Origin of the sequence: Marinibactrum halimedae (assembly GCF_021234875.1) — a bacterium.
Classification (GTDB): Bacteria; Pseudomonadota; Gammaproteobacteria; order Pseudomonadales; family Cellvibrionaceae; genus Marinibactrum; species Marinibactrum halimedae.
This window is the reverse complement of sequence record NZ_JAJQVM010000015.1, coordinates 1-57,671: the sequence shown is the minus strand read 5'-3', so window position 1 is coordinate 57,671 and position 57,671 is coordinate 1. Positions and strand designations below refer to the sequence as shown.

At 47.1% G+C, this 57,671-nt stretch carries 48 protein-coding genes and 1 riboswitch (1 of these 49 running past the window's edge); of the genes, 17 read left to right on the top strand and 31 right to left on the bottom strand.

The genetic code is table 11. The features are described 5' to 3' along the window. On the bottom strand, positions 1-146 hold the beginning of the coding sequence (gene leuC / locus LU351_RS10315) for a 3-isopropylmalate dehydratase large subunit (protein ID WP_232593993.1). It extends 1,294 nt beyond the left edge of the window; only the first 146 of its 1,440 coding nucleotides appear in the window; its start codon is at positions 144-146; the stop codon falls past the left edge of the window. 422 nt (positions 147-568) lie between these two features. Between leuC and LU351_RS10310 the strand changes: the two genes are divergently transcribed. The 3 genes from LU351_RS10310 (at position 569) to LU351_RS10300 (ending at position 2,625) form a co-directional block, all read left to right on the top strand. Next, the gene (locus LU351_RS10310; RefSeq protein WP_232593992.1) at positions 569-1,471 is read left to right on the top strand and encodes a LysR family transcriptional regulator; all 903 of its coding nucleotides are present in this window, start codon (positions 569-571) and stop codon (positions 1,469-1,471) included. Between the two features lie 196 nt (positions 1,472-1,667). Beyond that, the gene (locus tag LU351_RS21040; protein ID WP_416053950.1) at positions 1,668-1,862 is read left to right on the top strand and encodes a pentapeptide repeat-containing protein; all 195 of its coding nucleotides are present in this window, start codon (positions 1,668-1,670) and stop codon (positions 1,860-1,862) included. Between the two features lie 10 nt (positions 1,863-1,872). Continuing rightward, a complete protein-coding gene (locus LU351_RS10300) occupies positions 1,873-2,625 on the top strand; it encodes a TIGR04219 family outer membrane beta-barrel protein (RefSeq protein WP_232593990.1) in 753 nt (250 codons plus the stop codon). A 126-nt stretch (positions 2,626-2,751) separates the two neighbouring features. On the opposite strand, the gene LU351_RS10295 is transcribed toward LU351_RS10300, so the two are convergent. The 8 genes from LU351_RS10295 to LU351_RS10260 all read right to left on the bottom strand — a co-directional run bounded on the left by LU351_RS10295 (position 2,752) and on the right by LU351_RS10260 (position 10,805). Next, positions 2,752-3,840 carry a pentapeptide repeat-containing protein gene (locus tag LU351_RS10295; RefSeq protein WP_232593989.1) on the bottom strand — a complete coding sequence of 363 codons (1,089 nt, stop codon included), beginning with the start codon at positions 3,838-3,840 and terminating at the stop codon, positions 2,752-2,754. A gap of 41 nt (positions 3,841-3,881) precedes the next feature. Further along, positions 3,882-4,214 carry a hypothetical protein gene (locus LU351_RS10290; protein ID WP_232593988.1) on the bottom strand — a complete coding sequence of 111 codons (333 nt, stop codon included), beginning with the start codon at positions 4,212-4,214 and terminating at the stop codon, positions 3,882-3,884. A gap of 198 nt (positions 4,215-4,412) precedes the next feature. Beyond that, positions 4,413-4,856, bottom strand: a complete 444-nt coding sequence (locus tag LU351_RS10285; protein ID WP_232593987.1) for a phasin family protein — start codon at positions 4,854-4,856, stop codon at positions 4,413-4,415. A 154-nt stretch (positions 4,857-5,010) separates the two neighbouring features. Further along, the gene (gene phaR / locus LU351_RS10280; RefSeq protein ID WP_232593986.1) at positions 5,011-5,640 is read right to left on the bottom strand and encodes a polyhydroxyalkanoate synthesis repressor PhaR; all 630 of its coding nucleotides are present in this window, start codon (positions 5,638-5,640) and stop codon (positions 5,011-5,013) included. 17 nt (positions 5,641-5,657) lie between these two features. Next, complete coding sequence (gene phaC, locus LU351_RS10275) at positions 5,658-7,637, bottom strand: class I poly(R)-hydroxyalkanoic acid synthase (RefSeq protein ID WP_232593985.1); 1,980 nt, start codon at positions 7,635-7,637, stop codon at positions 5,658-5,660. 77 nt (positions 7,638-7,714) lie between these two features. Continuing rightward, positions 7,715-8,533 carry a 3-hydroxybutyrate dehydrogenase gene (locus tag LU351_RS10270; RefSeq protein ID WP_232593984.1) on the bottom strand — a complete coding sequence of 273 codons (819 nt, stop codon included), beginning with the start codon at positions 8,531-8,533 and terminating at the stop codon, positions 7,715-7,717. 62 nt (positions 8,534-8,595) lie between these two features. Next, the gene (locus tag LU351_RS10265) at positions 8,596-9,534 is read right to left on the bottom strand and encodes an alpha/beta fold hydrolase (protein WP_232593983.1); all 939 of its coding nucleotides are present in this window, start codon (positions 9,532-9,534) and stop codon (positions 8,596-8,598) included. A gap of 137 nt (positions 9,535-9,671) precedes the next feature. Then, positions 9,672-10,805 carry a DUF2817 domain-containing protein gene (locus tag LU351_RS10260; protein WP_232593982.1) on the bottom strand — a complete coding sequence of 378 codons (1,134 nt, stop codon included), beginning with the start codon at positions 10,803-10,805 and terminating at the stop codon, positions 9,672-9,674. A gap of 521 nt (positions 10,806-11,326) precedes the next feature. On the opposite strand from LU351_RS10260, the gene rapA reads away from it, so the two are divergent. Then, the gene (gene rapA / locus LU351_RS10255) at positions 11,327-14,209 is read left to right on the top strand and encodes an RNA polymerase-associated protein RapA (RefSeq protein WP_232593981.1); all 2,883 of its coding nucleotides are present in this window, start codon (positions 11,327-11,329) and stop codon (positions 14,207-14,209) included. 101 nt (positions 14,210-14,310) lie between these two features. Here rapA and LU351_RS10250 read toward each other — a convergent pair whose 3' ends face one another. After that, positions 14,311-14,937: a TetR/AcrR family transcriptional regulator gene (locus LU351_RS10250; protein ID WP_232594036.1), complete on the bottom strand. Its 627-nt coding sequence runs from the start codon at positions 14,935-14,937 to the stop codon at positions 14,311-14,313. Between the two features lie 265 nt (positions 14,938-15,202). Between LU351_RS10250 and LU351_RS10245 the strand changes: the two genes are divergently transcribed. From LU351_RS10245 to LU351_RS10230, 4 genes are all read left to right on the top strand, one after another. Next, a complete protein-coding gene (locus LU351_RS10245) occupies positions 15,203-16,099 on the top strand; it encodes an alpha/beta hydrolase family protein (protein WP_232593980.1) in 897 nt (298 codons plus the stop codon). A gap of 37 nt (positions 16,100-16,136) precedes the next feature. Continuing rightward, positions 16,137-17,204 (top strand): SDR family NAD(P)-dependent oxidoreductase, encoded by a 1,068-nt coding sequence (locus LU351_RS10240; RefSeq protein ID WP_232593979.1) that lies wholly within the window; start codon positions 16,137-16,139, stop codon positions 17,202-17,204. A gap of 299 nt (positions 17,205-17,503) precedes the next feature. Beyond that, positions 17,504-18,403: an alpha/beta hydrolase gene (locus LU351_RS10235; protein ID WP_232593978.1), complete on the top strand. Its 900-nt coding sequence runs from the start codon at positions 17,504-17,506 to the stop codon at positions 18,401-18,403. 56 nt (positions 18,404-18,459) lie between these two features. After that, positions 18,460-18,936 (top strand): SRPBCC domain-containing protein, encoded by a 477-nt coding sequence (locus LU351_RS10230; RefSeq protein ID WP_232593977.1) that lies wholly within the window; start codon positions 18,460-18,462, stop codon positions 18,934-18,936. 140 nt (positions 18,937-19,076) lie between these two features. Here LU351_RS10230 and LU351_RS10225 read toward each other — a convergent pair whose 3' ends face one another. The 3 genes from LU351_RS10225 to LU351_RS10215 all read right to left on the bottom strand — a co-directional run bounded on the left by LU351_RS10225 (position 19,077) and on the right by LU351_RS10215 (position 23,569). Further along, a complete protein-coding gene (locus LU351_RS10225) occupies positions 19,077-21,596 on the bottom strand; it encodes a jacalin-like lectin (RefSeq protein ID WP_232593976.1) in 2,520 nt (839 codons plus the stop codon). Between the two features lie 543 nt (positions 21,597-22,139). Beyond that, positions 22,140-22,448 carry a DUF6482 family protein gene (locus LU351_RS10220; protein WP_269783422.1) on the bottom strand — a complete coding sequence of 103 codons (309 nt, stop codon included), beginning with the start codon at positions 22,446-22,448 and terminating at the stop codon, positions 22,140-22,142. A gap of 206 nt (positions 22,449-22,654) precedes the next feature. Beyond that, entirely contained in the window at positions 22,655-23,569 is a 915-nt protein-coding gene (locus LU351_RS10215; protein ID WP_232593974.1) for an MBL fold metallo-hydrolase, read from the bottom strand. A gap of 376 nt (positions 23,570-23,945) precedes the next feature. Here LU351_RS10215 and LU351_RS10210 point away from each other — a divergent pair, with 376 nt between their 5' ends. After that, positions 23,946-25,337 (top strand): DEAD/DEAH box helicase, encoded by a 1,392-nt coding sequence (locus tag LU351_RS10210; protein WP_232593973.1) that lies wholly within the window; start codon positions 23,946-23,948, stop codon positions 25,335-25,337. 206 nt (positions 25,338-25,543) lie between these two features. On the opposite strand, the gene LU351_RS10205 is transcribed toward LU351_RS10210, so the two are convergent. From LU351_RS10205 to purL, 6 genes are all read right to left on the bottom strand, one after another. Further along, complete coding sequence (locus tag LU351_RS10205; RefSeq protein WP_232593972.1) at positions 25,544-27,787, bottom strand: Lcl domain-containing protein; 2,244 nt, start codon at positions 27,785-27,787, stop codon at positions 25,544-25,546. A 2-nt stretch (positions 27,788-27,789) separates the two neighbouring features. Next, entirely contained in the window at positions 27,790-29,226 is a 1,437-nt protein-coding gene (locus LU351_RS20720; RefSeq protein ID WP_269783421.1) for an Lcl C-terminal domain-containing protein, read from the bottom strand. Positions 29,227-29,641: 415 nt separating this feature from the next. Beyond that, positions 29,642-30,136: a GNAT family N-acetyltransferase gene (locus LU351_RS10195; RefSeq protein ID WP_232593971.1), complete on the bottom strand. Its 495-nt coding sequence runs from the start codon at positions 30,134-30,136 to the stop codon at positions 29,642-29,644. Beyond that, positions 30,133-30,462: a DUF3144 domain-containing protein gene (locus LU351_RS10190; protein ID WP_232593970.1), complete on the bottom strand. Its 330-nt coding sequence runs from the start codon at positions 30,460-30,462 to the stop codon at positions 30,133-30,135. Before LU351_RS10190 ends, LU351_RS10195 begins: the two co-directional genes overlap by 4 nt. A 165-nt stretch (positions 30,463-30,627) precedes the next feature. After that, a complete protein-coding gene (locus LU351_RS10185) occupies positions 30,628-31,248 on the bottom strand; it encodes an FKBP-type peptidyl-prolyl cis-trans isomerase (protein ID WP_232593969.1) in 621 nt (206 codons plus the stop codon). A gap of 72 nt (positions 31,249-31,320) precedes the next feature. After that, the gene (gene purL, locus LU351_RS10180) at positions 31,321-35,268 is read right to left on the bottom strand and encodes a phosphoribosylformylglycinamidine synthase (protein ID WP_232593968.1); all 3,948 of its coding nucleotides are present in this window, start codon (positions 35,266-35,268) and stop codon (positions 31,321-31,323) included. A gap of 1,183 nt (positions 35,269-36,451) precedes the next feature. On the opposite strand from purL, the gene mltF reads away from it, so the two are divergent. Continuing rightward, positions 36,452-37,921: a membrane-bound lytic murein transglycosylase MltF gene (gene mltF / locus LU351_RS10175; RefSeq protein WP_232593967.1), complete on the top strand. Its 1,470-nt coding sequence runs from the start codon at positions 36,452-36,454 to the stop codon at positions 37,919-37,921. Here mltF and tadA read toward each other — a convergent pair. The 9 genes from tadA to LU351_RS10130 form a co-directional block, all read right to left on the bottom strand. Next, positions 37,907-38,392 (bottom strand): tRNA adenosine(34) deaminase TadA, encoded by a 486-nt coding sequence (gene tadA, locus LU351_RS10170; RefSeq protein WP_232593966.1) that lies wholly within the window; start codon positions 38,390-38,392, stop codon positions 37,907-37,909. The genes mltF and tadA overlap by 15 nt on opposite strands. Next, complete coding sequence (locus LU351_RS10165) at positions 38,389-39,273, bottom strand: putative RNA methyltransferase (RefSeq protein WP_232593965.1); 885 nt, start codon at positions 39,271-39,273, stop codon at positions 38,389-38,391. The genes tadA and LU351_RS10165 overlap by 4 nt, the downstream gene beginning before the upstream one ends. An 11-nt stretch (positions 39,274-39,284) precedes the next feature. Continuing rightward, positions 39,285-39,566 (bottom strand): DUF1653 domain-containing protein, encoded by a 282-nt coding sequence (locus LU351_RS10160; RefSeq protein WP_232593964.1) that lies wholly within the window; start codon positions 39,564-39,566, stop codon positions 39,285-39,287. 166 nt (positions 39,567-39,732) lie between these two features. Then, entirely contained in the window at positions 39,733-40,377 is a 645-nt protein-coding gene (locus LU351_RS10155) for a histidine phosphatase family protein (RefSeq protein WP_232593963.1), read from the bottom strand. A 6-nt stretch (positions 40,378-40,383) separates the two neighbouring features. Next, positions 40,384-41,289, bottom strand: coding sequence for a heme ABC transporter ATP-binding protein (locus LU351_RS10150; protein ID WP_232593962.1), 906 nt, complete (start codon positions 41,287-41,289; stop codon positions 40,384-40,386). After that, positions 41,290-42,351 carry a FecCD family ABC transporter permease gene (locus LU351_RS10145; RefSeq protein ID WP_232593961.1) on the bottom strand — a complete coding sequence of 354 codons (1,062 nt, stop codon included), beginning with the start codon at positions 42,349-42,351 and terminating at the stop codon, positions 41,290-41,292. 134 nt (positions 42,352-42,485) lie between these two features. Continuing rightward, positions 42,486-43,988 (bottom strand): cobyric acid synthase, encoded by a 1,503-nt coding sequence (locus tag LU351_RS10140; protein ID WP_232593960.1) that lies wholly within the window; start codon positions 43,986-43,988, stop codon positions 42,486-42,488. 156 nt (positions 43,989-44,144) lie between these two features. Continuing rightward, positions 44,145-44,792 (bottom strand): cob(I)yrinic acid a,c-diamide adenosyltransferase, encoded by a 648-nt coding sequence (gene cobO / locus LU351_RS10135; RefSeq protein WP_284285463.1) that lies wholly within the window; start codon positions 44,790-44,792, stop codon positions 44,145-44,147. Between the two features lie 144 nt (positions 44,793-44,936). Further along, positions 44,937-46,859 (bottom strand): TonB-dependent receptor plug domain-containing protein, encoded by a 1,923-nt coding sequence (locus tag LU351_RS10130; RefSeq protein ID WP_232593959.1) that lies wholly within the window; start codon positions 46,857-46,859, stop codon positions 44,937-44,939. 131 nt (positions 46,860-46,990) lie between these two features. Further along, positions 46,991-47,179: riboswitch (cobalamin riboswitch) on the bottom strand. A gap of 424 nt (positions 47,180-47,603) precedes the next feature. Between LU351_RS10130 and LU351_RS10125 the strand changes: the two genes are divergently transcribed. Continuing rightward, positions 47,604-48,713 carry an S-(hydroxymethyl)glutathione dehydrogenase/class III alcohol dehydrogenase gene (locus tag LU351_RS10125; protein ID WP_232593958.1) on the top strand — a complete coding sequence of 370 codons (1,110 nt, stop codon included), beginning with the start codon at positions 47,604-47,606 and terminating at the stop codon, positions 48,711-48,713. An 80-nt stretch (positions 48,714-48,793) separates the two neighbouring features. Beyond that, positions 48,794-49,645, top strand: coding sequence for an S-formylglutathione hydrolase (fghA, locus tag LU351_RS10120; RefSeq protein WP_232593957.1), 852 nt, complete (start codon positions 48,794-48,796; stop codon positions 49,643-49,645). 167 nt (positions 49,646-49,812) lie between these two features. Here the strand turns inward: fghA and LU351_RS10115 are convergent, their stop codons facing one another. From LU351_RS10115 to hutI, 3 genes are read right to left on the bottom strand one after another with little or no spacing between them, the layout of a single operon-like run. Continuing rightward, positions 49,813-50,118: a cyclic-phosphate processing receiver domain-containing protein gene (locus tag LU351_RS10115; protein WP_232593956.1), complete on the bottom strand. Its 306-nt coding sequence runs from the start codon at positions 50,116-50,118 to the stop codon at positions 49,813-49,815. A 39-nt stretch (positions 50,119-50,157) separates the two neighbouring features. Next, on the bottom strand, positions 50,158-51,162 hold the full coding sequence (hutG, locus tag LU351_RS10110) for a formimidoylglutamase (RefSeq protein ID WP_232593955.1): 1,005 nt from the start codon (positions 51,160-51,162) through the stop codon (positions 50,158-50,160). Beyond that, the gene (gene hutI / locus LU351_RS10105; RefSeq protein ID WP_232593954.1) at positions 51,149-52,363 is read right to left on the bottom strand and encodes an imidazolonepropionase; all 1,215 of its coding nucleotides are present in this window, start codon (positions 52,361-52,363) and stop codon (positions 51,149-51,151) included. The genes hutG and hutI overlap by 14 nt, the downstream gene beginning before the upstream one ends. Before the next feature lie 179 nt (positions 52,364-52,542). On the opposite strand from hutI, the gene hutC reads away from it, so the two are divergent. The 5 genes from hutC to LU351_RS10080 form a co-directional block, all read left to right on the top strand. Further along, the gene (hutC, locus tag LU351_RS10100) at positions 52,543-53,241 is read left to right on the top strand and encodes a histidine utilization repressor (protein ID WP_232593953.1); all 699 of its coding nucleotides are present in this window, start codon (positions 52,543-52,545) and stop codon (positions 53,239-53,241) included. A gap of 15 nt (positions 53,242-53,256) precedes the next feature. Continuing rightward, on the top strand, positions 53,257-54,942 hold the full coding sequence (hutU, locus tag LU351_RS10095; RefSeq protein ID WP_232593952.1) for a urocanate hydratase: 1,686 nt from the start codon (positions 53,257-53,259) through the stop codon (positions 54,940-54,942). 4 nt (positions 54,943-54,946) lie between these two features. Then, positions 54,947-56,470, top strand: coding sequence for a histidine ammonia-lyase (hutH, locus tag LU351_RS10090; protein ID WP_232593951.1), 1,524 nt, complete (start codon positions 54,947-54,949; stop codon positions 56,468-56,470). A 289-nt stretch (positions 56,471-56,759) separates the two neighbouring features. Beyond that, positions 56,760-56,981 (top strand): hypothetical protein, encoded by a 222-nt coding sequence (locus LU351_RS10085; protein ID WP_232593950.1) that lies wholly within the window; start codon positions 56,760-56,762, stop codon positions 56,979-56,981. Between the two features lie 110 nt (positions 56,982-57,091). Next, the coding region (locus LU351_RS10080) for a transposase (RefSeq protein ID WP_232592392.1) at positions 57,092-57,671 on the top strand (580 nt) is incomplete at its 3' end.

Below are 57,671 nucleotides of genomic sequence, written 5' to 3'. Positions count from 1 at the left end.
CCTTCAAAGGCCTGCGGTGAAGTCACCTCGTGAACGATATGCCGATCAATGTAGATCAGCGCTGAACCATCCTCTCTGGCTTTTACCAAGTGGGCTTCCCACAACTTGTCGTACAATGTTTTAGAGATACCGTCTTTACTTGCCATAAATGACCTCTGGCCGGTGCTATCCGGCGCAAATACCCACCTCGAATCCCGAATTTTGGGTTCTGAATACAAAGGCAGCGCATGCTAATCACGAAATTAGGCACATATCTTGCCTAATCAATTTATTAAGTATTAGGTTTGGCTAATATTGTTTTTTCATATTAGGTTTTCACGATTAAGAAAACCCACAGCCATCGCCTCATCTCATGATTTCCCCACAAGATGACCTTGATAACGAAAAGTCAATAAGCGGGCCAATCAATATGGTGAAATACCCTACTACGACATCGATATAAACGATGACACTGTTTGCCAACAGAATGGGTTTTAACAATAAATATTCTAGATGCAGACACTTTATAAAACAAATTCATCTTTTTCATGTATTGAATAACCAACCGGAATGGTATTGAATGTGCCCTATGGATACACAACACCTTAAAGCGTTTGTCAGAGTTGCTGATTTAGGATCTTTCTCTGCCGCCGCAGACACCCTACACCTTACGCAACCGGCTGTGAGTAAGCGTATTGCTGCACTGGAACAACAACTCCAGTGCTCTTTGTTTGACCGCATTAGCCGAGTGGTCACACTAACCGAAGCGGGTCGGGCCCTGCTGCCCTATGCGCGCGATATTTTGCGTAATGTCTACGACGCCGAGAGAATGATTATTGAACTTTCTGGCGAAGTGCGTGGATCTTTAAAACTGTCAACCAGTCACCACATCGGGTTGCATCGACTTCCTAAAGTATTAAAGCGTTTCTGCCACAGCTACCCAGAGGTTGCTTTGGACTTAGCCTTTCAAGACTCCGAAAAAGCCAATGAAAGAGTGTTACACGGTGAAACGGAACTGGCCGTCATTACTTTGCCTCCCGAGCCCCACCCCAAGCTTGTGACCCAAGCCCTTTGGCGCGATCCGCTGTATTTTGTCGCCGCTCATAACCACCCATTATCTCAAATGCCTGAGCTAACACTCAAAGCACTCAGCGACTACGAGGCAATCCTGCCCGAAACCTCCACCTACACCACATCTTTGGTGAAAAGTATTTTCGAAAAACAAGGATTAAACTTACAATTAACTATGGCAACCAACTTTATGGAAACCATAAAGATGATGGTCGGTATAGGATTAGGATGGAGCTTGCTACCAGAATCTCTGGTAGATGCAGACGAGCATACGGTACTGAATATCAATGCTCCCGTAGAAAGAATATTGGGGAGCGTTTATCACAAAGAACGCAGCCTCAGCAATGCCAGCCAAGCCTTTCTGGAACTGCTCAAGCAGTACGCCGACTCGACACCTATTGTTCACAGCAACCAGGGCTGAGTTGGTCTACCCTAATCTGAAAAGCACAACAAAAAGATGAGGACAGAACCTCAAAACCAAGGGTAAAAATTCAGTCAAGATATAAAATAAATACGTCATAAATACCAAAACTAAGCGCCAAAGCATCATTAAACCGTTTGCATTAACGTTTTCATCATCGAGCCAAGCCCGTGCATCTCTCTTAGTCGATATAGATTTGGTCGATATAGATTTGGTCGATATAGATTTGGTCGATATAGATTTGGTCGATATAGATTTGGTCGATATAGATTTGGTCGATACAGATTTGGTCGATACAGATTTGGTCGATACAGATTTGGTCGATACAGATTTGGTCGATACAGATTGCTGCAGAGCTTCTTTCGGCATGGCTCGATCCCATTCACGATAGGAATTTCACCATGAAATCATCAACGTTATCTTTTGCGCTGGCAGGGGCATTATGCTCGCTGTCTTGGGTCAGCCAAGCAGACACCATTCTGGGTATCTACGCCGGAGTGGGTGCCTGGAATTCCGATTACAGCGGTAACACTGGTGTCCAAAGCATCGAAGTAGAAGATCTCGGATTAGACGACGAAACCAATAATTTTTTCTACGTGGCCCTGGAGCACCCGGTTCCCCTCCTTCCCAATGTTCGGCTTCAATACACCGACCTCACCATTGACGCTGACACCGTGCTCACTCAAACCTTCCAGTTGGATGATGTCACCTTTTCAGTGGATGAAAATGTCGCCACCAGCCTCGATTTCACCCATGCCGACGCCACGTTGTACTACGAAATCTTAGACAACTGGGTATCGCTGGACGTGGGCGTCACCTTCCGCGCTTTCACAGGAGAAGCCGAAGTCACAGGTGACACCGCCGGCACCGAAACCATTGATTTGGATGCGGTCATTCCGATGGCTTACGGCAAAGCGCAATTTGACCTCCCTTTCAGCGGCTTTTACGTTGGGGCGGACGCCAATCTGATCTCCTACAGTGGTCACAGCCTGAATGATTTTACGGCAAAAATTGGTTATGCCTATGAAAGTGTATTGGATGCCGGGGTGGAAATTGGCTACCGCCGGATGGCACTGGAGCTGGATGATCTGGACGACTTAAATGCAGATCTCACAATGGACGGTCCTTACGCTGCCTTCACCTTACATTTCTAATTCACGCTGAGTGTTCTTTTTAAAGAGCGATATTTAGGGAACTATGTTTAGTTTAGGGAACTATGCTTAGGAAACTATAAAGCCCCTATGAACCGAAGCGCTTCGAGCCGACAATTCCAAAAAGAGTTATCGGCTCGTTAATTTTTTCCATACTCCGCTAAACATCACATGGCCAGAACTGGACTCAGAGGCCATCTCATCCGGTGCCACCGGATCCCAATGCTCTCGCTCAACACCGTGCCAAGAACACCCAGTTTCCACCAGTCCATGTACCAATGCACCTTTAACAACAGCACGATTAAATTCAGAATTGATGATTTTGCCATAAATCAAGCACGCTCGAGTCAAGACGGAGTCCAGTGCAGACACCGTTTGCATGTCCACCGACTTAAGCCATGATTCCGTAAGATTGGCCCGATCCAACGAACTGTCTTGAACCGTCGCGCCATGAAAATTACTGTGCACCATGGACGCATCTGAAAAATTACAGTGTTTAATTTTGCTTTGTATAAACAAAGCTCGTGACAAGGAAGCTTTTGAAAAATCGCAACGTTCAAACTGACACTGACTGAAATTAGAATCATCCAACAAACTGCTGACGAAAGAGCAATTCTCAAACTGACTTTCACTACAGGTGCAATGAATAAACTGAAGTTGGTCAAACTGTTGATTGGCAAATTGGCTTTCCATCAGCATAACGCGATTAAAGTTACAATCTTTCACTGTGCAATGCCGAAAATCACCATTCATCCACGTTACATCGTAAAAATCCACTTCCTGTAAAGCCAAATTATGCGTATCCACATCCACAATCGTGGTGCGTTTTACATTCGATTGACAAAATAAAGCATCGGAGAGATCAGACTCACTGAACGTTATCCTATCCATAAAAGCCCGATAAAAGCGCACACCCACTAACTGAGAATTACAAAAAGACACGCCTACCAACTTCCCGGAAAACGTGGCGTTTTTGAGCTCACATTCAAAAAAACTGATGTCTTCCTTTTCACAATGAGAGAAATCACAGTCATTCAAATAGCACTGAGAAAACTTCGTACGACTCAACTCAGCATTATTAAAACACGCGCCTGAAAAATTGCAGTTAAGAAAAATTCCCCCTAACAGAGACACACCAGAGAAGTCCACCTCGGAGTAATTTTCTCCCATTAAAGGTGTACCCTGCTCTATAGCGGCCTTCACATGCTTAAGGTCCATATTTACATCCCTTCCTCTTAGGTTGCCTCATTCTCCTATCCTTATTCTCCTATCCTTTCGCTAGTGTAGAAGACCATATTTTTCACAAGAGAATATTTTGCGACAGGGAGAGGAATTTTAATGAAAAAATAATCGGCCCAGAAACCAATATCGATACATTTAAAATCTAAAAGGTCTGATGAAAAGAGACAAAAAGACGAAGAAAGCGCTTTTGGATAAATAAACAATTTAATCCAGATTGAAAGGCTATCGATAAAAAAGCCCAGCAGAGCCGGGCTAGGTACTACAAGCGCTACAACAAGCTGATGGATAAGTCCAAAAACTCTCAGTGAACCCAAAACACTGAAAGTGTTCGCTAGCGAACGCTGGGGCACCGAGAATACCAATATTGAAAACCAAAGGCATTGAACAGACCAAAGACGTAAAGCCCAAAGAAGTGCTCTCGGTACAAAACGAATAGACCTACAGAAATACGAAAATCTATAGTAATAAGAAAATCAACACAGTTGCCGCTTAACCTCCTTGTTTTAACACATTCCTCAATACAGCTATCAAACAACGATCAACCGAAATCAGTCAGCCTTAGCAGGTTCAGCGGCTTTTGCCGTTGCTGCTTTGGTTGTCTTGGCTTTGGTTGCGGTTGTTTTAGCAGATTTTGCAGGCGCTGAGGTTTGCGGCATAGCTGCCGCTTCAAACTTTTTTATTTCTGAAAAAGCTCCATTCAAGATTTCGCCTACTTTTTCAGAAGTGTCAGTCATTAAGCTGTAGCTGTCTTTGGCTGCGCTCATTACTTTTTCTTGAATATTTTCAGCATAACTCTTTTGAGTTTCGTAAATGCCTGCCAAATCTTTTTGAGCCGCCAAGTCTTTAGCGTAAGTGATGCCATCATTCATCATACCAGTGAACAATGTGGTGTTCTTTTCAGTCAGTTTTTCCATCGCTTCTGCATTGATGGTCATCATTTCACTCAGAGGCTTATAAGCGCTTTGAGCTTGTTCTACAATCTTGTCAAACATGTGTTATCTCCTAGTTGATATCCTTCCGGATCGTTATGCTGCATTGCACAATTTGTATAATACAGATAATAGAAACAACTAGATTAGTGGTCAAACCCTTTTTGCTGCATAGCAGCAAAATAATATACAGGTTTTTTATAACAAGATACTGCTCTTATTCTTTCGAGTTTTTATCTGAATTGGAAGGCGATGCAGAAGAGCCAATGTTGCGCCAGAAGTCCATGTTTTTTTCAAACATTTGGCCAAACATGCCCATCGGTGAGGAGTCGATGATGTTTTGCATGACACTTTGCATCGCATCTTGCTGGTCTAAGAAATTAGCCATGCTCTGCTCTAAGTACATGCGCAGGAACACTTGCATATCGGAATCGTAAAATCGAATTAACTGTTTCAGCAACTGATTGGTTAGCACCGATTGGTTTTCATTGGTTTCTTGCTCAGAAATAATTTGCAGCAGAATGCTTTTGGTGAGGTCTTCTTCTGTTTTGGAATCGATAATCTGGAATTCTTGGTGTTTCATCACCATGGTTTTAATGGCTTCCAAATTGACATATTGGCTTTGGGAGGTGTCATAGAGGCGTCGATTCGGATATTTTTTAATAATAATCACACTGTTTCTCGCGTTCATGTCCTGTAAGTGTTCCGATGGAACCAGTATAGCGAGATTCCTATCGTCAGCCAAAGATTCGCGCCACTTATCGTGGTTAGCCTCCAGCCCAATCTCAGTTGCGATTCCATGAGAGAAAAACCCGGCAAAAATGCACGCCGGGTTTCGTCTGCTCATACATTACTGGTCATACATTACTGGGTTTTTTCTGGCTCTTGCGTGCGCTTACGTCGTGTCCGCTTAGCCTTAGGTTTTACCGAACCACTGTCTGACTGGGATGACGAAGGGGCTGCAGCATTATCATCAGGGTTATCGCCCACATTGGCTTTATGCATCGCCTGGGCCTGAGCAATCACCTCTTCTGGGGCTTTTTCCAAGCGCACCTTTACATAACGCCCAGGGGCAGCCTCAATGGGTGGAAACTCGTCACTGCCTAATTGCGCGTTGGCCGATTGTTTCTCCCCCGAACGCGATGCCAACCACTGGTCCCAATCCTTCCACCAAGAGCCCGACACTTCTGTCGCTGACTCTAACCAATGCTCTGCACTCTCTGGTAAAGATTCATTCACCCAATGATCGTATTTGCCGCCGTCAGCCGGATTCACCACACCGGCCACATGACCAGAACCAGCCAAGACAAAACGAACATTACGGTTAGGCGTTGTCGTCATTTGACCAATCAATTTGGCACTCTCATAAGCTTGCTGCCATAGCACAATATGATCGCTCACGGTGGCCAATGCATAGGTGGGGACATCCAAACGCTGCAAATGAATAGACTCCCCATCCAAATGCAATGCGCCTGGTTCACGCAGGCGATTTTCCATGTACATATTGCGCAAATAATACAGAAAAGCATCGGTAGGGATATTCGTGGAATCACTGTTCCAATACAAAATATCAAATGGAGTCGGATCTTTACCCTTCAAATAATTATCAATAAAGAACGACCAAAAGAGGTTGTTCTCACGCAATAAACTAAAACTGAAGGCCAAAATACGACCATCAAAGTAACCATTGGCTTTGGCACTTTGCTCAATCATCGGGTAGGACTGTTCTGAAATATAATTACCAACTTCACCGGGTTCTGAAAAATCAAACAGCGTGGTTAAAAAGGTCGCTGAATTTATGCGTTTATCATTGCGTTTTTGCAATACGGAGGCGGCAATTCCCACCACCGTCCCACCAATACAATATCCCGCCACATTGATAGAAGGCGCATCGGCAATCTTTTCAATCACATCCAATGCCGTCACAACCCCTTCTGAAATGTAATGATCGAATTTTTTCTCCGCATGGTCTTCGGTAGGGTTGACCCAAGACATTAAAAAGACTTGATAGCCCTGCCCCACCAACCAACGAATAAGGGATTTTTTTTCGTCTAAATCAAGAATGTAGTATTTATTAATAAACGGCGGCACCACCAACAACGGTGTGGCATACACCTCTTTAGTGGTTGGGGCATATTGAATTAATTGAAATAAATCATTTTCGAACACGACTTCCCCAGGGGTCGTCGCTAAATGCTCTCCCAATTTAAATGCATTGATATCAACCTGCCCGATTTTAAACGCCTCCAGTGGGCTGTTCTCCAAATCGCGCATAAAATTATCAATGCCCTTCGCGAGACACTCCCCTTCCGATTCTAAAATGTCTCGACACACTTCTGGGTTGGTCAATAAATAATTGGTCGGAGAGAGCGAGTTAATGTATTGCCGCGTGAAAAATTTTACTTGTTCAGCGGTTTTATGATCTTCAAACTCCAGTATGTCCACAAAATTATTGAGAAAACTCGCATTTAATAAATAGGCTTGTTTAAAGTAGCTGAACATGGGATTGCTGTCCCACTGCTCATCTTTAAAACGACGGTCGCCGCGCTCCGGAGAAACCACAACCTCAGGATTATTACCACTGATAAACGCTTCTGCCGTGTGTTGCCACAAATGAATTTGCTGCTCAAGAAATTTCATTTGCTCCTGCATTAAACGGCTAGGGTCCACTTTCACACTGCGCGATAAAATCTTCATGACCTTATCGGTATTCATTAACGGATTGATTTCCGCCCTTGCACCACCTGACATCATTCGCTTCATCACTTCTTGGGCCATCGCATTAAACAACCCACGGTATTTATCCAAGTACTGCATGACTTGGGCTTGCTCACCTCTTTCCATCCAACACTCCTAATTACCCACACGAAAAGTCTAAACTTGCTACACAATACGTTTATTGATGGCGCCCACCTCTGATCTCAGCGCGCCGTCCAGCCACCATCAAGCACTATGGTTTGTGCGGTCATATTTCGGGCCGCCGGTGACAAAAAGAAATCAATGGAGCCACACAATTCCTCCAACGCAATAAACGATTTTTTGGCCATGGGTGCCAACATAATATCGTTGATGACCGCGTCTTCTGAAATACCGTTCTCTCGCGCTTGATCGGCGATTTGTTTTTCCACGAGCGGCGTTTTCACATACGCCGGGCAAAGGGTATTAATCGTGATGTCGTGCTCACCCAACTCCAAGGCAACGGTTTTGGCAAAACCAATCAAACCGTGTTTGGCTGCCACATAAGCACTTTTATAGGGGGATGCCACCAAGGCGTGAATGGAACCAATATTAATGATGCGCCCATAATTGCGGGCTTTCATGCCCGGTAGCACAGCCCGGGTTAACATGGCAGGCCCGGTTAACAACACATCAATTAACAACTTCCAGCGGTCGGCGGGAAAGTCTTCCAGCTTTGAGACATGCTGAATGCCAGCGTTATTAATGAGGACATCAATGTGGGGGAATTGCTCACAGACGGCATCAATATTGTCTTGTGAGGTCACATTCAGGACAAACGCCTCGGCGGAACCGCCCTGGCTTCGAATGTGCTCAACAGCACTCAATGCCGCATCTTCATTCATATCCGACACAATCACACGGTGGCCGGATGCCGCCAAACTCTCGCTGATAGACAAACCTATGCCACTGGCCGCCCCGGTTACCAATACTGTGCTGTTTTGACTTTTTGATTCAGAATCTGAATCAGATACCGCAGTCGATGAGCCCTTTTGTAAGGTCATTCGTCACTCCTCAGTGATGACAGTGGAATCATTACAGAGAAGCGTGACTGAACATTCTGTAATTAGCAACCCGTCAGCGGCGAGTTACAATCAACTTCTAGCGCCGCAATTTGCGTAAGTAACCACTCAGGATCATCCAGAGGTATATCGTGCCCAGCATTGTCATGCAGCTTCAACGTACTGTGGTAGAACTGGGCCAAACGCGCACTACAACGATAATCCACCAAACGGTCACCACGACTGGCCAAAAAGGTAAGCTGACAATGTTTCAATTGATCGAGCGCCGGCACCGAGGTGGCTCCGGCCAGAAGTAATTGTCGAAAGACTTGTGTGAGTGCAGCGGGCCGATGACGGGCAATTTCAGACCACAGTGGCGCCACTTGTTTGGCTCGGTGAGGCTTATTGCTGACCGCAGAAAGAATCCGCCTCTCCCGACGCTCTCGCGATTTATCCATCGCCAACGCCGCACTCAACAATTTCATTGCCCCCAAAGGCCGTAATCGATGATAAAAAGGGCTTAATCGACTACTGCTATTGACGACCACCAAACGCTCCACACGCCGATCGACACTGGCCCAATGCAACCCAACCAACCCTCCCAAGGACAAACCCAACACTTTAAATGACGACGAACTAAACGACGACGAACTCACGGCCACCGCCTTTGACGGAGGCCGTGCCTCGCTGGATTGAGTACTTCTAGATTGAGTACTTCTAGATTGAGTACTTCTGGATTGAGTACTGCTGGATTGAGCATCGTTCGATTGAAACGACATTGCTTGCGCACGATTCCCGATACTGACCAAGGCGTCATCCACATCACGCATCAGCTCTTGCACAATTGGCCCCATACTCAAAGGGCACGATTGATGACGCTTGCGCCCGCACCCCGGTATATCCAGAGTAATAATCGGCTCATTTAACAAAGATTCTGCGTGGTTTGGTAATCCACCCCAATGCCCGGCTTCGCGCCCTAATCCCCTTAACCAAATCCAGGTCATAATGTTGCCCGTTTACAGAAATGTGTTTGAAACGCCCATCTCTTGATCAAGTGCGTAATCTTCAAATGCGTAACCTTCAAGTACGTAGATTGGTTCGCACCGAAGCTTATTTTTACCGTAATTTGTTCTCACCCTATTTAGAGTAAATCCTGATACCAAAGATTCAATGCCGCTTGGTGAAGACTGTCGCGACTTTTTGAATCCGGTAGCCACGCGCTATAGCTGCTGGTGGCCTTCAACATAAAATGCAATAAAAGTTGATGATCTCGAAGTGCGCGTTGTTGACGATGGGGCACCATTGGGTGAAATAACCCCAATCGACTGAACATCTGCTGAGGTCGTTTGCGCACCCAATTCCATGACCCCAACTCCAAAGTCAACGGCAAAAACAATTGCTTGTAATCGTATTGCATCTCGATACACAAAAAATCCCACAAATCCCCGTGGGTTAAATAATGCTGAGATTGGGGTTCAAATTGGTACGCTTGACTGGGGTAGCTGCGCTCCCACAGGAGCTTAAGGGACATATATTCCGCCAACGTACTGATCGGGCGACGGCGATAAGCATAGGGAAACCAAAGCCGGTCTCGAAACCCAAAGCCAGAGTGTAAATCCAACACCAATGAGGCTGGCCGAGGGGTCAATTCTCGCAAGACGACCTTTTCCAACGCCTGAGCCTCGACTTCCATCTCTTTACCCGCTTTACCACGATACCACGGTAGGTAACGACTAAAGCGTTGACCACCACCGATAAGAGGGGTTGAGCGTCCTACATCGCAATCCACATCCACTGGCGCATTTCGATTAAGATCAACGCCATTAGGATTGGCCCGCCAGTTGTGATACATACCACCAGGGTTCACAATCGGCACCATGACCACATAGAGTTCATCAAGTAGTCTCGTCAGCGACGCATCCCAAGTCAGTCGCTCTACCAAAGAATGCAAAAAGCCCAGTATCACTTGAGTACCAATGCGCTCAACACCATGCACACCGCCGGTCAGCAAAATAGCAGGACACTCTCGGTTTGGGTTACCCAATGCCACGGAGTAAATCGGCAATTGCAAATCGTCTACCGCAACAGCGGCCTCGCTTCGACACACCATGCGCTCTGCGCCACGATGCATTAAACGTTCAAGTTCCAGTAATTCCGGCAATAAACGGCGTAGCTGTGACTGCTCAGCACGATCACGCTCAAGAACAGGACAATGCTCCGGCGCAGTTCGCGCAAGGTGAAGTGGGGGAGTAGCAACAGGGGGCAGCGCAACCACAAAAACCTCTCTGTAAACGAACAAACCTGTAAAAAAAGACAAGTAAGAAGAGACACACGCGACTGACAACTCACACTCAGCATAGTACACAACCATAGTACACAACCGTCGCAACACGCGGTTTTAAACGATACTCAATTTAATCCGTACCAATGGTGCTCACGAGTCAACGCCTGAGTCGTTCCTGTAAAAATCCATCAGAACTCAACGCATCGAAGTGACAAAATGATGCTAAATCCCTATCATCCGAACCCTTTTTACGGGAAGCGCAAATAGGCTTAAATTTCATACAAAACCGCCGTTTTTTTGCGCATTAAAGCATCAGATTGCACTGTGAGTGTCGTCAAAGGAATTCGAACCTTCAATAAAATGAATCACACTGCCGCTACACTATCGTGTGACCCATGAACGCTGATGGCATTCGTCATCAATCAGCATTAGCCTGATTGCACGGCACTCGACTGAACACCGTAAAATCGAACAACACAAGATTGAACAAAACCAGAATTAGGAGAAGTACCTTGACACAACCTACCTTCGCTTTGGGCCAGCGCTGGATCAGTAACGCAGAGACCGAGTTGGGTCTCGGCATGGTTGTCGATATCGAAGAGCGGCGTGTCACTCTCTCCTTCCCCGCCGCCGGTGAGAGACGCACCTATTTTGAAAACAACGCGCCTCTAACACGCGTTCGCTATGACATCGGCGACACCATTACCGACCTTGACGACCAGCGTTTTACTGTCATGGATGTTGTTGAGCACGAAGACCACTACTTGGTTTACAAAGGCCGCAACGACAATGGGGAAGACAAAGACATTATCGAACTGGAGTTGAATTCCTTCGTTCACTTCAGCGGACCACAAGAGCGCCTGTTTGCCGGCAACGTCGATAAGCCTCGTCGATTCCAATTGCGCCTAGACACCCTAAAAGAGGTGTCCCGTCTGCAACAATCCGGCGTCAACGGTTTACTTGGGCCACGTGTCGACACCCTACCCCATCAGCTCTTTATCGCCCAAGAAGTGGCAAATCGATTTGCACCACGAGTTTTATTGGCCGACGAAGTGGGCCTCGGTAAAACCATCGAAGCCGGTTTAATTATTCACCAGCAGCTGCACAGTGGCCGCGCCCAACGTATTTTGATTGCCGTGCCCGATAGCTTGGTTCACCAGTGGCTGGTGGAAATGCTGCGCCGTTTTAATTTGCAATTTACCTTACTAGACGAAGCCCGCTGCCAAGCCATTACCGAAAGCGAAAGTGATAACCCATTTGAGTCCACCCAGCTGGTGTTATGTAGCCTAAGCTTGCTGACCGAGAACCCCGAACGCGCCGATCAAGCGGCCGCCTGCGAGTGGGATATTTTCTGTGTGGATGAAGCCCATCACTTACAATGGAGCGAAGCCGAAGCCAGTATCGACTACCAAGTAGTTGAACGCCTAGCCGGTATCGCTCGCGGCCTACTCTTATTAACCGCCACACCAGAGCAACTGGGTATTGAAAGCCACTTCGCCCGATTGCGCCTGCTAGACCCCAATCGTTATCACAGCCTGAGTGCTTTCCAAGAAGAGGAAGCCAACTATCAACCCATCAACGATCTCATTCAAACGTTACTGAGTCACGATGGGCCGGCACAATTAAGTGCCACTGACGAGAGTGCAAAAGCCTTTCAGTCACACTTGCAGTCGGTCATTGGTGAAGAGCGCTTTAACCACCTGCTACAAACCTTAAGCGAAACCGATTGCGAAGACGCCACCAACAGCATTATTTTCAATCACGTCCGCGAATTGTTAGATCGCCACGGCACTGGCCGCGTGCTTTTCCGCAACACACGTTCCAGCGTTGAGGGCTTCCCAGAGCGGGTACTGAACCCTCACCCACTTGAGCTACCAGAAAACTACAGCGCCACGGATCTCTACCCAGAACAGCCTCACTCCGCTGACAACCCCATGGAAGCCGAATGGGTGAATACCGACCCTCGCGTGCAATGGCTATTGGGCTTCTTAAAACAACACAAAAAAGAAAAAGTCCTACTCATTACCGCCAATGCCAATACAGCCTTGGCACTGGAAATATTCCTGCGTTTACGCAACGGTATTCGCTCCAGTGTGTTCTATGAAGACCTTTCGCTTCTTGAGCGTGATCGCGCGGCAGCCTATTTCGCAGATCCAGAAGACGGTGCCCAAATTCTGCTGTGCTCGGAAATCGGCAGTGAAGGCCGAAACTTCCAGTTTGCCAGCCATTTGATCATGTTTGATTTGCCTCGCAACCCCGACTTACTGGAACAACGTATTGGCCGACTAGACCGCATCGGACAGAAAAACACCGTGAACATTCACGTGCCTTTCTTTGAAGACTCCGCCCAATCGGTCTTACTCGACTGGTTCCATGAGGGCATGAATGGATTTGAAATCACCAACCCTGCCGGTGCTGTGCTCGGTGAACGATTCAAAGAACAACTCGCCAATTGCTTAGAAAACCCAGCAGATCAAGAAACGCTGGATACGCTTATTCAGGAAACCGAAGACCTTAACGCCAGCACCTTAGAAACCTTACAACAAGGCCGCGACCGCTTGCTGGAAATGAACTCGTGTAACCCTGAAAAAGCCAACGAGATTATCGACGCCATTCATACCCACGGCGAAGAAGACGCCATCACTCAATACATGACACGGGTGTTCGATCAATTCTCTGTGGAACATCAATCTCACAGTGAATCCGCCATGGTATTGCGCCCCGGCGAAAACATGCATTCCCATTTCCCAGAATTGCCGGACGATGGCATCAGCGTGTGTTTCAATCGCGAGAAATCCCTAAGCCGAGAAGATCTCACCTTCTTAACCTGGGAGCATCCCATGGTCACCGGCGCGATGGAGATGATCACTGAGGGTGACCATGGCAACTGTAGCCTTTGCACCATCAAACTACCGCCACTCAAACCCGGTGGCATGTTAGTTGAGGTGGTGTACGTGATGCACTGCCCTGCCCCCAAGTCGTTACAAATTGGACGCTACCTGCCCACACAGCCAGTGCGCTTTTTAATCGACAACAAAAGCAAAGACCTCGGCCACATCATTACCAGTGAGCACATTACCAAGCTCGCCCAAAAAGTGGGAAGAGGCCCAGCAGACAAGTTGCTCAAGCACGTTCGCAACGACGTCGACGCCACGCTAAAACACGCGCAAAACTTAGCGGAAGAAAAACAAAAAACCCTAGTGAACGACGCCAAAGCCAACATGCTTAAACAACAACAATATGAAATTGATCGTATGGAAGCCTTGGCAAAAGTGAATCCGAATATTCGTCAGGAAGAAGTGGACCATTTAAAAGAGCAGTCTATGACATTGCTGTCTTATTTGGATCAAGTGCAGGCGAGATTGGATTCTGTGCGATTGGTGGTAACAACGTAATTTATTATTTCTTTTATTTTTTCAGTGCCCTTCTGGGGCACTGCACTCTTCTCAACATTCAGTAAAATATGCCTAACTAAAACGCCAAGAAACACCCGCCTCTAGGCTACACCAACCACATAACGAGCCAAAAAGAGCTTTGCACTTTCCTGTATCAACTTCATTTTCTGCTCTTCATCCAAAATGGGGGTAACTTTCGCCATCTGAGGCCAAAAACAACTTCCTTTTAGCAAGCTTTGAAGTTGAGAAAACGTGTAATCTAAATCAGAGATATCCAAGCGACCATCATCCGTAGCGGCCTTCATCCAGCGATACAAAGCGGTTTTTTTCGGATCCACATTTTCTAATTCTGACTGAATGATGCCCGGTTGAAATAGAAAATGTTCCATAGCGATGCGGGCCAACCCAATATACTCCTCACTACTTAAGGCCTCTACCTCCTCTTTAATCAATGACTCCAGCTGTAATTTTAATGACGCACTCGGGTCATAAGACACCTCTAGCTTCGTCATACCCACCGTCCACAACTGACCAAGCAATTGCATAAGCAAACTCTCTTTCGATTCAAAATGCTTATAAACGGTGCGCTTAGAAACCTGCGCTACTTCAGCAATTCGATTCATATGCGCTCTTTCCACGCCCAGCTCTAAAAAAACGCTTTTTGCTGCATCAATAATAGCCTCACGTTTTATTTCACTTAGCGTCTTTTTACGCTCTTTTGTAGCCACTTCAGTCAATTTAACACCTCATTTCCAGCTTCGAGTAAAATTGTACACTTTCGGGTTTACATTTTCAATTTCAGTGTTATAGTAAACCCATGAGTTTACAAATACAAACTCCTACATCACTTAATTTAACCTAGAGCCTTGGAGACATATGGTGAACCGAGATTTATATTTACACCGTACCCCAAAATATATTGCGTCATTAATAATAAGTTTTTTATTAGGCATGCCATTCGCAATGGCAGACCAATCACAGGAGAAAACTAAAATGAACGAACAATCACAACAAGCCATGAAAGCGATGTTACATGTTATGGGCGAAGCGTCTCGTACCCCTATCCTACGAAGACCCAGCGACTACGACATGAAATATGAGGACGTGTTTTTCCCAGCAATGGACGGCACCGTGATCGAGGGCTGGTTTATTCCCGGCTCATCTGACAACATCATCATCGTCAATCATTTTAAAGGCGCTAACCGTTATGGTTTACCCGGGCACTTAGAGCCCTGGAGTATCGGTGGCCCAGGGTTTGAAGTAAATTTTTTACCTTTATACAAAGCGCTCCATGAAGCCGGTTATAACATTCTGACTTATGACCTTCGAGGAAATGGCTTAAGTGCTCCTGGTCCTCACCCAATTATTGGCTCTGGCTTAATTGAGTACCGTGATGTCATTGGCGCTCTTCGTTATGTCCGCTCTCGCGAAGAGACAAAAAACATGGATATTTCTATTTACACACAATGTTATGGTGCCAACTCTACCTTCACAGCTATTCATAAACACCCAGAAGAATTTGAAGGCATAAAATCTATGATGGCTCTTCAGCCACTCTCCGCTAAAGCTTTCATTGATGGTGGGGTTACTGCAGCTGGCATTCCTGCAGAAACATGGGAAACCGAGTATGAAAAACTCACCAGTATTAGAACCAGTGATATCGATATGCCAACGTTCGCGAAATCTATCAATTTCCCTACTTTTTTAGTTCAAGTCCGAGATGATTTTTTAACAAAACCCTACGACATGGAAGATATTTTCGAGAGTATTCCCGTAGAAGAGAAAAAACTGTTTTGGATTGAAGACACAAATATTCGCACTGAAGCGTATCGTTATTTTTCTAATGACCCCTCTCAGGTAATTGAGTGGTTTGACAAACATATGAAATAAACCCGTTACTGCTTATATTCATCGTTAGGAATCCAAAATGGCTATTCAAACAAAATACTTCGACAATTGGCTAAGCAAGATACCCAATAGCCCTGATACTGTTATGGCTATTACAGGAACCACGTCCGGTACGGGCTACTGGGCATCGGTTTTTGCCATTAGAAAAAACGTAAAAGCACTTCTGCTTTTGAATAGAGAATCACCTCGAGTGGAAGAAGCGGTAACAAAACTGCAAACTGAAATAAAGAATAGTGGTAGCAGCACGCAATTACACACGATTGCCTGCGATTTAAAAAGTGTAGAATCTGTAAAAAAAGCCGCTGAGCAAGTTAATTTAATCGCTAAGAATTATGGCGGTCTCAACGTATTGGCAAATAATGCTGGGTTTGGCCCGGTCAATGACACCCGCTCTGCCTTAGGGTATGACATACAAATGCAAGTCAATTTTTATTCTCATTACCTTCTTGCTAAGCATGTCTTTCCCTCGTTTGATCTCGCGCTAGAAAATGGTAAAGAAGTGAGAATATGTCAGCAGACCTCTGGTGTTCGCTACATGTCTAAACTCCCCCAAGAAGAGACATTTTTTCTAACATCAAAAGCTGGCACCTTGGGCGGCGATTCTCCTAACGCAGGGCTTGAACGATACCGCCAAAGCAAGCTCGCCTGCATTACCTTCGCACTCAAGTTAGGACAGATGCTTGAGCAAAGAGGTTATGATACCAACAAGATCAAAAGCCTTTGCTCTGAACCTGGTTTTGCTGAAACTAACTTAGTGACCAATTCCACCGCCGACAATAGCCTTTTTATTAAGCTCTTGGCAAAAGTGGTCATTCGAGTTATGCAACTCAAAATGAAACGCCAATCGGCAGCAGATGGTTCACTGACGATCGCCCATGCCTCACTCGCTGAGAATATTTTGAATGGCGATTTTATACAACCAAATGAATTTGACGTCGGCACACCGGCCAAATCTCTTTCAGAAGGGAAGTTAGACCACGGTAAGCCCGAGCACGAAAAATTCTGTTTAGACCCACACAATCAAGAGTTGTGCTGGAAAATGTCAGAACAGGCTTTCGGCGATTTTTTTGAGTTCGCTAAAAAGTAATTTTTTAAAAAGTGATCCCATCAATAACATTAACGACGAAAGGCTAAGGGCTATACTAATCTGTGAAATGTATAATCTGAGAGTAAAGCCCTTAAGCCAATACAACACAAAACAATACAACACAAAAGTAAACTCAAAGGTTTACACAATAAAGATTCAAGCGTATAGTAAACCTATGAGTTTACAAGTTTGATCTGAAGGGTCTGGCTCCATAGACCAGCGCCACATCAATATTCAATAAAAGATCAATATTGGCCTTAAACAAACCAGAGTAAATTAAGCCTGAAGGAGGCGGAAAAATGTTTGGTAATATGATTGCAGATATGATGATTAAACCGGCTAGTTCGCCAGTTTTCGATACTCCAGCAAGCCGAGAGTTAGAGTATGAAGATGTCACCTTCAAAGCCAGTGACGGCGTAACAATCTCTGGATGGCTGATCAAAGGCGGTACCGACAAAATTATTATTCAATCCCATTTTGGGATTCAATGTTGCCGGGCCGGCTATACCCGCAAAGATAAGGGCATGATCAAAGGCTACCCCACCGATATCGAATTTCTTAATCAAGCGAAGTATCTGGTTGATGCCGGATACTCTGTTCTCATGTACGACTTCAGAAACCATGGCGATAGTGGTGAAGGCACATTACCTTGGATTAGCTGGGGGCCAGAAGAGAGTAAAGATGTTATTGCTGCAGTGGATTTCGTCAGTAAACACCCCGAGTACAAAGACAGTGATATCGGCTTATTCAGTATATGCATGGGGAACAGCGCCGCTACTATTGCCTTCGGCAGAGAAGATGGCCTAAAGAAATACAAGAATATTAAAGCGATGGTGACCATTCAGCCTGTCGATTATAAACACTTTATTACCGCCATGGGTATGCCAGGTTTTTTACGGAATAGTGCCAATAAAGTGATGGAAAAAAGAACCGGTATTGATTTCATGGAAAATACGTTTATCAATGATGTCAAAGACATCAACGTCCCGACCATGATTATTCAAAACACCAATGATCCTTTTACCAAGAAAGAATTTGTTGAACAAGTTTATCAAAATCTAACCGTTGAAAAAGAAATCCTTTGGCTTGACCTTCCCAAATTAAAATCTGCCGCTCACAACCGTGCTGCTGCTTATGACTGGATTGGCAAAAACCCAGAGCAGATTCTAGGTTGGTTTAATAAATACGTTGGTGTTTAACTTTTCGAAAATCAATGGAGGGGGTTGATAAACCTCCCCATACAATGAGAATTTTCATGAAGAAGATTATTTTAGGCTTAATTTCATTAGGATTAATTAGCTGCGCTTCTGTCAATAATGAAATTGTAATTGAAGCCTCCCCCAATGAAGTATGGGAAGTCCTGACCAATACCAGTGCTTATGCTGAATGGAACCCAGTCATTCTCGACCCCCAAGGGACATTTATTGAGGGAGGAAAAGTGGTCATGCAATTTAAAGAACCAAGTGGAAAGCAATATGAAATCAAAGCAAAAGTAAAACAAGTCGTACCCGAAAAGCTGCTTAATCAGTATGGCGGCACCTGGGGTATAATTACTTTTGACCACAGTTACACTCTCGAACAGGTTCCCGAAGGAACTAAAGTCACCATTCACGAAGACTACAAAGGCTTATATGTCCCATTCTGGGATCACAGCCAAATGGAAGTAAGCTACGCTAAAGTCAACGAAGCTCTGAAGAAAAGGGTTTTATTCTTAAAAAACGATAAATCATAGTCGTTGTAACTTTAAGCATCTGCCAAACGAGAAATATAGAAACAACAACTAAGAAAATTATAACCAATCATAAAAAAACACCCAGCTCAATGGCTGGGTGTTTTTTCATTCTTTTACTTGAAAGGCGATAAGCTAAACTTCTAGTCCGCCAATAAAACCACACCTAGTCGATCCAGCTCTGAACCGCTACGACCATGTAAACCCACAATATCCGCACCGTTTTCACCACCTAAGATCGTGACATCATTAGTAGTTGAGCCGTAAGGTCCGTACTCAGTGCCATCGTTTAAAACGAATTTTAATCCGAAAACACGAGTACGATTGCTGCGTTGACCATTGTAAGCATGAATCTCTTTAATGGTTTGCCCAGGGTTTAAGGTAAATCCACGACTCGAACCACCACTGCCACCATGGCGCGGTGCAGAGTAGTTATCATAATGGAACTGAATAGAATCCACTCGTCGACCTGCTCTGACCTCTACACGCACTGGCTGAGCCGATCTGCCCGCCTCTAACAATGCTTGAACATTGTAAAAATCGTCAAAGTCATCACCATGAGGGCCGCCAGACAGGGTATTTTGATGATACAAATGACCCGCTTTATGCAAATGGGTATTGCCTTCCGCTAACAGGGTTTGCATCGACCAATTGTCCCCCTGGAATGAAATCTCATCCAACCACTCGCCACGAATCACAGAAATTTTGTCACTACCGTTATAAAAAGCGTTTAAATCAGGCTCTTTATCGCGATAAGGATAAATGAGCGTAACAAAACCATCACGGCCATCACGACGTTCGGCTTTCAATTGCGTGAGACGATCACCCCACTCAGGCACATCGGCCAACGACGTTTCTCCAATTTCAAACTGAACACCTTTGTGATTTAAGAAAATCACTTTCAATTTAAAACCAGCATCGTGATTAAAGACCACTTCATTACCGCGACTGTCACGTTCACTGTATTGCGCCAACAGGTTCAAATAGTAATCGGCAACACCTTCATCACTGATGTCATCGCGAATGACGAAATAGTTAGGTTTCGCAAAAAAGAATTGTCTTGTGTAATTCTCTGGGCTAGAGAAAGGGAAGCCATTATGCCAGCCATCTTTTTCGGCTCGGCCAATGACCAAATCAAATTGATCATTGGTGGTAAAACTTTTGATTTCACCAGAAATAATGGTGTGCTCCATGTCTTCTTCAGACCAAATGGCAGTAAATAACGGATTCGGGTCCAAATGCTTTGCAAAATCTACAGTGCTGTGTACCGGTGCTGCACGGTAGTTGTTCGCGCCACCTTCGGTATAACGCGAAATACCTGGGTCTAGAACAACGGGGTAACCAAATGAAAACAAACTAAAACCATTGTGATCCGCATGTTCATGACGTGAGATAGGAATCACCGTTTGTGACGTTTCACCCGAGCGGAAAAAGACCCACTGTTGGTTATCGTCTCCACGGTCGCTCTGCATTACCACATGCCCTTTGCGCTGAGATAACACAAAGCTCTTATTCAACCTAGAATGAGGGACTGGGGCGATAGACAAATCGAAATCGGCGACAGTGAAAGCCTCACGACTGAGATTAGAGATGGTTGGTGAACCCGCTTGCTCCCATGCATACATAAGATTGCGTGCAAACTTTGGCGAAGTGTCTTTATAGTGTTTCGCCGCATACAAGCACCATAAATACCATTCGCGAGTCCAAATGGAATCACCAACCGCTGGAATACGCCCATAACCGTAGATTGAATCACCTGCTATCGAGTCATTCACCGTTTGAGTTTGCGCCAACATCAACCAACGCAGCATCGCTTTGAAATTGGTATTTTCAAATTGATCGATGCCAAATAACGCTTTCACATCTGCCAAAACAGGAATTAAGATTCTTAAAATTGCGCCTTGGTAGCGAGGAGATTCATTCCACGCTCCACCATCGTAAACCCCTTCTGCCATAAGATTTTCAAACTCACGCAAGCCAAACATTAAATACTCAGCAGCGTTAGGCGCATCAGGAAAAACCATGGCGTAATACATTAAAATGGCAATGTTTTCCGCATGGTAATTGTGTTTACTGTAATCGTTAATGCCGCCAATGTTAGACAAAGTACGAGGAATACCGGCGGTTGCGATACCATCGGAATTGTACAGAATTTCTGCAATTTCAGAGGTGTAGTCAAATAACTCATTTTTTTGATCTTCCGTTGAGTACCCGAAAGATGCAGTAAAGTGATAATTAATTAACCAGCGCCAGACTTCTCTGAGCGCCGCCCCTTGATAACGTCTTGCACGATCTAACGTTGCTCTCTCTTTCTGCTTATTGTAATTCGCCCAGAATTGAGAGGAAATGGCTTCTTTTTGACTTTCTGCAGGGTTAGTTAAATGAGCAAATATAGGAGCGTATAATCCATATTGTGCATCAGAAATCACTTTGGAACGTGTTTCTAACGTATCAAGATAACTGGGATCAAATTGCAGCGCTTTCTCAACAAATATTTCTTTGGGACCATCATGAAATAATAAATAAGGTTCACTTCGCTCAGAAAGCGCCTTAAGTTGTGACCGTATGGTCGCCTCATCAAGCGTCACGGCTGCATTGGATGAACTAAGATATAACAAAAAGAAAGGACAAATTAATAAATACTTTACTATTTTTCTATTCAAGAAAATCTCTCCCAATAAAATTAATTAACAGTAGACAACGCTGTGATTTTGCACATTTTTTTACACTGCACAGAGAATATTTTATCAAGATTTATCACGATAAAAAATATTTCATTGATAATACGGAGAGATAAAAAAATTATTTTGGTAAAATCAAATCACTCGGTCATGAAAAAATCACTTCACCCAACAACCACTCTCAAAAGAGATTATAATTACCACCAATAAACTCAAAAATAAAAAAACAAACCCTTTTTTAAATACATTGAGCAAATGCCATAATACCGAATTGAATAGCAATAAAAAAAGAGAAAAGAAAAGTAAAGAGGAGTAATTAAGTCGAACTACAAGAAAGGAGTAAAGGAAAAAGGAGAAAGGAGAAAGGAGAAAAAGTATTTCAAAAATGGACTGATCTCTTTGAAATCAGCCCTTTAAACGGCAGACCATTAAATGGCTTAGTAGAAAAAATTACCCTTTTCATAATCAATCAGTAAAAAGGCATTATTTGGTTATGTTTGATTTGGGCAGCGGTCCTTTAGCTACTTAATGTACCTGCTCTACCACCCAAGGAATTTCAAGCTCCATGGGCTCGATGGCATCTGAGCTTAATCCTATCATTTCTCCATAAGCAGAGTGATGCACCAATTTTACTTTTTCGGGTTTACAGCTATTTAATTTACGGCGTACATCTTCCACACTGGCAAAATGTAAGGGTCGACCATTACCACCGGCAATAAATTCTCTCTGGCTATCAAACTCCATTTCCACGAGGTAAATGCCTCCTTCATGGGAGTGAATGTGCAGACATTTAACACTCATGGGAACGCTTTTCAATTGTTCAATATGTAACATAGCAGGGTCCTTTTCAGACGAGGTTAACCGTACTCGACACCCCCTACATCGCCCAAAAAGTGCGAACAACTGTATTTGCTCAAGATACGGCATTTATCACAGTATAGGTAGCCTCTGTGACAGTTATGACTTTTACGCCTTCATTTAACAAGTAGATTCTTGGATAGGTTAAACTTTGATTTATTCCGATAATGTATAAAACGCTTTTACAGTGCGTTGTACACTATTCGCGTCCAAAGGTCTGGACTCAAAAAACCTTTACCCCATTTCGCATCCAACGGTTGGGTCGGTTTACGCTCAATTACTTCAGCCATCGATAGTCCCTGCTTTTTTAGAGGTTCAATCAACTGAACTGCTTTATTCAACATCTCACGATAATTCTGTAATTCTTTTTTTGAACTCAAAGGGCCATGGCCTGGGATGATGAGAGTCTTGTCATTACTGCGCGCTAATATAGCATCGACTGCTTTAATCATTCCCTTGATGCTGCCCCCATGCTCAGCGTCAATAAATGGGTAAAATCCATTAAAAAATACGTCACCAGTGTGTACTACATTGGCCTTTTCGAAAAAAATGACTCCATCACCATTGGTGTGGGCATTGGCATAATGCTGTAATACCACGGTGTCACCATTCCAATGGAAAGTCATGGCATCGTTATACGTAATTTTCGGTAACGCAACCGGCGGCAAACCTGGGTAATCCGTATTAAAGATTTCTAAGCGTGAGCCCGATTTCAATAGTGCTCTGACATTATCGTGGGCAACAATCGTGGCACCGGACTTTCCTATGTGTTCATTACCACCAGTATGATCACCATGCCAGTGGGTATTGACCAAATAAGAAACGGGTTGTGGAGTAATGGTTTGAATGGCAGACAAAATAGCTGGGCCGACCTCTTGATATCCGTCATCAATAACGAAAACCCCATCTTCACCGATAAAGACGCCAACATTTCCCCCTTTAGCTTGCAACATATACAACCCATCGCGGATTGACTCGACCTTAACACCTGACTTGGATTCTTGATGATTATCTGCTACCACAGAGCTCACGATAATAAAACCCACCAACACTAGAGCGAACTTTACCCCGAATGCACTTCTTTTAAATTTATTCATAATGATACCTAACCCTCTATTCAGTACTTTTTTGCATACTTTCATCAATGTTTTCTATTTTTATGGAGCGGCCATAAGTCCACTGTCACTAAAACGAGTAAAGCCGATCGCCACTCAATATCGACTCTGATTTTTCTAAAGTGTATTGGCTAAAAAGTGTATTGACCAATAAACGTATTAACCAACACTGGCATGAACTCTGCGCCATACTGTCATGAGAAACCAAGTACCCTCATACCCCTAACCCTGAGAGGGCAATACTATTGACCAAAACCACAACTAGAACAACAAACTGACCCAAAGGCCTATTTCTGTTACAGTTTTATAAACACTTTTTTATTATTGAATATACATATCGACCACTGAGGATTTTCTCTTGGCTCCTGAAGCCCCACTTTTTAGCGAAACTACTTTGCATGAACGCCTATTAAAAGCACTCGAAGCCGGCGGCCTGCAACGCCCAACCAACATTCAAGCTCACGCCTTGCCTCTAATTAAGGCAGGAAAAGACCTCTTGGCCAGCGCGGAAACCGGTAGCGGAAAAACCGCTGCTTACCTTTTGCCAATGCTGGATAAGATGCTCAACACACCCGCACCGAACAGTGGCGCACGAGGATTAATTGTGGTGCCAACACGAGAGTTGGCACAACAGGTAGGAAAACACATCAAGCAACTCGCCAGTTTTACCAAAATTCAATACTGTCAGATTACCGGCGGGGACGATTTTAAATTTCAGGCATCCCTACTGCGCAAAAACCCAGAAATTATTGTTGCCACCCCCGGAAGAATTATTGAACACTTAGGCCGCAATTCTACTGACCTCAATGATTTAGAATTTCTAGTACTGGACGAAGCAGACCGTATGCTGGATATGGGGTTTTCTGAGGATGTTGGCAAAATCGTTACCGCATCTAATGAAGAACGACAAACTCTGTTATTTTCAGCGACCTTATCTCACCCAGGGGTAATCAAAGTTGCCCAGCGCTATTTAAGTGAGCCCGAGACACTGGAAGTAGACGCCCCTCGTAGTGGTCATTCCAACATTCGCCATCAGTATCTTCTAAGCGATGATACGCACCACAAACAATTAGCCCTAAAAAAGCTGCTGAACGACAGATCATTCAATAAAGCGTTGATTTTCACCAACACCAAAAACGAGGCCAATCGACTAAGGGGGTTATTAGCCTATTACGGCTTTGAGGCAGGGACGTTGCACAGCGACCTCACCCAAGACCAACGCTTTAGTGTGATGAACGCTTTCCGCCAAGGCAAGGTGAAAGTATTGGTGGCCACCGACTTAGCAGGCCGTGGATTAGACGTCAAAGATCTGGAGTTGGTCATTCATTTTGATATGGCAAGAAGCCCAGACGATTACGTTCATCGCAGTGGTCGCACGGGTCGAGCTGGTAATGAAGGGGTATCCATTTGTTTTATCACCCCAGCGGATTGGAATAATAAAGCACGCTGCGAACGCTTTACCGGGAGCAATTTTGAAAGAATCAGCCTCAAAGGACTGGAGGCGAAATACAAAGGCCCAGACAAAGTGAAAAGCTCTGGGAAAGCCGCCGGAACCAAGAAAAAGACCAAAACAACTACGCGCCATCAAAAAAACGATGGCAAGAAAAAAGCCAAGGTTCGCGCACGGGATACCGTTAATAAAGGAAGACCCAAACGTTTTGGGCCCGCCAGCAATGCCAAGAAAGACGCTGCAGAACCTGGCAGTTTCGGAGACGGCTTTGCTCCTCTTAAGAAACCTAAAAAGTCTTAAGAAACCTAAAAAGTCTTAAGAAACCTAAAAAGTCTTAAGAAACCCCAAAAGCCTTAAGAAGCCCCAAGAAATCAAAAACTGAAAAGTCCTACTGAAAAGTCCTACTTAATAATGTCCTACTAAATAAAGTGACTGCCCATCAATAAAAAACCCTGCCATGCAGGGTTTTTTATTATTTTTTACTGCCGCTTTAAAAATGGTGCGACTTACAGCTCCGCTTGACTCTCATCCACTCCAATTAAAGGAAAGCTGTCTGGGAAAGTCGCTTGGTTATCACTATCAATAATCCAAGGGTCTAGGCATGCCCGATCCAACACACATGGGTCTGTCAATGACCGCATAAATGCCGTCATCGCCCCTAAGTGGTAATCACTGATATCAATGTTCTGCAACACCGCCGTTGAGCCACGAGCGACTACATCCATAAGTGCTTCACGGCTATTCTCGATAGCGTTCGGGTTTAATACATCATACACCTCTGCACAACTCAGCCCTGTTTTAGCCATGGCATTGGCAATTTGGGGAAGCTCGCAATAAGTGCCACTTTCATCAAAGGTGGCGGTCTGTGAGCGCACATTCACACCAAACAATCGCTGCATTTCAAACGCAGGGTCATTGTAGTGATCCATCACGGCATCCAATGAAGTGTAAACGCCAGTGTGCATATAAGGCGCAGTCACTTCCACGTTCAACAACGTGGGTGTACGAAATTTATATCGATCCGATGAATTACCGGTGACACGCTCACGACCAAAGTCCTCTGTTGTATTTTCACCGTCCCCTTTACCAGGGCCAATTTGCGGTGTGGCAATAACATGTGGCAATTCATTGGTAAAGAAGTCACCAGAATGGCACTCCGCACAACCTGCCCCACCATGCTGTACTTCGGTGTAAAACGTAATGGCTCCATCTTTTTGTTCAGCGGTTAAGGCATCGCTATTGCCCTCAAGGAAAGCCTTCCATGGGTTGTTAATAAACACCATAGATTCCTGATACGTCGCGATTGCCTCAGCGATACGATCAAAAGTAACTTGATTATCACCGTAGGCCGCTTCAAATAATGGCGCCCATGCTAACTCATCGCTGGCCAAGCGTGCTGCCAAGGTGGCACGGTACGTTTGATTGTCTTCACCGGCTGCAAATTCACCTCGCATCTCAGCAGCGTCAGTGACTGGAAATCGCGCCTGGGCATTGGCTAAACTGGCTCCAACGGGAATATTCGTATCGGGAGTGGCATTATCTGGGGAGTCTGGCGTGATGATTCCCGCTTCAGTGCCTCGTGCACCAATGGCCGCCAATTCTCCATCTTGGCTTTGAACACGAGAATCCCAGAATAAGCCCACATCGTACATCCCAATGTTAAAGACTGAATTAGCATTACGCCCTACGAGGGGATAACCACTGGAATGATGACGGCCAACCCCAAGTAAATTGGGTGTGCCATTGCCAAAAAGATCTTCCGCATTCGTACCCACACTGAACGACAAGTTATCACCACCACCCAATGCAGGATGATGACAACTGGCACAGGCCACTTCTTGTTCACCCCCAAGATTACGAGCGAAAAACAGGGCCTTCCCCAACTGTGCGAGAGGGCTGTCAATGCTGGGCAAATTACGCCCTGTTGTTGGATCACCCGTTAAGCCCATATTGGCAATCAAGCCTTGGATATGAGCATCACGTGGATCAAGCCCATCTGTACCTTCATTGCCCCCCGCATCAGTGGCAGGAGTCACATTGTCTTGCACGTCCGCTGCCGTCACTTGGGTTTCATCAATGCCAGAACGCACCAAACGTACTTTAAATGGCACACTTCTAAACTGGTAATCAACATAGCCTAAGTCAAAATCCACAAACCACGTTTCACCGGGAGATTGCACATTGGGTGATGATGTCCAAAAATCGTCAGAAGACGCATTCGGAAAGGCCTCTTCGTTAATCATTGGGGCCACTCGGTTGTAAGCCACCAACGATTGCAACTCCTTGACGTTTGGCAACCGCCAATCGTTGTATCCCGCAAGGTCACTGCTGCGGGCAGAACTTAATGCTGCCACCCAAGACTGGGACTGAGACGCTCCGGTATCACATAAGGCACCACTCAATCCCTCTTCACACTGGGCCCACATCAAACCGGTGACGGTATCCGTCACGGTGCCGTCACCATTCACCTCAAACCGGGAAACCGGGTGCTCTTCATCGATATAACTCACGACGGCTGCCTGCGCAGGCAAACTCAGCGCCAACGGTAACAGAGCTAAAGCAGCCGCTGCAGAAGAAGCAGAGCCTACACAGCCCGATAGCGGTTTTTTGATGAAACGAGTGAATAAGGTAGTACGTTTATCCGTAGTGGGCTGATGCTGAAACATGGTAGATTCACTCTCCGTTTTGGACGTTATCACATGCAGTTGTGTTGGTGTTTTACTGAATACTGGCATCGTTGATATCTTCATCCTTAATCCCTCTCTCTCACTAAACGCACCAATGCAGATTCATAACGAGGGAGGTTTTTATTGCTACCCAACCCTAAATCCACAACCCACGAATGAAACTCTAAGCTAGAGTAGGGTGTAGAAGTCCAATAACGTTCTGCTTGAGCATTAGGGAAATAGCCCGTATCCATCTTTAAACTCACTTGTCCAAAATCGATAACCGACATCAATTGACTCTGGGACGGCACTTTCCAATCGGAATAGCCACACAACTCATTATTATTGGCACTCTCTACCAATGCGTTCCAATCGTTGAAGAATAAGCCAGTACGCTCAACACTGTTTCTCCCTTGAGCAGTGAGCCCCCCCCAACGATAACGATGCTCTTGGCTATGGGTTCCACCGTCGGTTGTTTTTACTTCCCAGACAAGCCCCGTGCGGTTGTCTCGTACACAGGACCAGGGTTCAGAACCGTAGTTACCGTTACCGCTGTAGTCGGTGCCATCGGCATTTAAACGGGTAAAATCAAACCCTAAATCACCATCCCCCGTTTTACCCAGCGCCCCATTCACTGCAAGACTGTCACGATGAAAAGCACAATCTTGTCCGATAAGGTCTGTGGTATCGCAAGTATCGTTATTTCCAAACCCGGATCGACCACTGATCGTAATACCCGTATCATTCAAAGGCATGGGGATCATTGGAACTGAGTTACTGTTTCCATCACCTGCGCCACCACCTCCGGTACCGCCATCTCCAGTACCACCGTCTCCGGTACCGCCATCTCCTGTGCCACCATCTCCGGTACCGCCATCACCTGCGCCACCATCTCCGGTACCGCCATCTCCAGTACCACCGTCTCCGGTACCGCCATCTCCTGTGCCACCATCTCCTGTGCCACCATCTCCTGTGCCACCATCTCCGGTACCGCCATCTCCAGTACCATCGTCTCCGGTACCGCCATCTCCGGTACCGCCATCTCCTGTGCCACCATCTCCGGTACCGCCATCTCCAGTACCATCATCTCCGGTACCGCCATCTCCTGTGCCACCATCTCCGGTACCGCCATCTCCTGCACCACCATCTCCGGTACCGCCATCTCCTGCGCCACCATCACCTGCGCCACCATCTCCAGTACCGCCATCTCCAGTACCACCGTCTCCGGTACCGCCATCACCTGTGCCACCATCTCCGGTACCGCCATCTCCAGTACCATCGTCTCCGGTACCGCCATCTCCGGTACCGCCATCTCCAGTACCACTGCCTCCGGTACCCGAATTTGATCCATCATCCGATGCACCACCTGAATTGCTTGAACCACCGTTGTTTGAACCCGAGTTAACATCAGGAGCGCTATCCGAAGGGTTATTCGATCCACCGCCACCCCCACCGCCTCCACAAGCAGTAAGTGCAATGGTCATAAAAACAAGGGCGCAGCCACGCAGGACGCTGTTTGACATATTAGACTCCGAGGAATTTCCTTACTTGAACTGTTATTTTTCCAATGAGTGCTTTCCGCCAACAGCATCATTACAACGACACTATCGGCAAAGATATTGGTGTTTTTTGAGATTAAGCTACTAATAAACTTATCAATAGTATGGATTTAGTTATAAGAGCTTGTAGACACACTGAGTTTGAACGGGTCTGCAGAATGACCAGCTGGCCTTACAGAAAGAAAAATGCGTCACACTGAACAGGGGCTGTCCAGGTACATTTAAAAAATGTGAAAGGGTCTATATTTTTCTTTTTTTACTGATTAATAGGAGATGTATTAAAGACTTATACACTTAAAGAGGAAAAATCGAGAAGTGAAAAAATCGAGAAGTGAAACAAACCGGTCAAGAAAAGCACTTTTCAGAAAACAGAGAAGCCTTACAGCGGCTTCTCCCAAAATTCAGCACCACCAGCCTCGTCAGCTAGCTTGTATTGAGCAAAACCAAATTTTTGATAAGCCCGCTTAGCCACCTCATTACCATCAAGCACTTCTAACGTTATTTTGCAACAACCATGAGAACTGGCCATCGCTTCTGCCGCTCGCAATAGATACTGGCTCACTCCCAGCCCTCTAAATTCAGGCTCAACAACAATGTCGTGAATATTTAACAACGGTTTCGCTTTGAAAGTAGAAAATCCCCAAAAGCCGTTCAACAAACCCGCTGGTTGGCCATCGACTTCCGTGATAATGCTAATGGCGTAAGACAGCGCTCCCAACTTTTCGATCAGGCTATCACACACCTCTGGTAGCAAACCTTGCCCGCCCCCCATTGGGTCTCGTGCATAGCTATCCAGTAAGCCCAATATAATCTCTCCATGCCGAGGGTTTTGATAATCGGCGGTATACGTCTGAATGGATTGAACCGACATCATTCACCTCCATGCTCTTCGGTATCTTGACCGACATATTCCTTATAATTTTCAAGGTACTCATCAAAATTAGCCGTTAATAAACGGCGAAATTGATCCATGTAAAAATTACGCGCAGCTAGCTGATCTTCTTTAAAATCGTTACGGCTCTGGCTACTGCCTGCAACAATAAAAGCCCCAAAACGGGCACTGGCATACATCAACGCTTGATGAGCTTCACCGGCTGAGAGTGTATCGGTAGCCTCATTGACCACCTCAATTAGGCGATCCGCTAAATCAAAAATTTTCTCATCGGTGGTGTGTTGTTGGGTCGTATTGTCTTCTGTCATTCGGCGAGTACTGTCTAAGTTGAATCATCTACATTAATTAAATAGGTCTGGTGTAACGGCTAAATAAAGTGAGTAGATTAAATTGAATAGTGCATTTGATAAGTGCGTAATCGCACTTATCAAATGGGAAACAAACACAAGAAGCTAGAAACTGATGGTGGCAAATTACGCCACGATATCCAACAACTCGACATCAAAAATTAACGTAGCATAAGGACCAATCGCCCCACCCGCACCACGCTCACCATAGGCCAAGTTGTACGGAACAAACAAACGCCACTTTGAACCAACACCCATTAATTGAAGCGCTTCAGTCCAACCTGCAATCACACCATTAACAGGAAACTCCGCTGGCTGACCACGATCGACGGAAGAATCAAAAATGGTTCCGTCAATTAAAGTTCCGTGATAATGGGTACGCACAGTAGAGGTATTGGTTGGCTTTTCACCATCTCCTTCCACCAACACTTGATACTGGAGGCCGGAGTCTAATACCACTACACCGTCTTTCTTGGCGTTCTCAACCAAAAAAGCCTTGCCCTCTGCCCCTAAACGCTCTGCCTCTTCGTCCTTTTTGCTTTGCAAGTGCTCTTGAATTTCCTTGAAAGCAGCATTGATTAAATCTGCCTCTACGGCTAGTTCAGCGCCTTTCATTCCATCTACAAAGCCCGCTAACGCAGCGTCTTGATCAAACTGATCAAAAGGGGCTTTTGTTAATTGGTCACCCAATTGACGGCCAATACCGTAACTGGCTCGTTGTTCTGTTGAGGTATATTTATCGGTCATAGTGTTCTCAAAAATCAAATATCATCTCGATGCGCCAGAAAACAGACGCATCACATAGTGGCTTTTTTGCGCTTATCCCACAAATACGCGTGCGTTACGGAACATACGCAACCAAGGGCCATCCTCGCCCCATTCATCTGGGTGCCACGAGTTCGTTACCGTACGGAAAACGCGCTCTGGATGGGGCATCATAATCGTTGCACGACCATCGGCACTGGTCAGCGCTGTAATGCCTTCTGGCGAGCCATTGGGGTTGGCTGGGTACTGCTCTGTCACCTGGATACCGTTGTCCACATACTGCAATGCAACTGTGTTGGAAGCCAAACACGCGTCTAAATGAGACTGATCACGGAACTCTGCCCGCCCTTCCCCATGAGCCACCGCCACAGGGAGGTGGGAGCCTGACATGCCTTGCAAGAGAATGGAAGGCGACTCTTGAATTTGAACAAGGCTAAAACGTGCTTCAAATTGCTCTGAACGATTTCTCACAAAGCGCGGCCAATGCTCTGCACCGGGAATCAAGTCTTTCAGATTGGACATCATCTGACACCCGTTACAAACCCCAAGGCTGAACGTATCGGTACGGCGGAAAAAGTGTTCAAACGCTTGGCGAGCTTCTGGATTGAAAAGAATGGTCTTCGCCCAGCCTTCACCGGCTCCCAGTACATCTCCGTAAGAGAATCCACCACACGCCGCCAAACCTTTAAAGTCAGCAAAATTCATTCGGCCAGCCAAAATATCGCTCATGTGTACATCGATGGCCGCAAATCCCGCTCGATCAAATGCCGCTGCCATTTCCACATGGCCATTCACCCCTTGCTCTCGCAGCACAGCGACTTTGGGGCGTTCGCCAGTGTTGATCATAAGAGTGTTGATTATGGGAGCGACGATATTCTCGGCAGGGTCGAAGGTTAACTCCGCACTTAAGCCGGTATTTTTACCGAGGATTCGCTGAAATTCTTGTTCGGCGCACTCAGGATTATCCCGCATTGCTTGAATGCGGTAACTGGTTTCACTCCAGATTTGCTGTAAATAGGCGCGTGACTGCTCAAATAACACACCTCGCGTGCCCACGATATGGACTTGATCCGTCTTGTTTAAACGGCCAATGGTATAGATCGGTACCCCTCGAGTTTCAAACTCACCTCGCACTGCCACTACACGTTCGCTTTTTACCTGTAATACCGCACCCAGCTCTTCGTTAAATAACGCCCCCATAAGAGCGCCTGGCAGCGGACTCAAATCAATATCAATGCCCACATGCCCGGCAAACGCCATTTCCACCAATGTCGTGAAAAGCCCACCATCGGAGCGATCGTGATAAGCCAGCAGGTCGCCACTGTCCAAACTCGCTTGCATGGCCTCAAAGAACGCACGAAGCTGATCAGCATCGTTCACATCAGGCGCATCATCGCCCAATTGATTGTAGACCTGAGCCAAAATCGACGCCCCCATGCGATTACGCGCACCGCCTAAATCCACGTAGAGAATCTCGGTCTCACCTTTATCGGTTCGTAATTGAGGCGTGAGGGTTTTACGTACATCCAACACAGGCGCAAAAGCACTGATCACTAGCGACAGTGGTGCCGTCACCGCTTTGTTTTCTACTCCGCCGGGAGTCTCTTCTTGCCAAGCCGTGCGCATGGACATGGAATCTTTGCCGACAGGAATCGTCAGCCCCAGTTTCGGGCACAACTCCATTCCCACCGCTTCAACCGTTCGGAACAGCTTTTCATCCTCACCAGTATGCCCCGCCGCGCACATCCAATTGGCAGACAATTTAATGTCCCGCAAAGCGCCAATTCGAGTACCCGCAATATTGGTAATGGCCTCACCAATGGCCATACGGCCGGATGCAGGAGCATTGATCAATGCCGCCGGGGTACGCTCCCCCATGGACATGGCTTCACCGCAATAGGCATCATAAGCAGCCGTGGTCACGGCACAATCGGCCACAGGAATCTGCCATGGCCCCACCATTTGATCTCGCACCACTTGACCTGTCACACTGCGATCACCAATCGTGATTAAGAAACTTTTATTGGCCACCGCCGGGTGTTTTAACACACGCTCTGCGGCTTCGTTAATATCAACGGCTTCTGCATCAAAAGCCGAGGTAACGCCGGTGTGTTTATGAGCGCTGCGGTGCATTTTCGGCGGCTTACCGAATAACACCGACATCGGTAAATCTACTGGCTTCGCATCAAAGTGGCGATCATTGACGACCAAAATTTGCTCATCCGTTGACTCCCCCACCACCGCATACGGCGCTCTCTCCCGCTGGCAAATGGTCTCAAAGGTGACGAGGTCGGCCGGTTTCACCGCTAAGACATAACGCTCTTGAGATTCATTACACCAGATCTCCAAAGGGCTCATGCCAGGCTCATCATTGGGCACATTTCGCAACTCAAAGATGGCCCCACAACCGCCGTCTTTTGCCAATTCAGGGAAGGCATTCGACAACCCACCAGCACCTACGTCATGAATAAACGCAATAGGATTACTCGCCCCTAACTGCCAACAGGCATCGATCACTTCTTGGCAGCGACGCTCAATTTCAGGGTTTTGACGTTGCACAGAGGCAAAATCCAGATCTTCAGAAGAGCTGCCTGTGGTCATCGACGAGGCCGCACCACCGCCTAAACCGATGAGCATGGCCGGCCCACCCAGTACGATGAGCTTACAACCGGCGTCAAATTCACGCTGCTCGATATGTTCTTCTCGGATATTACCGTAGCCACCAGCCAGCATGATGGGTTTATGATACCCTCGACGCTCGCCGTCAAAATCCATTTCGAAGGTACGGAAATACCCGCATAAATTAGGACGCCCAAATTCATTATTGAACGCTGCACCTCCAATCGGGCCTTCTAACATAATGTCCAGTGCCGAAACGATTCGGCCAGGCTTACCGTAATGCACTTCCCAGGGCTGTTCAAAACCGGGGATTTGAAGGTTAGAGACGGTAAAGCCCGTCAAACCCACTTTCGGCTTAGAGCCTCGCCCGACGGCACCTTCATCACGAATCTCACCGCCAGACCCGGTGCCAGCACCAGGAAACGGTGCAATTGCAGTAGGATGATTGTGCGTTTCGACTTTCATCAATATATGGATCGGCTCCTGACTGAAGCCATACGCTTTGGTTTCTGGGTCAGGATAAAAACGCCCTGCTGTCGATCCGGTAATCACCGAAGCGTTATCCGCATAGGCTGATAGCACATTATCACCGGCCTGCTCATAAGTATTTTTGATCATTTTGAACAGGCTGCGTTCCTGCTTAAGGTCATCCACCGTCCAACTGGCATTAAAGATTTTGTGGCGACAATGTTCTGAATTCGCTTGCGCGAACATCATCAACTCCACATCCACCGGATTACGATCTAGCTCCGCAAAGCTGTCCAACAAATAATCAATTTCATCGTCTGCTAAGGCCAATCCTAAAGTTTGATTCGCCTGCTCTAAAGCACCTCGCCCATCGCTCTTGATGTCAATGCTGGACATAGGCATTGGTGTATTTTGGGCAAAGAGTGCTTGTGCGTCTTCCACACGCTCTAGTACCGCTTCCGTCATACGATCGTGCAGTAGCGGCGCCAAAGCCTCAGCGGTCAGATTCTCACCGAATACTTGGTAGCGCACTCCTCGCTCAATACGATGAATCATCGTAAGGCCAGCATTATGAGCAATATCCGTCGCCTTTGACGACCACGGGGAAATCGTCCCAGGGCGAGGCACCACAACACACTCAAGAGTAACAACACTGTCAAGAGTAACAACACTGTCAAGAGTAAAAATATCGGCCTGTTCTTCAGGCTCATGGGTTTGAGACGTTATTGAGGGGCCGTAAGTCAACAAACTTTCTAAGGTCGCTTTCTGAGGCTCCGACAAGGTTTCATCCGTATCAATGAAATGCCAGTAATCGGCGTGAATACCTGTGACGCCAGGTACAGTCTCTTGCAACTGAGAAAGAAGTTTGTGATTACGAAAAGGGGAAAGCGCCGGAGCACCGCGCAGTATCAACATATCCGGTCTGAAACCTCTGTTAGGTTGACGCCCTGTATTCTGCAAGGTTTTCACTCAGATTTTCACTACAGGCAATGTATTCTTTCAACGCCACTAGCGCCTGAAGATGCATCTACCTGAGTGCTTAACCCAAAGCGCAAATCAGCAGAAATACGAAGAGCGGCCTGGAAAAACCAGGTTAAGGCAATTTGTTAACCATTTGGACAGAAAATTATTTGAAGGGCAACAAAAGCGCTTGCCCGCGCAGGATAGGATAGAGGGAAAGCGCTTGGGCCACCCCCCTGATGAGCATTTTCTCTGAGCAATTTTTGGCCTAGAGATCAGGACTCATACAACATTTTATTCCAAGTGGGGGTCGAACGCGGCGCAATTGTACTTGATATCCCTCTTAAACGGCACCCATCATCATAAAATATTTAGCCAAACAAGATGACATAGTCGAGAAGGTTGTTAACGGGTGGTTGTTAACAGATGAGTTAACAAGAATTGAGAAAAGACGTTGTTAACGAGATTGAGCCCATGGTTGTGTGATGAATTTACTCTATCAACCTTAATCAAGTCATAAATTATGATATTTACCAACACATTTTAAGGCATTCCAGTACACTCCGCGCCACACCTCAAAGCCTCAACATAAGATGATTTTTGCGACAACAATGTGAACTTCATCAATAGCGTGAATTTATTGGCGAGACACTGGATGCTCGTACTATCATTTATCTTGTTTTCTCTACAGTATTTTTGAGTAATAAACAAGCTAGTCAGTCACGGTAATGATGAGTAGAATCCCCCGCCCGGTCACAGTTAGATCAAAATTGGGATACGCATTCAATAATGAGGTTGGTATAAGGCTGTTAAAACACTCTCATGACATGGCGACATACCCAGTGACCACATCGTGACAAACAGGAAGATAGTTTGAGGAGTGAAGACTCCAAAAGGAATCGCACATACTTGCTGAAAGGTAACAGGCAACACTGAGACAGCAAGTTCATAAGAATTCCCTAGGCACATTCAGCGGCCATTGCACAAACATGAAGAATCATACCCGTAGCCATCTATTGGTTAGCGTCTATTAAGAGGAAATAATAGGGCCAATCGATAAGATCAACGGCATCAATGGATAGGCCAAACTGGATAAACGACTGGTATTCTAGTGACGTAAACGCAACTGAGACGATCAATGGCAATTGAACACATCATCAAATGGATAAAAACCCTCACCAATACCAGCTTGGTTATACTGGCGTGCGGGTATTTGTCTGGAAGTCACTTGCCGACTTTATTAGAAAACGTTTACGAGCAAGGTGATCTGGTTGTCTTGTCCCGCAACGGGCCAACCACCTACTACGAAGGCCCTTATGGCACAACCGGCCTCGAATACGACCTAGCCAGCGCCTTTGCTCAAGAGCTGGGTGTTGAACTGATCATCAAAGAAGAAGAAAACCTGGATGAACTCATTCAAAAAGCCGGCACATCAAGCCATTTCAGCGCAGCAGGCTTAACCGTCACTCCAGAGAGAACCAAAGCCGTTCGCTTTACCGATAGCTACCTTCAAATCAAAGAATTCCTTCTTTATAACCGCGATCAAGAAAAGCCAGAATCCATTGACGATTTAATTGGAAAGAACATTCTGGTGATGGCCAACAGTGCCCATTCAGATTACCTCCACGCATTACAAGCAGAGCACCCCAAGTTGGAGTGGCGTGAACATAGCGAAGTCGAGATGCTGGACTTAATGGAAATGGTTCATAACGGCGAAATTGACTACACCATCATCGACTCTAACGCCTATGAAATGAATGTCTCTCTCTTTCCAAAAGCGAACATCGCCATGGAAGTAGGAAAACAGGAACAATTGGCCTGGGCGTTCCCTAAACAGGTGGACAGCAGCCTATACGACAAAGCCCAAGCATTCCTCACCGACTATATCGACACCGGCAAGATGGAAGCACTCGCCGAATCTTACCGCAACCCCGACAAGCTAGATCAAGGGGGAGCACTGTCTTTTGTCCAACGCATGGATACCCGCCTGCCTAAGTGGCGAGACTTTCTGATGGAAGCCGGTACGGAGAACCATTTAGATTGGCAGCTATTGGCCGCCATTAGCTATCAGGAGTCCCACTGGAATCATCGCGCCAAATCCAGAACTGGCGTACGTGGCTTGATGATGTTAACCCTAACCACCGCCAAGGAGGTGGGGGTAACCAACCGAATCGACCCCGCCCAAAGTATTGCGGGAGGAGCAAAATATTTTAAAGGGATTTTCGACCGCATACCTGAACAAATTCAAGGCGATGACCGCACCCATATGGCCCTTGCCGCTTATAATGTAGGTTTTGGTCACTTAGAAGATGCTCGCGTTCTTACGGAAAAAATGGGCGCTGACCCCAACGCCTGGAGCGATGTTAAAAAACACCTTCCCTTACTGGCAAAGCGTAAATATTACCGAGATACCAAGTACGGCTATGCCCGAGGCTGGGAACCCGTTGAATACGTCGAAAATGTACAAAAGTATTATAGTGTTCTGGCTTGGCATGAAGTCTTGAAAGACCGACGCATCGTAGTAAAAGAAGACGAAGTGGAAACCCGCGTTTTGCCGGTCACCTTCCTCAATGACGATGCCACACCCACCCAACTACCGGTGCTTTAACGCTTTCTTCTCTGCCCTACGGGCTTTGAAAAAATCACTGATGGCTTGAGAGCACTCCTGCGCTAACACCCCCGAAGTCACCTCAACACGATGGTTATAAAGGGGTTGTTCACATAATTGCAACTGACTCACCACCGCCCCCGCCTTAGGCTCAAACGCACCAAACACCAAACGGCGAATACGGGCATGAATAATCGCACCCACGCACATCGTACACGGCTCGATTGTCACGTACATATCGCATTCGGGTAGCCGATAGTTCGATACTTTTTTTGCGGCAGCCCGTAAAGCAATGACTTCCGCATGGGCAGTAGGGTCACAACCACTGATGGGCTGATTCCAACCCTCTCCAATGACCTCCCCTTTTTGTACTATTACTGCCGCCACAGGCACTTCACCGGCGTCACGGGCTCTTTCTGACAGCGCAAGGGCATATCGCATCCAACGCTCATCTTCGGGTAAATCACTCATGATGTAGAGACAGGGATAGAGGGTGCCGAGATAGGCGGTACAGGGGTCATACGATACACAGTGATAAGAAAATCCGCTTGCACAGCATCAATACGCCCACTTTTCAGTTCAGAGAGATTTTCAGGTGAAATTTTCCACGCCAGTGGTGTCATGGACAGCAGGTCTTCCACATCGGAGGGGCTGTTTAACGGAATCGAAAAAGACAGTGGGTGGGTAGACATGGCCTCAAACCCCTCCATCGCTTTAGGGGGCAAATGCTCTTTGGGGTGTTCATACACCAACGATTTTAGCTCCCACAAATGCCTTGGCCCTGGAGAGACGGCGATCATTTGCCCATGAGGCTTCAAGAATCGCCGTAACTCACTATCACTGTGTGGGGCAAACACCTGCACCACCACATCCACCGAGTGTGGAGCCACTGGCAGTGCATACACACTCGCGACAGCACTGTGATTCGGCCCAAAGCGCTTCGCACCTCTGCGCACCGCTTCCTTGGAGATATCCACACCAAAGAACGACAGTGGAAATAACCGGGTGATTTGCTGCGCTTTTTTAGCCAAAGCAGCTGAATAAAACCCCGTACCAGCACCGCAGTCTAAGATCGTATAAGGCTCCTGTGCTGGCAATGAAGGCAAGGCAACGTTAAAAAGCTGCTGACCGATCAACTCTACCAACGGCGTATAAGCACCGCTGGACAAAAAGCGTTCACGCGCGGCCACCATCGCTTTACTGTCACCGGGAGATTTCGAATGCCTATGATGGGCAGGGAGTAAATTCACATACCCCCCTTTCGCTCGGTCAAATTGATGACCATTGCAACAAGCAAGACCAGATTCAACGATGGCCAATGGGGACTGACACAGGGGGCAACTCCAAATCAAACGTCAATTTCCTAGGCAGACCAATGGGTAAACTTCGACGACAATTCGGCAACGTCTTCATGACTGAGCGCCTTCACAAATTCAAATCGCTCGACCGGCTCGCCATTCACTTCTACTGTTTCAGAAAATAGGCTCAATGGCCGAACGGATAAGACATAGTCCCCGTACAAGCACCGATAAACCACCATCAGCTCATCGGTTTCGCTGTGTTTTGCCAAATCCAGCACCAAGTAATCCTTTCCTTTGAAATGACGATACTGACCGTTTCGAACGATATGTTGCGTGTTTCGCACCCGAATATGACTCCCGCCTTTTGTAAAGGCCGTTTTATTGTTGCTGTCGGTATTCACCCACAGAGATGAAGCGCGGCATTGTACTCAGTCTGCCGAAAAAGAAAATACAGGTGCCGCTTTCAACACACCGCATTCAAAAATTGTGTACGAAAACGTCGTTTTTGCTTTACACACCAAAAACATGATTTAAGCGGCTGAGCACAGGACGATGCCCGGTATCGTCAGAAATAATACGCAGTCGAATCATTCCCGCATATGGCACTTCTAAGCGTGTCATGCTGGCAGAGGGCATCGCTAGAAAGTGCAACAGCAAACCACGAATTGACGCACCGTGTTGTATCAACAACAGATGTTGACCTTGATGAGATTCAAAGAGCTTTTCCCAAGCATTGACTAAACGCTCTCGAAACGCAACGAAGTTCTCGCCGCCAGGAGGCGCATTGTTTTCAGGGTCGCGATAAAACGCTCTAACGGCCTCTGGGGTTTCGGTGTAAACCTCTTTGACAATACGCCCCTCCCATTCGCCAAAACTGTACTCACGAAAATCCGGTTCAATACACAGCGGTATCGCCAACCGCTCTGAAGTTTGCTCGGCAAACACCCGGCATCGTGTTAACGGCGACGAGACGATTTTGTCCCAAGGTCCACGCTCCGATTCAAGATGTTGTTCAACCGAATCACGCATTTGTGCCCAACCGGTTTCCGATAATGCTACGTCCGTCGAACCACGATAAATCTCCCCCCCCTGACAATGACCATGTCGCAGCAAATCCACCGTAGTGATGGTTTGCGGATCCCCCAATGCTTTCATACTGATCTACCTTTTCCTGTTTCTATCCATCATTAAAGGCTCAAACAACAATTGCGGCTGCCCAGCCTTTCCGCTCACACGATGTGCCTTCACACCGAATACGTCCGCAATACAATCGGGGGTAAATATGTCAGTTGGTGTACCCTGTTCAACCACTTGCCCCCGATTCACCAAAATACACCGGCTGGCGTATTGCAAAGCCAGATTTAAATCATGCATCACCACCACAACGCCTACATGACGCGCATGCTGGCTGGCGGCTTGCATTAACGCATGTTGGTGAGACAAGTCCAAAGCAGAAGTGGGCTCATCCAACAAAAGATATTGACTGCCAACAGAGAATGCCGGGTTAACAAGGGCCGGCGGCATCACTTGAACCAGAACTCGTGCGAAATGGGTACGCTGCCGTTCCCCACCGGATAAAGACAAGTAATGACGTTGTTCAAACCCCAGTAAATCCGCTGAAATCAACGCTTGACGCACTACCTCATTCGCGTCTTTCACAGACAAACGCCAAGGAAATAACCCCAATCGCACCACTTCTTCAACGGTATAATCGAAAGGCAATGTGGACGCCTGCGGCAACACCGCGATTCTTTTCGCACGATCCTCTGCTGGCAACTCAGACAGCACCCGATCTCCCAAAGCAGCCACACCCGCCGAAGTCATTCCTCTAACCCCTCTTCGAAGCGAACGGCGAGGCACGGTATATTCCATAAACTCTCCACTCATTGCCTTCAACAAAGTGGACTTACCTGCGCCATTTGGCCCAACAATGGCCACAAATTCATTAGGGTGAACCGTAACGCTGACCTTATCCAGCAATCGTTTTTCAGAGTACCTTGTTTTCACCACCACACTCATCTCCGTCAGTGACAGTGGTTCAAATCTTTCAATATTGACTCTCGTCATTTACTGACCATAACGCTGAGGGTGGCGACTGACCAACCACAAAAATACCGGTGCCCCCAGCACGGCAGTGACCATACCAACAGGGATAACCAAGGGAGAAAGCACGGCCCTGGAAAGAATGTCAGACAACACCAATAACAATGCCCCCATAAGAGCACTGGCAGGCAACAAATAGCGATGATTCGGGCCAATCAACAAACGAACACCGTGAGGTGCTACCAACCCAAGAAAACCAATCATGCCCGTCAACGCCACAGAGACACCCACACCAAACGCTGACAACAGCACCAAGCGACGCTTTAACCTCGCCACATTCACCCCCAAATGACTGGCCTCCACCTCGCCTAACGCCAACGCATCTAACGCCTTGGCCTGCTGAGTGAGCAGGCTGCACACGATGACAGAAACGACGAAAGCCAGTATCGATACACCCCACCCGCTGGTTTCCAAACTGCCCATCTGCCAAAAACTGACCCGTCTCAGTTCGTTATCATCAGCAATCAGTGTTAAAACACCGGATACGGCACCGGCAAGCGACGCCACCGCAATACCGGCAAGCAACATCGCCGTAACCGAGGTTCCTCCGGCGGCTCCCATTAGCCCGTCCGCTCGTCGACAGGTGGCAATGATATAAATCAACCAAGCAACCAAGCCCGCACCAACAAAAGCACACAAAGCCACCAAATGCTGTACTGCCCAATGGGGCAATGAAAAAGACATGGATCGAAACAGCGTCTCCAACACCACAATAGCAAGGCCGGCACCAATAGAGGCACCGGCCGAGACACCAATAAGAGAAGGATCTGCCAGTGGGTTTCGAAACAACCCTTGGAGGCTCGCACCACACACCGCCAAACACGCTCCCACCGACATCGCCAAAACCAAACGCGGCCAGCGCAATTGACTGATGACTTGGGCCGTTGGGTTGGATCCCGCGCCATTATTCAATCGGTCATTACCCACATGAGCACCACCCAAACCGATATCATCGAAGAACAGCAACTTAAATGCTTCACAGACATCACCAAAATGGACTGTCATGACACCGCTGAACGATCCCACGATGCACGCCAAGAGCAGCCCAAGAATCAAAATAGAAATGAGAGAATAAGGAGAAAGCGGCCGATTGGCGGCTTGAAAATGTGAGCGCAAAGCGGTTTACCTTAAACGTCTTATCAGGCTATCCAAAAAAAGGCTTACCGCATTGGTGCCGTGGTGACAAACGGTGGAGGAAACAACAAATCCCACTTCAACCGACTTTCCAATACATCGGCAAGACGGTCAATTTGTTGTTCGCACAGCTCGCGGTAATCCACGTGCTCACCTTCCACTCGTAGGCCAGCCCAACCAAGCAGCATGTTCATGGTCTCAACATTATCGAATAAGCCGTGTACATAAGTCCCAGCAATATGGCCATCGGTACTCACCGCACCGTCATCGTAATCACGACCTTCATCATCTTGCAGTCGCCACATGGGACGAGCAAGTGCCTGCCCATAGGAAACCCCCATGTGAATTTCATAGCCGCTGACAAACACATCTTCCGGGTTCAAAAAGGGGCTACACACTCCACTGACGTTATGCAATGCCTTCTCTCTGTCCAAGTTGGTTTGCATATTGAAATACCCCAACCCTTCATTGACGCCCACATCACCTTCTACACCAAGGCTATCTCGCACTTGCTTTCCTAACATTTGAAAGCCACCACAAATGCCTAACACCTTGCCGCCGTATCGAAGATGCCTCTGAATATCCTGATCCCAACCCTGAGTCCGCAAGAACTCCAAATCACTGCGCACAGATTTGGAACCGGGCAAAATAATCAAATCGGCTCCGAATAAGGAGTCTCCTGGCCCGACATAACGAAAGTCCACCTGAGAATGCAAACGCAACGGATCAAAATCGGTGTGATTACTGATACGAGGAAACGCCGGAACCGCTACTTTAATGATATTGGTCTCTGCAAGCTGGGGCTGATTTAAGCTCAACGCGTCCTCCGCCTCCAAATGAAAGCCAGATAGATAAGGAATGACACCTAAAACCGGTTTACCGGTGCGCGCCTCCAACCATTCAATACCCGGTGTTAATAAACTTTCATCGCCACGAAATTTATTAATCACAAACCCCACCACTCTTTGCTGCTCAGATTCAGAGAGCAATTCCAACGTTCCAACAAGATGGGCAAACACACCGCCTTTATCGATATCAGCCACAATAATAACGGGGCAATCCACCGCTTCCGCAAAACCCATATTGGCGATGTCATTGTCTCGAAGATTGATTTCAGCAGGGCTACCAGCCCCTTCTACGATAATCACATCGTACTGGTGGCTAAGGCGCTCGTGGGATTCCAACACCCAAGGTAACGCTTGGGCTTTATAATCATGGAAGTCACGCGCATTCATGTTTTTTAACACTTTGCCATGAACAATCACCTGAGCTTGCGTATTAGAGCTGGGCTTGAGCAAAATCGGGTTCATATCCGAGTGAGGAGACAAAAAGCACGCCTGAGCCTGAACCGCCTGAGCCCGACCAATCTCTCCTCCATCGGTAGTTACCGCACTGTTCAAAGCCATATTTTGCGGCTTAAAAGGCACCACCGCATGACGCCGTCGAGCCAACACACGACAGATTCCCGTTGTCAGCAGACTTTTGCCTGCATCCGATGTCGTGCCCTGCACCATCAATGTATATGCCATGGCTAGCTTTCCCCTTCAAACCCTCAACCAGCATCAAACTGGCCTGCAAACGTTCAGTCTTATTGATACATTAATAACAGATACATTAATAACAGATGCATTAGTAACAGATACATTAGCAACAAATAGTCTTAAGTAATAAATAGACTGAATTGATCAATAATCCACACCCGGACGGGCTTTAATGCCAGCACGGAACGCGTGTTTCACGTCTTTGACTTCAGACACCGTATCGGCCAACGCCTGTAATGCACTACCGCCACCACGCCCGGTGACAATCAAACTTTGTTCAAAAGGACGATTTTGAAGGGTAGACAGAATCATTGCCTCATCAAGATATTGGTAGGCAATCATGTAGGTAAGCTCATCAAGCAACACTAAATCATAACTTGGGTCAGTTAACAGCTTAGTAGCATGTTCCCACGTTCGTTCGGCAGCGGCGATATCACCGCTGCGATCTTGTGTATTCCAGGTAAACCCGGTGCCCATTTGATGAAAATAGACTTCGGGAAAACGCTCACTGATAAACAGTTCTTCCCCCGATTTTTGAACACCTTTAATAAACTGCACAATGCCCACACGCTGGCCATAACCCAGCGCCCGCAGCACCATACCAAACCCCGAGCTGGTTTTGCCTTTCCCGTCCCCGGTTAACAAAACCATAATACCCTTCTCTTCCTGAGCCCGATCGATGTTGGCATCCACCTTGGCTTTTTGCTTTTCCATGGCCTTTTTGTGTTTGGTATTTTTAGCCGATTCTTTATCCACCTCAGACACGCCTTGAGGCGATTCATGATCAGTCACGCAGATCCCCTTTGTTTTCTGGGTATGTATTGAGATTATATATAGGATAAAGCGCCGATTCTTTTCTTCATTCTGAAAAAAGCTCACCGGCGCTCAAAGCACTGACATTATGGACAGCCAATACAGGCAATCAATAATAGAGGATTAATCAAAGGAATAACGAACGCCCGCGTAGGCACCTCGCCCAGCAGTATTAAAGCCCGCCGCTTCAACAAACTCTCTGTCGGTTAGGTTCTCGACTCGACCATAGACTTCTAGATTACGAACGACTTCGACGCTAGCAGTCAAATCCAGTACCGCATAATCATCAAGAGTATCTTCAATAAGGCCTTCGCGGTTTGCCACCCAACGGGCACTCGGGCTGACAGTAAAACGATCACCGAACCCGCGCCAAGTTAGCCCCGCGTTGACCATCCATTCTGGGCGACGAACACGCTGTAAACCTAATGACGTTTCTGTGTCGTTGTAAGTCGCATTACCCCAAACATTAAACGAGCCCGAAAGCGCAAAACTCGTGGATACTTCAACCCCTCTAGACTCAGACTCACCATCGCCATTGACATAGCCCGCAAAGGAGGTAGAACCAAAAGCAGGGTTGAAGGCAAAAATACCGTTAATTTCATTCTCGATAGTCTGGTCAAAGTAGGTGGCCTGAATGATCAGGCTATTCTCACCAAACCAGTCGATACCCACATCATAGCCTTCACTGGTTTCTTCTTCTAAAATAACACCCGCTGTCTCCCCAAACGCAAAAACACCGAGATTATAGGCCTGCTCAGACAAAGACGGTGCGCGAAAGCCAGTACCGTAGGAGCTGCGAAACTTGAGTGTACCGGCTCCAAATTCCTGAACGAACGCACCGGTTAATCGATAAGAATCGAAATCTCCAAAACGGTGGGTGCTGTCGTTACGGGCACCGGCACTGAAAAACCATTGATCATTGATATTCGTTTCCAGTAAGGCATACGCCCCCCACTGCTCACGCTCTAAATCTGAACGAGACGCGTCTTCCGCTTCAAAGTCCACACCATAAATCGCTTTAACGCTGTCAGAGAAAGACAACGAACCGTTGTACTCCACTCGATCTAGCTTACTTTCCAAAGTAAAGCTGCGTTGACCATTCGTGGCATAATCACTTTCAAAAGTAGACTGAGTAATGGAAAGCGATTGGGTAAAGGTATCCGACTCATAATCCGCGCCCACATTCGCAACGGTATAATTGTTTTCGGTGCGGCAAGTCATGCTTGGAGAAAAATCCGCAGCAAAGCAGCTATCGTATTCGTTATCCGCTTCTACTGAACGATAAACAGAGCGAAGGGTTAAACCATCAGCCACTTCATATTTTGCTTTAAGGTGTACGGTGGTATTGTCGTAACCGTCTTTTTCCCCTTCAGTATCGATTGTACGTGCATTAAAACCATCGGTTTTGATGCGGGCACCACTGATAACAACACCGCCTCTTTCATCACCAAATGAGACGCCACTAGACACTTGGTGGGTTCCGAAAGACCCGGCTTCAACACCCACATTGCCAACAAAACCCGCTGAAGGCTCAAGTGTTGTCACAGAAACCACACCACCAGCATCGGCGCCGTACACCATTCCTTGTGGTCCACGTAAAATTTCTACACGCTCCACATTCACACTGAGTAAATCATCAAATAAAGGCGAAACTTGAGGTGCAGACACATTGGCAATTTTCACCCCATCCACGCGCATTTGAGTACGGAAACCTTCCTCACCACGGACGCGAACCGAAGTTTGTTTACCAATCCCCCCTAAATTACTCACACCAATTCCAGCTTGTGTACGAAGTACCTCCGCTAAGTTTTGCTGCCCACGGTGCTGGATGTCATCGAACGACACCACAGAGACATCGCTGCCGACTTGAAATAAGGGGGTTTTCACTCGGTTTGAAATGACGATAACTTCTTCCAACTTCTCTCGCTTGTCGTTAGAAGCGCTGTTTGAAGCTGAGTTAAGGTCACTGGCGGTGGTGGTTGTGGTGACGGTTGCGGCACTGGCCAATACACACAAAGAAGCAAGTGCGGTTTTGTTGAAGGTCATGATTATCCTCAATCTCGGTTGGCACGATTGAGGGAGGGGCAGGGAAAAAGGCACGACAGGATAGGAAGCCTCTCTCAATAAGCACTTCCCACCCACTAACGAGCCATTCACCGATGAAGCCCTCCGCTACATCGAAAAAGTGCGATAAGGCCGGTATCGGGCTAAGAGAATGTAATATTCTCATCACCGTTGCGGGGGCAGCGCTGGATTTGAGCAAGTTAACTGAGGTATGCATACCTCGCTTACTACGCACCAAGCTTCCCGTTTACCCTGCGCCATTACTCTTGAGTAATCGCAGGCACCTTATTCACAGTGTTTTTAAGTTCACAATGTTTTTAAGTTCTGTTAAAGCATTGATATCTTAGAAGGCGCGAACCTTACGCAAGAATGCACAGTCGGTCAAACTTCATAACAAAAATAATGATAATTGCGCCAAATTCCCTTTTAAAGAAAAAATATCACCCTACTTTACGGACTCGAAGGTTAACATAACCTTGAGCTAACTCATCGTGGATTCGATTAAGCTACTCTTTCGCTAAACCAATCGCTCACTAAACCAATCGCTCACTAAACCAATCGTTCAAAACCAATAAACTATTGACTGAGCTTTTACGTATAAACCCTCTTAAATAAATAAGAGTCTATTTAATCATCACCAAAACTGTCATCACCAAGACTGTGCCAATGCCATTATCGAACCGGCACCGGCAACACCTCTGCAAACTGAGTCACTAAGGAAGTAAAATGAAAACACGCGCTGCTGTCGCCTTCGCCGCCGGAAAACCCTTAGAAGTCCTAGAAGTTGATTTGGAAGGGCCCAAAGCGGGCGAGGTCTTAATCGAGCTTAAGGCAACAGGCGTCTGCCACACCGATGCCTTTACCCTTTCTGGTGAAGATCCAGAGGGTGCCTTCCCCACCATTTTAGGCCACGAAGGCGCCGGTGTGGTGGTTGAAGTGGGCTCAGGTGTCACCAGTGTAAAACCCGGTGATAGCGTGATTCCCCTTTACACACCAGAATGCCGAGAGTGCGACTTCTGCTTGCACCCCAAAACCAATTTGTGCCAAAAAATTCGAAGCACTCAAGGGCAAGGGCTCATGCCCGATGGCACCAGCCGGTTCTCATTGGACGGCAAGCCGCTTCTGCATTACATGGGCTGCTCCACCTTCTCAAACTATACCGTTCTGCCCGAGATTGCCGTAGCCAAAATACGAGAAGACGCCCCTTTCGACAAAGCCTGTTACATCGGGTGCGGGGTCACCACCGGCGTAGGTGCGGTTATTTTTGATGCCAAAGTCGAAGTGGGCTCCACCGTTGCCGTATTTGGTTTGGGCGGCATTGGCTTGAATGTGATTCAAGGGGCAAAGCTTGCTGGCGCCAGTCGCATCATCGGTATTGATACCAACCCAGATAAAGCCGAAATGGCCACCCGATTTGGTATGACAGACTTCATCAACCCCAAAGATGTAGACATGAAGACCACCGAGGCCGTGATTGACCTCACCAATGGCGGTGTCGATTACAGCTTCGAATGCATCGGTAACGTCAATACCATGCGCCAAGCCTTAGAATGTGCCCACAAAGGCTGGGGAGAATCCTGGGTTATCGGTGTCGCCGGTGCAGGACAAGAAATTTCTACTCGCCCTTTCCAACTGGTTACCGGACGATCCTGGCGCGGCACCGCTTTTGGTGGTGCGCGTGGCCGGACCGATGTCCCGACGGTGGTCGACTGGTATATGGATGGCAAGATTCAAATCGACCCATTGATTACCCACACGCTTCCCCTGGAAGACATCAACACAGCATTTGATTTGATGCACGAAGGGAAAAGTATTCGTTCCGTTATTTTATTCTAATGAATACCCACCCATTTGATGTGAAGTACAGGTAATGTGAAATACAAGTAATGTGAAATACAAGACGCAAGGCCAAGCCCATGACTTTTGAACTCGTCAGTGAAAATAAATCTTTCGGTGGCCGCCAACAGCGGTTCAAACATTTTGCAAAAACACTCAATTGCGAAATGCACTTTTCGATTTATTTGCCTCCAGCGGCAGAAACTAAGCCCGTACCGGTGTTGTATTGGCTCTCAGGTTTAACCTGCACAGACGAAAACTTTGTCACCAAAGCGGGGGCTCAAGCCTATGCGGCCAAATACAACATCGCCATTGTCGCCCCCGATACCAGTCCAAGGGGCAGCGATGTGCCCGATGACCCAGAAGGCGCCTATGACTTGGGCCTCGGTGCCGGGTTTTACGTGGATGCCACTGAACCACCTTGGGACAAACACTATCGGATGTACGATTACATCGTTGACGAACTGCCAGAATGGCTGGATCAACACATTCCACACATTCTCACAGACCGAGCCAGCATTTTCGGCCATTCCATGGGCGGCCATGGCGCTCTTACCATCGCCCTTAAGCACCCACAAGATTACCGATCCGTCTCCGCCTTCGCCCCTATTGTGTCTCCCATTCGGTGCCCATGGGGGCAAAAAGCGCTCAAACACTACATTGGAAATGACCAGCAAGCGTGGCGCGAATACGATACCTGCGCACTCATTGAGGCGGGTGCCGTGCAAGTGCCCATGCTAATTGATCAAGGCACAAGCGATAGCTTCCTCGATACCGAACTAAAGACAGCATTATTAGAAGAAGCCTGTAAAAAGGCCGACTATGAAAGCCGTATTCGTTATCAGGAAGGGTACGACCACAGTTACTTTTTCATCTCGTCGTTTATTGAAGAGCACATTGGTTTTCATCATAAATATTTATTGGAGGAATAAAATAACTTCTCGCTCACTCGTCACTATTGGAAATTTCTTTATCAATCTGCGCTTGAAAAACAGCGTTAGAATTTATTTGTCACTTATATTGGTTGATGCAAAAACACATAATTTTTAAGGGAGGCGGATTCAACACCCAAATACATCCGTTTTCCGAAAAAATCGCATTAAATAGAATGATTATTTTTCGCCAAACGATAAATAGAAGTAATCCCCGCTTCCATTTTTTGACGTGCAGCACTGTTGGCAGAATGAACTTTAATGATGGGAGGCGTAAACGATTGAGCCACCACGGCTTCTTCTATCCAAAGAACGACGTCGTACCCGGTACCCCGATCATCATCACCTAAATCATGATCGAGACTAATTATTTCAACATTCCCGGTTTTAAGTAAGTCAATGGCTTCATCAGGCCAATAGACATGCATCCACCCTTCCGGTGTTGGACGAAGGTCGTCTAGATAAACTTTCATGTTCTTGTTTCTAGCTCAGCGTAAATTGTGCAATGGGCATTAGTTTAAGCCTCCAAACCTAGCCGTCACCAACTCATGAATCAAACGCGCAGCAAATTTTGCTGTGCGTTGGTCAATGTCGTACGTGGGATTCATTTCCGCTATATCCGCCAAACGCCACTGGAATTGACACGCCTCTTGCTGCTGTGCCAACCAATGGATAAATTCAATGGCGAACAGCGGATCAATTCCCATGGCACTGGGGGCACTGACACCGGGTGTGACAGAAGCCGGAAAGACATCTAAGCAAATAGTTAAATACAACTCATCAATCTTGTTTAAAAAACCTGTTAGTGAATCTTTTACGTTAGGTAGTGTGCATTGGGTATCCATTACGTAGGTCACCCCCAATCCTTTTGCCCGATGAAATAAAGCTTGGGTATTAGCAACTTGGGAGACCCCCAAGCAAGCGTAATGAAAAGGATTACCATGGGCTTTACAGTGCTCTGCCACCTGCCAAAAAGGCGTGCCCGAACTGGTTAGGGGTGCGGGTAAACGCAAATCAAAATGCGCATCCAAATTAATAATGCCGATGTGTTTTTTTTCCGATTGACCTTTATTTTGTGCCGCAAGAAAATTCGTCAACCCCAAATAACTGCCCCAGCCGATTTCATGACCACCCCCCAAACCGATCACAAAGGATGAATTCGTTAATTGCATTGAAAGTGCTTGAGCGTACTGCTGCTGAGCACGCTCTAGATTATTTTCCTGCGGGCTACTCTCCTGTGCACTACTCTCCTGCGCCACAACCGTTCCAGCATCACGCACTTGAATGGAGTGATGCCAGGCTAAATTCGCTAATGCATGGCGAATGGCTTCTGGCCCCGCCTTCGCACCGACGCGGCCTTTATTATTTTTCACGCCGATATCACAGGCAAACCCTAATAACGTGAGTTCCGCCTCTTGTAAACGTTGATTCACTTTATGATGCCAACGGACGCCCTGCGCACCGTCTTCATTATCGGTACGCCCTTGCCACTTTTCTGCGGCTTTAAAACTGGACACGATTGCCTCCTACCCAAATTCTTTCGGGTCGATGCATGTTTATGCCGTAGGCTAACTCACAAGGGTGCTGAAAAATCCAGAGCGAAAAATCGGCATCCATTCCCGCTTTAATTTGACCTTTGTGGGTTAACCCCAGTGCTTTTGCCGCATGAACGGTTGTGCCTTTTAAGGCTTCTTCGGGTGTCAGTGAAAAAAGCACACAGGCCATGTTCATGGAGGTTAATAGTGACGCCACCGGCGAACTGCCTGGGTTACAGTCTGTGGCAACCGCCATCGGAACACGATGTTGTCGCAGAGCATGAATCGGCGGTTTTTGCGTTTCATTCAAACTGTAAAAAGCACCCGGCAATAATACGGCAACGGTATCCGCCGTTTTTAATTTGGGCACATCGTCTTCTGCTAAATATTCGATATGCTCAACAGAATTGGCCTTAAATTCTGCGGCTAAACAAGCGCCTTTTAAATCGGACAGTTGTTCTACGTGAGCTTTAATGGGTAAATTTAACCCCTGAGCAGCTTGAAATACTTTTCGGCATTGCTCTGGGCTAAACCCGATGTGTTCACAAAAAACATCCACCGCATCAATAAGCCCTTCTTTATGCAAGGCAGGCATCATTTCTTTACAGACCAAATCAATATAGCACTCTGCACTAGAGGCTTCTTTAGGCACAGCGTGGGCGCCTAAAAAAGTCGTCGAAATGGTGATGGGCAGCTGCTCACCAATGGCTCTTGCCACACGGAGCATTTTCTTTTCTGTTTCTACATTCAGGCCATAACCGGATTTGATTTCTACGGTGGTCACCCCTTCTTCGAGCAATCGCAACACGCGACATTTGGCGCTATCGAACAAATCTTGTTCACAAGTGGCTCGGGTCGCGTTCACGGTACTTTGAATACCGCCCCCTTGTTTGGCGATGTCGGCGTAACTCACGCCTTGCAAACGTTGCTCAAATTCCTGTGCTCGATTGCCGCCATAAACAAGGTGGGTATGGCAATCAATTAGCCCAGGAATGCACCACTTTCCCTGCCCATCCACCTTGTTCTCACTGGAGTAATTGCATTCATCCATTGGCCCCGCGTAGGCAATTTTTCCGTCACAGACGGCAATCGCGGCATTCTCAATAATCCCGTAAGGCACGCCGTTGTCTTGCATCGAGGCCAATTGCACGGAGTGTATGAATAAGTCGCAAGGTTGCGGCATGGTGTGTTTTCCTGAATGTTTTTTCAAACGTCGATCAACCGTGACGGTCAATAACGACAATCAATAACAACGATCAATAACGAACGCCAATATCGACTCATAGTACTTGTACATACTTGTCTATACAAGTTAATAAAAATCACTTATTCTGCGTCCATTCCTGATGTTTGGAGCACGCCATGCAACCCCGTTTCGTCCAGATTAAGTCCGCCATTCTTGATGATATTGAGTCTGGAAAGATGAAGCCCGGCGATAAAGTCGCCTCGGAAAACCAGCTGGCTGAAACCCATTCCGTCAGCCGTATGACGGCTCGGCGTGCGCTTACCGAGCTGGTGGATGAAGGGATACTGCTGCGCTCACAGGGGTTGGGAACCTTTGTTTCCGACCACCGCCCCATGAGTTCTATGCTAACCATTCGCAGCATTCAAGAAGAAATTCTCCAGCGTGGGCACACTTACAGCAATCGCATACTGCAGCAGGCCGAAATCATCGCTGACGATACACAGGCGGCCTGGCTGGCTCTGCCACCAGGTGCTTCGCTTTATCAAACACAAATCATTCACCTAGAAAACCAATTACCTGTGCAACTGGAAAATCGATTGGTTAATCCGGCACTCGCGCCAGACTATTTGCAACAGAATTTTCAACACACCACCGCCAACGCGTATTTAAGCCGCATTGCTCCCTTAACCGAAGCCGACCATGTGGTGGAGGCCATCGCCGCAGAACCTGAGGTAGCAGCGCATTTATCCATGGCAGTGAATGCGCCCTGTTTAAAAGTCAGCCGTCGTACTTATTCCGCGAAAGGAATCGTGAGTTACGCGCAATTACTGCACCCCGGTGATCGTTACCGCCTGGGTGGGCACTTAGATTTCTAAAATGAGACAAATTCCATGACTCGTCACGACCCTAAACGCACGATTCGTGCCCCGCGAGGAACTACCCTCAATGCCAAAAGCTGGCAAACCGAAGCCCCCCTGCGCATGTTGATGAACAACCTCGACCCAGAGGTGGCCGAGCACCCCCAAGACCTAGTGGTGTATGGTGGAATTGGCCGTGCGGCACGGGATTGGGAGTGCTACGACACCATTGTTAAGGTACTAGAACGACTTGAAAACAATGAAACATTACTGGTGCAAAGCGGCAAACCTGTGGGGGTTTTTCCGACTCATGAGAATGCACCACGGGTATTAATTGCCAATTCCAACCTTGTCCCCCATTGGGCGAACTGGGAACACTTTAACGAGCTAGATAAACAAGGGTTGATGATGTACGGCCAAATGACGGCCGGCTCGTGGATTTACATCGGCTCTCAAGGTATTGTTCAAGGCACTTACGAGACCTTTGTTAGCGTGGCCAAAACTCATTTTAATGGCGAAGCCAAAGGCCGTTGGATTCTTACCGGTGGGCTCGGCGGTATGGGTGGCGCACAACCGCTGGCAGCGACCATGGCCGGTTTTAGTATGCTGGCGGTCGAGGTGGATGAAAGCCGCATCGACTTTCGCTTGCAAACCGGATACCTCGATAAGAAAGCCACCACGCTCGATGAGGCATTGACTTATTTGGCCGAAGCCAAACACGCTGGGCAACCAATTTCGGTAGGCTTGCTGGGCAATGCCGCCGATGTTTTCCCGGAATTCCTCAAGCCAGAACGACAACAACAAGGGCACATCCCCGATGTGGTCACCGACCAAACCAGTGCCCACGACCCACTCAATGGCTACCTACCACAAGGGTGGACGCTGGAACAGGCCCAAGCCGAGCGCCAAACCAACGAAGCCCGTGTGGTGAAAGCCGCGAAACAATCCATGGCCATCCAAGTGCAAGCCATGCTCGGCTTACAAGCCCAAGGCGCGGCCACCCTCGATTATGGCAACAATATTCGCCAAATGGCGATGGAAGAAGGGGTGAATAACGCCTTCGACTTCCCGGGTTTTGTGCCCACCTACATTCGCCCCTTATTTTGCCAAGGCATCGGCCCCTTCCGTTGGGCGGCGTTGTCTGGTGACCCAGAAGACATCTACAAAACCGACGCCAAAGTCAAAGCGCTGATTCCCGATAACCCACACCTCCATCATTGGCTCGATATGGCCCGAGAGCGCATTCAATTCCAAGGGCTTCCGGCACGCATTTGCTGGGTGGGTCTTGGCGAGCGCCAGAAGCTCGGGCTCGCCTTTAACGAAATGGTGCGAACCGGCGAGCTTTCCGCCCCGGTGGTGATTGGCCGCGATCACTTAGATTCCGGCTCCGTCGCCTCGCCGAATCGAGAAACCGAAAGCATGATGGATGGCTCCGATGCCGTTTCCGACTGGCCACTCTTAAACGCTTTACTCAATACCGCCGGTGGCGCCACTTGGGTGAGCTTGCACCACGGCGGTGGGGTGGGCATGGGCTTTAGTCAGCATTCGGGTGTGGTCATTGTGTGTGATGGCACCGATGAAGCCGCAGAGCGCATCGCCCGAGTCTTACACAACGACCCTGCCACCGGTGTGATGCGCCACGCCGACGCCGGTTACGACCTCGCCAAAGACTGCGCGCATCGCCATGATCTTGACCTGCCGATGCTGAAGAAGGATTAATTGAATGTCTATTTTCACCCTCACCCCAGGTCAGTTGACCTTAGAACAACTTCGGCAAGCCAATCGAACAGCAGAACCTCTTCAGCTCGATCCGGCCTGCCTCGATACCATTCATGCCGCCGAGCAGACCGTATTGAATGTGATTAAAGAAGGTCGCACGGTGTATGGCATTAACACCGGCTTTGGGCTGCTCGCCAATACCCGCATTAACGAAGATGAATTGGAAGTATTGCAGCGCAGTATCGTGCTGTCTCACGCCGCTGGCGTGGGCAATTTTATGGCCGAAAATACCGTGCGCTTGTTGATGCTACTCAAAATCAACTCTCTCGCACGAGGGTTTTCAGGAATTCGGCTGTCCGTTATCGAAGCCCTCATCGCGTTGTACAACGCCGAAGTGTACCCAGCCATCCCCGAGAAAGGTTCCGTCGGCGCCTCCGGTGATCTCGCCCCATTGGCTCACATGAGCGCCGTGTTGTTAGGCGAAGGTGAAGTGTTCCATCAGGGCAAGCGCCTTCCCGCTACCGAAGGGCTCACCCTCGCCGGGCTCACACCAATCGCACTCGCCCCCAAAGAAGGCCTCGCTCTGCTTAATGGCACACAAGCCTCCACCGCGTTTGCTCTGCAAGGGTTATTTCATGCCGAAAACGCCTTGCACTGTGGCATTGCCATCGGTGCACTGGCCGTGGAAGCAGCTCTCGGTTCTCGCGTTCCCTTTGATCATCGAATTCATGACGTCCGTGGCCACCAAGCGCAGATGGATGTGGCCTCCGCATTTCGTGAATTACTGGGCGAATCGCAAATTGGCGACTCCCACCGCAGTTGTGAAAAAGTGCAAGACCCTTACTCCCTGCGCTGCCAACCTCAAGTGATGGGGGCTTGCTTGCAACACATTCGTTTCGCCGCAAGCACCTTAGTCACCGAAGCCAATGGCGTTTCGGATAATCCACTGGTATTTGCCCACGAAGGCGATATTCTCTCTGGCGGAAATTTTCACGCCGAAACCGTCGCCATGGCGTCCGACATGCTCGCTATTGCGCTGTCTGAAATTGGGTCGTTGTCCGAGCGTCGTATGGCTTTATTAATCGACTCTAATTTGAGCGGGTTGCCGCCCTTTTTGGTGAACAACGGCGGCGTAAATTCGGGCTTTATGATTGCCCAAGTCACCTGTGCGGCCTTGGCGTCTGAAAATAAGACCCTCGCCCACCCCGCCTCCATCGATTCACTGCCCACCTCAGCCAACCAAGAAGACCACGTCTCCATGGCCACCTTTGCCGGGCGCCGGCTACGGGATATTTTTGATAATGTGGCCGGTATTTTGGCGGTGGAATGGCTAGCCACATGCCAAGGGTTGGATTTTCGTGCGCCGTTAATTTCCAGCGAACCATTAGAAAAAGTCCGAGCACTCTTGCGAAGCGAAGTCCCGTTTTACGATAAAGATCGGTATTTTGCACCGGATATTGAAGCGGCGAAGGGGCTTATTGGTGACTTAAAATTATGCAATTTACTTAGTAAATACTTATTTTTATAATTTTTGAGTATCTTAGCATCTTATAAAGTTACCCATCGAGTAAGTGGACATCCCTTGCTCGAGTCATCACAAATAAAAGCGTTTTATTAAAAGTAGGATCAAATCTTTACACTTTTTTGCTTTAGCAACTCATCCATCACCCCAATACATTTAAGCCATTAAAAAGTTTTGAAATTGCCGCCTCATATAAAAATTGGCACGCAAAAAAAATTTTGGCACAAAGAAAATGGAACAAAAAACAACCAGGGATTAATATACTAGGATCAACACAACACTCATGGAGGAGATCATGTCTAAAAAGATATCAGACACACCACTTCTTTTTTACTCAATATTCGAATCAAAAACAAATGCAAACTTAAAACAACTTCTTCACAGTTTTTTGTTTAATTTATCACCAGACGTACCTTATGATTTCTCAAAACAAATAAAAAAATTTAACTATAAACAAACAATGATCAACGGGTTTATAGTAGGGTTTATTGTAAACGCCAAACCAATTACACCTTGATATTCCAAGGCAACAAAGACTCCACCTGCTCAACATCATTGGCGTTTACTCTAAAAATAGCCCAACTTTGATATAATCTCACTGTTCAAAAATTTCAAGAGTTTCCTTCTATGTCTCAGCCCGGCTTTTTTGATTTAGATGACAGGTATCGCAAGTTAGATGAAAAAGATCCATTAGTTCATCTCAACAAACTGATATTTTGGGAAGCCTTTCGTCCGACCTTAAAGGAAATACGAAAGTCAAACCGAAAAAGCAATGCGGGTCGTAAAGCCTATGACGAGCTACTGATGTTCAAAGTACTCGTACTTCAGCACTTATACAATGTATCCGATGATCAGATAGAGTACCAAATACGGGACCGCTATTCGTTTTGCCGGTTTTTAGGTCTGACTCCATCGGACAAGGTGCCTGATGCCAAGACAGTGTGGCTGTTTAGAGAAAACCTAGTCAAAGCTGGTTTAATGAAGCGTTTGTTTTTTACTTTTGATGTTCAATTAGAGGAACACGGTTTTCAAGCAAGAAAAGGTCAAATAGTGGATGCGAGTTTTGTCGATGTTCCCAGGCAGCGCAATAAAAAGGAAGAAAACAAACAGATAAAACGCGGTGAAACGCCTGATCGTTTTGAAAAGAATCCGAACGTTGGCGCTCAAAAAGATACGGATGCCCGCTGGGCGAAGAAGAACCAAGAGA

Excerpts from the sequence above, each read along its gene's own strand:
- LU351_RS10310 (WP_232593992.1), top strand. The coding sequence starts at position 569 with ATGGATACACAACACCTTAAAGCGTTTGTCAGAGTTGCTGATTTAGGA.
- LU351_RS10300 (WP_232593990.1), top strand. The coding sequence starts at position 1,873 with ATGAAATCATCAACGTTATCTTTTGCGCTGGCAGGGGCATTATGCTCG.
- LU351_RS10295 (WP_232593989.1), bottom strand. The coding sequence starts at position 3,840 with ATGGACCTTAAGCATGTGAAGGCCGCTATAGAGCAGGGTACACCTTTA.
- LU351_RS10285 (WP_232593987.1), bottom strand. The coding sequence starts at position 4,856 with ATGTTTGACAAGATTGTAGAACAAGCTCAAAGCGCTTATAAGCCTCTG.
- phaR (WP_232593986.1), bottom strand. The coding sequence starts at position 5,640 with ATGAGCAGACGAAACCCGGCGTGCATTTTTGCCGGGTTTTTCTCTCAT.
- phaC (WP_232593985.1), bottom strand. The coding sequence starts at position 7,637 with ATGGAAAGAGGTGAGCAAGCCCAAGTCATGCAGTACTTGGATAAATAC.
- LU351_RS10270 (WP_232593984.1), bottom strand. The coding sequence starts at position 8,533 with ATGACCTTACAAAAGGGCTCATCGACTGCGGTATCTGATTCAGATTCT.
- LU351_RS10265 (WP_232593983.1), bottom strand. The coding sequence starts at position 9,534 with ATGACCTGGATTTGGTTAAGGGGATTAGGGCGCGAAGCCGGGCATTGG.
- LU351_RS10245 (WP_232593980.1), top strand. The coding sequence starts at position 15,203 with ATGAACGAACAATCACAACAAGCCATGAAAGCGATGTTACATGTTATG.
- LU351_RS10240 (WP_232593979.1), top strand. The coding sequence starts at position 16,137 with ATGGCTATTCAAACAAAATACTTCGACAATTGGCTAAGCAAGATACCC.
- LU351_RS10235 (WP_232593978.1), top strand. The coding sequence starts at position 17,504 with ATGTTTGGTAATATGATTGCAGATATGATGATTAAACCGGCTAGTTCG.
- LU351_RS10230 (WP_232593977.1), top strand. The coding sequence starts at position 18,460 with ATGAAGAAGATTATTTTAGGCTTAATTTCATTAGGATTAATTAGCTGC.
- LU351_RS10220 (WP_269783422.1), bottom strand. The coding sequence starts at position 22,448 with ATGTTACATATTGAACAATTGAAAAGCGTTCCCATGAGTGTTAAATGT.
- LU351_RS10215 (WP_232593974.1), bottom strand. The coding sequence starts at position 23,569 with ATGAATAAATTTAAAAGAAGTGCATTCGGGGTAAAGTTCGCTCTAGTG.
- LU351_RS10205 (WP_232593972.1), bottom strand. The coding sequence starts at position 27,787 with ATGAAGATATCAACGATGCCAGTATTCAGTAAAACACCAACACAACTG.
- LU351_RS20720 (WP_269783421.1), bottom strand. The coding sequence starts at position 29,226 with ATGTCAAACAGCGTCCTGCGTGGCTGCGCCCTTGTTTTTATGACCATT.
- LU351_RS10195 (WP_232593971.1), bottom strand. The coding sequence starts at position 30,136 with ATGATGTCGGTTCAATCCATTCAGACGTATACCGCCGATTATCAAAAC.
- LU351_RS10190 (WP_232593970.1), bottom strand. The coding sequence starts at position 30,462 with ATGACAGAAGACAATACGACCCAACAACACACCACCGATGAGAAAATT.
- LU351_RS10185 (WP_232593969.1), bottom strand. The coding sequence starts at position 31,248 with ATGACCGATAAATATACCTCAACAGAACAACGAGCCAGTTACGGTATT.
- purL (WP_232593968.1), bottom strand. The coding sequence starts at position 35,268 with ATGTTGATACTGCGCGGTGCTCCGGCGCTTTCCCCTTTTCGTAATCAC.
- mltF (WP_232593967.1), top strand. The coding sequence starts at position 36,452 with ATGGCAATTGAACACATCATCAAATGGATAAAAACCCTCACCAATACC.
- tadA (WP_232593966.1), bottom strand. The coding sequence starts at position 38,392 with ATGAGTGATTTACCCGAAGATGAGCGTTGGATGCGATATGCCCTTGCG.
- LU351_RS10155 (WP_232593963.1), bottom strand. The coding sequence starts at position 40,377 with ATGAAAGCATTGGGGGATCCGCAAACCATCACTACGGTGGATTTGCTG.
- LU351_RS10150 (WP_232593962.1), bottom strand. The coding sequence starts at position 41,289 with ATGACGAGAGTCAATATTGAAAGATTTGAACCACTGTCACTGACGGAG.
- LU351_RS10140 (WP_232593960.1), bottom strand. The coding sequence starts at position 43,988 with ATGGCATATACATTGATGGTGCAGGGCACGACATCGGATGCAGGCAAA.
- LU351_RS10130 (WP_232593959.1), bottom strand. The coding sequence starts at position 46,859 with ATGACCTTCAACAAAACCGCACTTGCTTCTTTGTGTGTATTGGCCAGT.
- LU351_RS10125 (WP_232593958.1), top strand. The coding sequence starts at position 47,604 with ATGAAAACACGCGCTGCTGTCGCCTTCGCCGCCGGAAAACCCTTAGAA.
- fghA (WP_232593957.1), top strand. The coding sequence starts at position 48,794 with ATGACTTTTGAACTCGTCAGTGAAAATAAATCTTTCGGTGGCCGCCAA.
- LU351_RS10115 (WP_232593956.1), bottom strand. The coding sequence starts at position 50,118 with ATGAAAGTTTATCTAGACGACCTTCGTCCAACACCGGAAGGGTGGATG.
- hutI (WP_232593954.1), bottom strand. The coding sequence starts at position 52,363 with ATGCCGCAACCTTGCGACTTATTCATACACTCCGTGCAATTGGCCTCG.
- hutC (WP_232593953.1), top strand. The coding sequence starts at position 52,543 with ATGCAACCCCGTTTCGTCCAGATTAAGTCCGCCATTCTTGATGATATT.
- hutU (WP_232593952.1), top strand. The coding sequence starts at position 53,257 with ATGACTCGTCACGACCCTAAACGCACGATTCGTGCCCCGCGAGGAACT.
- hutH (WP_232593951.1), top strand. The coding sequence starts at position 54,947 with ATGTCTATTTTCACCCTCACCCCAGGTCAGTTGACCTTAGAACAACTT.
- LU351_RS10085 (WP_232593950.1), top strand. The coding sequence starts at position 56,760 with ATGTCTAAAAAGATATCAGACACACCACTTCTTTTTTACTCAATATTC.